The organism is Corynebacterium frankenforstense (assembly GCF_030211955.1).
Taxonomy (GTDB): Bacteria; Actinomycetota; Actinomycetes; order Mycobacteriales; family Mycobacteriaceae; genus Corynebacterium; species Corynebacterium frankenforstense_A.
Genome location: NZ_JASODI010000013.1, coordinates 1 through 57,023, shown reverse-complemented (window position 1 = coordinate 57,023; position 57,023 = coordinate 1). Strand labels below are relative to the sequence as shown.

Sequence of the window (57,023 nt, the reverse complement as noted above, 5' to 3'; positions counted from 1 at the left end):
GAAGTCCTTCGGGTAGAAGAAGATCACCTTCCACTGACGCGGGTACTTGTCCAGGCTGACGGTCTCGAAGTAGTCCTCGGGCTGCTGGGCGTCGGCCTCGTGGAGGTCGCCACCCTTGAGGGCGGTGAGGTTGAACTCGGGGAACTGATCACCGACGGTGAGCATGTTCACGCTCCTTCTGGGATTCGCAGAGAGATTCTCCGTGGGGCCTCCCGGGTCTGCGGCCCGGTGCCCCGTCGCCTATCGATTCTGGTCGGTTCCGCGGGATTGTCAATAAGTGAAGCAAATTAATTTTGCGGCGCTGATTGTGGCGTTAAATTGACGACGTCCCGTTGGTGCAGGTCCGTGCCCCGCCCGCGGCGTGGGTGCGTGGCCGGGCGCGAAAGGTGCTCTGATAGGTGTGGTGGAACTCATAGAATACGCCCACAAGTGGGGGGTGGTAGTGAGCGGGCCCCGGTGTCGCGTGGGAGCGGCCGGACGGGCCCAGACACAGCGAAACCCCGCCCCCGCGGGTGCGGGGACCGGGGTCGTGGCGGGCCGTGGAGGCCGGAAGAGTCTTAGGCCTTGGCCGGGGCCTTCTCCGCCTTGGCGGCAGCGGCCTCGGCGGCCTTGTTGGGCCAGAACTGCTTCATGGCGATCACGGCGACCGCGCCGACGAGGACACCGGCGATGATCGAGACGATGAAGCCCCACCAGGGAGCGATCGCGAAGATCACGAAGATGCCGCCGTGCGGGGCCTGGCTGGTGACACCGAAGATCATCGACAGGGCACCGGTGGTGGCGCCACCGAGCATCATCGAGGGGATGACACGCAGCGGGTCGGCCGCGGCGAACGGGATGGCGCCCTCACTGACGAAGGACAGACCCAGCAGCCAGGAGGACTTGCCGTTCTCCTGCTCGGCGGGGGTGAACAGGTTCTTGCGCACGAAGGTCGCGACGGACAGCGCGATCGGCGGGACCATACCGGTGGCCATGACGGCGGCCATGATCTTCAGGGAGGCCTCGTCACCGGTGGACAGGCCGGCGGTACCGAAGAGGTAGGCGGCCTTGTTGATCGGGCCACCGAGGTCGGAGCACATCATCAGGCCGATGATGATGCCCAGGATCGCGGCGGAGGAGCCGGACATGGAGGTCAGCCAGTCCTGCAGGCCGTTCATCAGGGCGGCCAGCGGGCGGCCGAGCAGCAGGAACATCAGGGCGCCGACGGTCAGCGAGCTGAGCAGCGGGATGATGACGACCGGCATCAGCGAGGCGACGAAGCGCGGTACCTTCCAGGAGCCGATCCACATGGCGACCAGGCCGGCGACGATACCGGTGACCAGGCCGCCGATGAAGCCGGCGCCGACGAGCACGGAGACCGCGCCGCCGACGAAGCCGGGCACGATGCCCGGGCGGCCGGCCAGCGCGTAGGCGATGTAGCCGGACAGAGCGGCGACGATGAAGCCCATCGACATCTGGCCGGTGGCGAAGCACACGGCACCGAGGTAGAGCAGCAGGCCGGAGCGGTCGAAGTTGTAGGTGGTGCCGTCGAAGACGACCTCGTTAGCCGGTAGGTTGGTCAACGAGTTACCCAGGACGATGGCCTTCCAGCCGTCGTCGGATCCCACGTCGTAGCCGGCGAGCAGGAAGCCCAGGGCCAGTAGCAGACCGCCGGCGGCGACGAAGGGCACCATGTAGGAGACGCCGGTCATCACGGCCTGCTGGATGCGCTTGCCCCAGCCCAGGCCCTTCTGTTCCTCGGCCTCGGCGGCGGAGGAGGAGCCGGCGGTGCCCGCCACGCGGTGGGCGCGCGGGTTCTTCGAGGCGGCGACGGCCTCGTCGATCATCTTGGTCGGCTCGTTGATGGCGCGCTTGACGCCGGACTCGATGACCGGCTTGCCCGCGAAGCGCTCGCGGTCCTTGACTCCCACGTCGGTGGCGAAGATGACCGCGTCGGCGGCCTCGATGGTCTTCGGGTCGACCGGGGTGACGGCCGAGGAACCCTGGGTCTCGACGACGAGGTCGACGTCGTCACGGGCGTCGGCCCCCTGAGTCAGGGAGTCGGCGGCCATGTAGGTGTGGGCGATGCCGGTCGGGCAGGCGGTGATGGCGACGATGCGCGTGACACCGGACTTGGCGGCCGGGGCGGCGGCCTCGGAACCGGCGGCGGAAGCGCTCGCGGCGGTGGCGCCGGCGGCACCCGCGCCGGCGGCACCGGTGGCGGCGGCGTCGGCGGCGGGCTTCTTCTTGGCCGGGGCGTTGACCACGCTGAGGACCAGCTCGACGATGCGCTCCGGGGTCTCGGCCTCGCGCAGGCCGGCCAGGAAGTCCTTGCGCACGAGGGCGCGGGCCAGCTTCGAGAGGATCTTCAGGTGCTCCTTGCCGCCGCCGGCCGGGGCGGCGATCAGGAACACGAGGTGGGCGTCGCCGTCGGGGCCGGAGAAGTCCACGCCGTTGGCCAGGCGGGCGAACGCCAGGGTCGGCTTGGTGACGGCCTCGGAACGGCAGTGGGGGATGGCGACGCCGCCGGGCACGCCAGTGCCGGACTTGGCCTCGCGGGCTTTGGCGTCGGAGGCGAGCACGGCCTGGTCGGTCGCGCGGCCGGCGGCGTGCACCAGGCCGGCGAGCTTCTGGATCACCTCGGTGGTCGAGGACCCGAAGTCGGCGTCGAGCGCGACGAGATCGGGGGTGATGATCTGGTCAGTCATGGCAGTCCTTCTTGAGCACTACTGAGATTGATGGAGTTGATTGGGTCGGTGGTGACGAATTGGCGGGGCGTGGACCCGATGTGTGTGCGCCTGGGTGCGGTCAGTCGACCGTGGAGACCCGGGTGCGCTCCACGTCGGCCTGGTCCGGCCGCGGCAGCGTGGTGCCCGGCAGACCGGCGGCGGCGGAGCCGTAGGCCACTGCGCGTCGCAGGGCCCCGGCGGAGTCCTCTCCGTCGAGGGTGGCCAGGATGAACCCGGTCAGCGAACTGTCGCCGGCGCCCACGGTCGAGGCGACCGTGGTCGGCGGCGGGGTGCCCTTCCACGCGCCCTCGGGGGTGACCAGGACGGCACCGGCCCCGCCGAGGGTGACCAGAACGTTCTCGACGCCCTGCTCGTTGACCTTGCGTGCCGCCTCGACGACGGGACCGAAGTCGCCGTCCTCGGCGAGGCGCTCGAGCTCCTGGCCGTCGACGCCGACCAGCTGGCCGAGCTCGAGACCGTTGGGCTTGATCAGGTCCGGGGCGGAGGCCGGAAAGCGACCGCCCAGGGCGATCATCGGGGCGTCGGAGGTGTCGACGGCGACCTTGGCCTCCGGACAGGCCTCGCGGACGGCGTCGACGAGCGTCGCGTACCAGTCCGCGGGGGCCCCCGGCGGCAGCGAGCCGGCGAGCACGACCCACTGGCCGGCGCCCTCGGGCACGGCGGCGATGAGCGCCTCGGTCAGCTCGGCGCGCTCGGACTCGGACAGTTCCGGGCCGGGGCCGTTGAGCTTGGTGGTGGTGCCGTCCGGCTCGGTGACCGTCGTGTTGGTACGGACCGAACCGGCGACGGTGACGTCGCGGTGCGGCACGTCCGAGGTGGCGACGAGCGAGACGAAGGGGTCATCGGCGCCGGCGGGGAAGACGGCGAGGGTGTCGGCCCCGGCCAGCTTCGCGGCGTGGGCGACGTTCACCCCTTTCCCTCCGGCGACGTGCGTGGTTGACTTGAGGCGAAGCACGGCGCCGCGCTCGAGCGGGCCGTCCAGCTCGAGCGTGGCGTCAGTGCTTGGATTGGGGGTCAGCGTGACAATCACGGTGGCGCATCCTCCTGCGGGCAGGGCCAGTTCGTTCCGCGCTCCATCATTGCCCGTTTGTGTGGGAATGTCAAGCTTTTTATGTGAGTTTATGTGGGGAACCTGAGGGTTTCATGTCTGGTCGGTAGCTGTTCGTGTGGAAATCCAACGAATGGTTCACTAGTATCGGACGCATGACTTCAGGCACTGACACCACCACCTTCACGGGCACCGCGGTTGTCGCCGGTACGGCGTACGCCCCGGTCGTCTGGGTGCGTCCCCGCCCCGAGCTCCCGGGCTCCGCACGCACCGTCGCCGAGGATGAGCGCGACGCAGAGTACGAGCGCTTCGTCACGGCGGCAGACACCGTCGCTGACCGACTCACCGCACGCTCCGCCGAGGCCTCCGGCCCCGCCGCCGAGGTGCTGCAGGCCACCGCCGGCATGGTCCGCGACCGCGGCTGGCGCAAGGCCGTCCGCAAGAACGTGCGGGGCGGCGCCGACGCCGAGTATTCGGTGGTGCAGGCCACCAGCAAGTTCATCAACATGTTCACCGCGGCCGGCGGCCTGATGGCCGAGCGCACCACGGACCTGAAGGACATCCGCGACCGAGTCATCGCCGAGCTGCGCGGCGAGGAGGAGCCCGGTCTTCCCTCCGTCGACGGCGAGGCCATCCTCTTCGCCGACGACCTCTCCCCGGCGGACACCGCCGCCCTGGACATTGACCACTACAAGGGTCTGGTCACCGAGCTGGGCGGCCCGACCAGCCACACCGCCATCATCGCCCGTCAGCTGAACCTGCCCTGCATCGTCGCCGCGGGTCGCGAGATCTCCGAGATCGCCGCCGGTACCCGCGTGATGGTCGAGGGCAGCCAGGGCGTCGTCTACGTCGAGCCCGACGAGGAGGACGCCCGCCGCCAGGTCCGCGAGTCCCAGGAGCGTGCCGTCAAGATCGCCGAGTGGCGCGGCCCGGCCCAGACCTCCGACGGCCACCGCGTCCAGCTGCTGGCCAACGTCCAGGACAGCAACGCCGCCCGTCTGGCCTCCGAGACCCAGGCCGAGGGCATCGGCCTGTACCGCACCGAGATGAGCTTCCTCTCCGCCGCCGAGGAGCCCAGCGTCGACGAGCAGGCCGCCCTCTACAAGAAGGTCTTCGACGCCTTCCCGCACTCCAAGGTCGTCGTGCGCACCCTGGACGCCGGCTCCGACAAGCCGATCGCCTTCGCGAACATGGACGAGGAGGAGAACCCGGCGCTCGGCGTGCGCGGCCTCCGCATCGCCCGCCAGAACCGGTCGCTGCTGACCCGTCAGCTCGACGCCATCGCCAAGGCCTCCGAGGGCCGCGGCGAGGACGCGCCGACCTGGGTCATGGCCCCGATGGTCGCCACCGCCCGCGAGGCCGAGTGGTTCTCCACCCTCTGCCGCGAGCGCGGCCTGACCCCGGGCGCGATGATCGAGGTGCCGGCCGCCGCCCTGATGGCAGACAAGATCATGCCGCACCTGGACTTCGTGTCCGTGGGCACCAACGACCTGACCCAGTACACGATGGCCGCCGACCGCCTGTCCTCGCAGCTGGCGTACCTGACCGACCCGTGGCAGCCCGCCGTGCTGCGCCTGATCCAGCACACCTGCTCGGTCGGCCGCGACACCAACACCGCCGTCGGCGTCTGCGGCGAGGCCGCCGCCGACCCGCTGCTGGCCTGCGTGCTCACCGGCCTGGGCGTCAACTCCCTGTCGGCCGCCTCCACCGCGATCGCCGCCGTGGGCACCCGCCTCTCGGAGTCCACGTTCAAGCAGTGCCAGGAGGCCGCCGAGGCCGCCCTGGACGCCGTGGGCGCCGTCGTCGCCCGCGAGGGCGTGCGCAAGATGCTCGTCGGCGAGTAAGTCGACAGCCCGCCGGCTGAGCCCGGCGTGACACGACCGCCCCGGACCTCGAGAGAGGCACCGGGGCGGTTCTTTCATGTGCGGGCGTGCACAAACGCCGCCGCGCGCCCCGGGGTGGGGCGCGCGGCGGCGATCAGCGGGACGTCGTCAATTGAACGACGCCGGGGGTCACTCCGCGAGGACGACCTGGACGTTGTGGTCGCGCAGGGCGCGCACGAAGGACTCGGGCGCGGTGGCGTCTGTGATGACGACGTCGATGTCGTCGATCGAGGCGAAGCTGACCAGGTAGTCGTTGCCGATCTTCGACGAGTCGCACAGCACGACCACACGGCGGGCGTTGGTGACCATCGCGGACTTGATGGCGGCCTCCTGAGCGTCGGCCGTCGACAGGCCGTGGTCCAGGGTCAGGGCGTTGGTGCCGATGAATGCGACGTCCGCACGCATCAGCGCCAGGGTGCGCAGCGCGGTGTCGCCGACGACGGCCTGGGTGATCGCCCGGACGCTGCCGCCGAGCAGCTGGATCTCGCTGAGGCCCTTGTTTGCCAGGTTCAGCGCGATCGGCAGGGAGTTAGTCACGATGGACCACTGGTTGGCCTGGCCGGAGTCGGAGATGAGGTCAGCTAGTGCGGTGACCGTGGTGCCGGCGTCCAGGAACATGCCCCCGGGCGGCTCGGGGAGGAACTCGAGCGCGGCGCGGGCGATCGCGGACTTCGCGGTCGGGGCGGAGCGCAGGCGCGCGTCCAGGGACAGCTCGGTGGTCTGGAAGGACTGGGTGGCCACGGCGCCGCCGTGGACGCGGTGGACGATGCCCTCCTTGTCGAGCACGGCAAGGTCACGGCGGATGGTCTCCGCCGTGACATCGAAGCGTCTGGCCAGTTCGGTGACGTTGACTCGGCCCTCGACCGCGGTCTGTGAGGCGATCTGGCGTCGTCTTTCCTCGGCGTACATCTCGCTGGGCGCCTCCTCAGATGGGGAAATGTTTATGAGTGTGCGGGGGGAGGGGGCAAAAATGCCCGATGCCAACATTAAACCACAAAATCCCACATTGTTCATAAGCACTGGGGCGCCATAGCAGGAAAAATAACTACACGTTTGTGTGTGAACGTGCCCGGGTAAAAATCGCCATTCCGGTTCGACCTGCACTTGCGGTGCAAAAAGAGGGACCCGTCACGGAAGCGTGTGCAGAGTCCCTGAGGTTGGATCGGGCCCACGATCGGGGGTGGGCGGGTCATTTGTGTCCGCCCGGGCGGGCGGGGGCCGGCCGGAGGGGAGAAGGCTAGAGCTTGCGCATGACCGAGACGACCTTGCCCATGATCCCCGCGTCGTTGCCTGGGATCGGCTCGAAGGCGTCGTTGTGGGGCAGCAGCCACACGCCGCTGGAGTCGCGGTGGAACTCCTTGACGGTCGCCTCGCCGTCGATGAGCGCGGCGACGAACTCGCCCTCCTCGGCGACCGGCTGGGAGCGCACGACGATCCAGTCGCCGTCGAGGATGCCGGCGTCGCGCATCGACTGGCCCGAGACCTTGAGCATGAACAGCTCGCCGTCGCCGACGACGTCCGCGGGTAGCGGGAAGTAGTCGTCGATGTTCTCCTCGGCCAGGATCGGCGCGCCCGCGGAGATGGAGCCGACCATCGGCACGAACGAGGTCTGGGCGTGCTCCGGCGGCTCCGGGGTGCCCTTGCGGCCCTTGACCGGGGCGCCGGAGAGATCGCGGACGTCGACCGCGCGCGGCTTGTTCGGGTCGCGGCGTAGGAAGCCCTTCTTCTCGAGCTCCTTGAGCTGGTAGGCGACCGAGGAGGTCGACTGCAGGCCGGCTGCGTCGCCGATCTCGCGGATGCTCGGCGGGTAGCCGCGCAGCACCACCGCGTCGCGGATGACTTCGAGGATGCGGCGCTGACGCGCGGTCAGGGATGCGGGGTCTCTGGTGGTGGAGTTCTTCTGCTTCTTGGTGGATCGGCTGGTGGCCATGGTTGCGCTCTCCTGGTCTTCGTCTCTCTGATCGGCCGGTTCGGGCTCGCCGGCTGTTCGCTCTCGGCCGGTCGAGGTCCGGTTCGGTCGGGCCCCGGTGTCCGGCTGTGGTCGGTTCGCGTTCAGTATAGCGCGTCCATGGCAACTGTGTTCGAGGAATTTGTCCGGCGTGGTGGACAGACGCCAGGGCGGGTGCTATAACTCGAACACGTACCCGTAATCGAACAGATGAACTAGTCGATGTTCGACCGGTCGCGCCCGACCTTTAGGGTGGACGTCGAACACGGCGAAAGGAGAACCCCATGACCATTTCGATGCAGCGTAACGCACAGTTTGTCCGTTCCGTCAGCGGTCTGGGCGACACCCGGAACACCGCGTCCGCACCGTCGGTGTGGGAGCCCGGCCAGAGCCGTTCGTCCACCGGTGTTCGAACGCTCGAGATTTCGAAAACCGCCTCTCCGAAGGGGCGGGCGACAATACCCGCCGGGGGTACCCGGAAGGGCGGTGTCCGGCGAACGTCTCGGCGAGTTCAGGAACAGCGCAGCTCGCTGCTGGTCGGCGCGATCTGCGGGCTGGTGCTCGTGCTGGGCGCCCTGATCTTCGGTGAGTCCGACGACGCCGCCGGCTACCCGCCGGTCAACATGGGTTCGGCCACCCACCAGGTCTCCACGGTCGACTTCGACGTCACCGCGGCCAAGTAGCTCGCCTCGGGCTGGCATTAGACTCGGGGCAGTGCCCGGGTGTTCCGGGCGAGCCGTCCCGGACCTAGGAGGGTGCCCGCAGTGTACTGCCCGTTCTGCCACAGCGACCGTTCCCGCGTGATCGACTCACGTGTCATCGACGCCGGAACCGCGATCCGGCGCCGCCGCGAGTGCACCGGCTGCGAGGGCCGCTTCACCACGATCGAGAAGGCCGTCCTGCTGGTGGTCAAGCGCAACGGCGTGACCGAGCCGTTCAGCCGCGACAAGGTGGTCAACGGCGTGCGCCGCGCCTGCCAGGGCCGCGACGTGCCCGACGACGCGCTCAAGCGTCTGGCCCAGAAGGTCGAGGAGAAGGTCCGCTCGAAGGGACCCTCGCAGGTCAACGCCAACGACATCGGCCTGGCCATCCTCGAGCCGCTGCTCGAGCTCGACGAGGTCGGCTACCTGCGCTTCGCCTCCGTGTACAAGTCCTTCGAATCCGCCGAGGACTTCGAGAAGGAGATCCGCATGATGCGCCGCCGTGCCCGCGAGGCCGAGTAGGCGGCCGTGGCCGGCGCGCGGCGCCGAAGGAGACGCCGCCTACAGCTTCGCGACCGCCTTTTCGATGCGCCGGCGCGAGACCGAACCCGCCGTGCCCAGGCGCTGGGCGAAGAGGCTGACCCGGAACTCCTGGATCTGCCACTGCACGTCGCGTACCGCCTTCGTACGCCACGATGCCGCCGGCCGGCCCGACATCTTCTTCTGGAGTGCGGCCTTGACCGCCTCGACCTCGTCCTGGCGGTCGGCGTCGCGGTCCGGGTCCTCCTGCATCTCGGTCAGCCGGATCTCCATTGCCTGGAAGTAGCGCGGCAGGTGGCGCAGGTGCGCCTGCGCGTGCACCAGCACCGCCTTCTCCGGCAGCAGGAACTCCAGCTGCGCGCGCATGTCGTCGATTGCCGGACCCTCCCAGCGCTCCAGCTCCGCGGCCACCGACAGGTACGTCACCAGCGCCGGAGCGATCGCCACCACCGTGCGGCGCACCTGGCCGGGCACCTCCGGGGCCACGGCCGCGGCGAGCTCCCGGTACTTCTCCGGGGAGCGCACCGGCCCGCCGTGGGCCATCATCAGGTCCCGGATCGCGGCCACACGCGCCTGCTCGACCAGGCCGTCGACCCCGCCGTGCGGGTAGTTGTCCACCGCCACGCGCTGCTTGAGCGGCAGCCCCCGGGTCATCTGCTTGGCCGAGACCTTGATCTCGCGCATCAGCATCGTCAGCGTGGCCGTGAGCATCGCCGCGTCCGCGGCCTGCTTCGTCGGCAGCACCTTGACCGCCACGCCGCCGTCGGTGGCCACCAGCGCCGGGTAGGCGGTGACCTCGTGGCCGTCGACGACGGTGGTGACCTCCTCGGCCACGTCGCCGAGGGTCTGCGGGGTCCACTTCTCGGCGCGCTTCGACTCCGCGGCCCGGCCCAGCTTGCTCACCGAGGAGCGGATGTGGCCCGCCTGCCGGTCGCGCAGCGCGGGCAGGGACTTGTCGGTGTCGATGACCTTGCCGCGCTTGTCGATCGCCGCGAACGTCATCTTCAAGTGCGCCGACAGCTTCGTCGGGTCGAAGTCCCCGGCGTCGATGCCGCTGGAGCCGCACTCGTGCAGCGCGCGGGCCAGCTCCTCGGTGACCGTGCCCGCGTACGGCTCGGCCAGGGCGAGCGCCTTGCGCGCGAAGTCCGGGGCGGGCACCACCGTGCGCCGCAGCGGCTTGGGCAGCGAGCGGATCAGCTCGGTGAACAGCTCCTCGCGGAAACCAGGCACGAGCCAGTTGAAGTCGGTGGCATCCAGCCCGGCGAGCATCGGCACCGGCACCTTGACGGTCACGCCGTCGTCGGGCGCGCCCGGCTCGAAGCGGTAGGACAGCTCGTAGTCGACGTCGCCGATGCGCATGTGGTCGGGGAAGGACTCCTCGGTCACGGCCCCGGCGGCGTCGGTGAGCAGCTTCTCCGGGGAGAAGTCGAGGAAGTCCGGCTGCTTGTGGCGCTTGCGCTTCCACCAGCTGTTGAAGTGCGCGCCCGTGGTCGCCATCTCCGGCACGCGGGCGTCGTAGAACTCGAAGAGCGTGTCCTCGTCGACGACGATGCCGCGCCGGCGGGCCTTCTCCTCGACCTCCGCGGCCTCCTCGAGCTTGACCGCGTTGTCGCGGAAGAAGTGGTGGCGGGTGTTCCAGTCGCCGTCGACCAGCGCGTTGCGGATGAACATCTCGCGCGCGGCCGCCGGGTCGACCTTGTGGTAGGGAACCGGGCGGTCGGCGACGATCGGCACGCCGTAGAGCGTGGCCTTCTCGTGGGCCATCGCCGCGGCCTTCTTCGTCGACCAGTACGGCTCGGAGTACTGGTAGCGCACCAGACCCGGCGCGGCCTTCTCCACCCACGCCGGGTCGATGGCGGCGACGTCGCGGGCCCACAGCCGGGAGGTCTCGACGACCTCGGCGGCCATGACGAACTCCGGCGGCTTCTTCGCCAGCGCGGAGCCGGGGAAGATCATGAAGCGGGTGCCGCGGGTGCCCTGGAACTCACGCGACTTCCCGTCGCGGGCACCGATGTGCTGGAGCAGCCCCGTCAGCAGCGCGCGGTGTATCGCGTCGGCGTCGCGCTTGCCCACGACCTTCGTCTTCTGCCAGCCCAGCTGCACGGTGACCTCTGTGAGCTGGCGGATCAGGTCGCGCCACTCGCGCGAGCGCATGTAGTGCAGGTACTCGGCCTTCATCAGCTTGCGCAGCCCGTTGCCGGAGAGCTCGTGGCGCTTCTCCTCGACGTAGTCCCACAGCTTCAGGTAGCTCAGGAAGTCGCTGATGGTGTCCTTGAACCGGGCGTGCAGCTGGTCGGCCTGGGCCTTCTTCTCCAGGGGGCGCTCGCGGATGTCGCGGATGCTCAGCGCGGCGACGATGACGATGACCTCCGCCAGGCAGCCGAGCGTGCGCGCCTCGACGAGCATGCGCGCCAGGCGCGGGTCGACCGGGATGCGCGCCAGGTCGCGGCCGACGTCGGTCAGCTGCGGCAGGCCGTCGCGCTCGCGGTCGGTGATCGCGCCCAGCTCGTGGAGCAGCAGCACGCCGTCGCGGATGGCCTTGCGCTCCGGCGGCTCGACGAAGGGGAACTCGGCGATGTCGCCCAGGCGCAGCAGCGCCATCTGCAGGATGACGCTGGCGAGGTTGGTGCGCAGGATCTCCGGGTCGGTGAACTCGGGCCGGGACTTGAAGTCCTCCTCGGAGTAGAGGCGGATGGCGATGCCGTCGGCGACACGGCCGCAGCGGCCCGAGCGCTGGTTGGCGCTGGCCCGCGAGACCGGCTCGATGGGCAGGCGCTGGACCTTCGTGCGCGTGGAGTAGCGCGAGATGCGCGCCGTGCCGGTGTCGACGACGTAGCGGATGCCCGGCACGGTCAGCGAGGTCTCGGCGATGTTGGTGGCCAGCACGATGCGTCGCCCGGAGTGCGGGGAGAAGACGCGGTGCTGTTCCTGGTTGCTCAGCCGGCCGAACAGCGGCGTGGTCTCCACCCCGCGCCAGTGGCGCGCCTCGATGGCGTCCATCGCGTCGCGGATGTCGCGCTCGCCGGGGAAGAAGCAGAGGATGTCGCCCGGGCCCTCGGCCATGAGCTCCTCGCACGCGGAGACCAGCCCGTCGAGCGGGTCGGTGTCGACGACCTTCTCGCCCTCCGTGCGCTCCAGCGGGCGGTAGCGGATCTCGACGGGGTAGGTGCGCCCGGAGACCTCGAGGACCGGGGCCGGCTCGCCTTCGGCGTCGGCGAAGTGGTGGGCGAAGCGCTCCGGGTCGATCGTCGCCGAGGTGATGATGACCTTCAGGTCCGGCCGGCGCGGCAGCAGCCTCTTCAGGTAGCCGAGCAGGAAGTCGATGTTGAGGCTGCGCTCGTGGGCCTCGTCGATGATGATCGTGTCGTAGCCGTTGAGCCAGCGGTCGCGCTGCATCTCGGCGAGCAGGATGCCGTCGGTCATCAGCTTGACGGCCGTGGTCGGGCTGACCTTGTCGTCGAAGCGGATGGCGTAGCCGACGGTCTCGCCGATCTTCTGGCCGAGCTCCTCGGCGATGCGCTCGGCGACGGTGCGCGCGGCCAGACGCCGCGGTTGGGTGTGTCCGATGCGCCCGCGGCGCCCGCGGCCGAGCTCGAGGCAGATCTTGGGGATCTGCGTGGTCTTGCCCGAGCCGGTCTCGCCGGCGATGACGACGACCTGGTTGTCGCGGATCGCCTCGGCGATCTCGTCGTGCCAGGCGGTCACCGGCAGCTGCTCGGGGTAGTGGATCTCCGGGACGTGCTTGTCGACGTCGCGCAGGCGTTGCGCGGCTGCGTCGATGTCGGCGCCGATCGCGGCGCGCGCCTTGGGCGCGCGCGCCTTACGCAGGCGGCGTCGGAAATTTCTCTCGTCGGCGATGCTCACCTCGTCGAGCCGGGAGTAGAGCTCGTCGCGGGAGGGCGCGGCGGTGTCGGCGTCGTGGTTGCGGTCGGTGTTGTTGCTGGAGTCCATGTCGATGGGGAGATTCTAGTCCGCCCGGGCGCGCCGCACCCCGGCAGGCCGGTGGAAGGCGGGGGTAAAGGGTAGCCTCACGGTGTACGAAACTCAGTGCACCGAAAAGAAAGGGTCTCTCCCGATGACTGGACCTAACGATCCCCGTGACAAAGGGGACGCGGACGACCGCGACGGAATGACCCCCGGCTCCGGCTCCGGTGACGGCTCGGGCTCCGGCTCCGGGCAGGGTGCGGCCTCCGGCTCGTACCCCTCTTACCCGGCCTACCCGTCGACCACCCACCCGGAGGACCGCGAGGACTTCGGCAAACCCGGCGCCGGTTACGGTGCCGCGGGCTACGACCAGGGCGCGGGCTACGGCGCGGACTACGAGGGCTACGGCTACGACGCCGCCGGCTACGACCAGGGCTACGGCTACGGCGACGAGCCTGCGGTGCGTCAGGGCGACGGCCGGGTCTCGATCACCGAGTCGATCGCCTGGGGCTTCCGGGCGGTCTTCTCGGGCTGGCAGGTCTGGGTCCTGGGCACCCTCGGGGTGTTGGCCGTGGTCGGCGTGCTCGGCGGCATCGGCGTCGCCGCGGACATCAACTCCGGCAGCGAGACCGGCTCCGCGGTCGGCTTCGTGATCAACTCGCTGGTCAACTTCGGCATGCTGTTCCTGATGCCGCTCGTCTACAACCTGGCCCTCGGCCACGTCAGCCGCGGGCGCGTGGACTGGAGCATGCTCAAGGAGAACCTGAACTACCTGCCCACGCTGGGCATGTCCGTGGTGGTCAGCGCCGTCGTCGGCATCCTCGTCGCCGTGATCCTGGTCCCGGGGCTCCTCCTGACCGTCTTCTCCGCCGCCAGCACCTCGACCGGCGACGACCTGCCCGCCGGTGCGCTCATCGGCCTGGGCGTCGTGATGCTGCTGGTCCTCCTGGTCGGCCTGATCGCCGGCCCGCTGACCGCGCTGTGGACCTGGGTGGTCGCGGACCGACGCGCCTCCTTCGGCGCCGCGATCGGCGTGGGCTTCCGCGCCGGCCTGAAGAACTTCTTCCCGCTGCTGGGCCTGAGCATCCTGCTCGGCCTGATCACCTTCGTGCTGACGCTGATCACCTTCGGCCTGGCGCTGCTGGTGGTGATGCCCGCGTCCTACAACGCGCAGGCGCACGCCTACCGGCAGGCCGTCGGCGGTGTGATCCCCGCGCGCCGCTGAGCCTCGGTGCGGGCGGCTGAGCGCCGCTGAGTGTCGGTGACCGCCGGTGCGGGCGGCGGCGCGTGAGCCGCTGAGCGCGGATCGCGTGAGCCGCTGAGCGCGGATGAGGACGCGCGTGAGTCGCCGCCCCGCCGCCCCGGCACCGACCGAGAAAACGGGCCCCGTACCCGGTGAGACCCACCGGGTACGGGGCCCGTCGCGCTGCGTCGGGCGGCTGCGGGAGCGACCCGCAGCCCGCCGTCCGGACGCCGCGCCTAGGCGAGCAGTTTCTCGGCGGGGCGGGAGGCCTCGTCGTAGGCCTCGCGCATCAGCCGGCCGATCTGCTCGAACTCGTGGGCGCGCGAGCTCGAGGAGCGGTAGACCAGGCCGATCTCGCGGTCGGCGCGCACGATCGGGCCGAAGGTGGCGGTGGCCACGCCGGTGCGGTGGCACTCGGCGTCGACGGCGCTCATCGGCAGGAGGGTGGCGCCAAGGCCGGCGGAGACCAGCTGCATCAGCGTGGTCAGGCTCGAGGCGCGCGTGACGGCGTGCGCGGCCTTCGACGGGTTGATCTCCGCGCGGCGGCACAGGTCGATGATCTGGTCGTGCAGGCAGTGACCCTCGTCGAGCAGCAGCAGGTCCAGCTTGTCCAGCACGTCGAGGTCGAGGTCGTGGGCGCCGGCCAGCGGGTGGTTATCGGGCACGACGACCACGAACTCCTCGGTGTACAGCGGCAGGTCCACCATGCCGGAGGCCTCTGAGGGCAGCGCCATCAGCGCGAGGTCGATCTGGCCCTCGCGCAGCATGGTCAGAAGGTGCTTGGTCTTGTCCTCGACGACCGAGGGGCTCAACTGCGGGCAGTGCTCGCGCATGCGCGGCAGCAGGGTCGGCAGCAGGTAGGGCGCGATCGTGGGGATCATCCCGATGGTCAGCGGCCCGGTCAGCTCGCCGCCGGCGCCGCGGGAACGGTTGAGGAAGGCGTCGGCGGCCTCGAGGGTCTTCTTGGCGAAGGGCAGCAGCGTCTCGCCGATGGCGGTGACGATGACCTTGCGGGTGGAGCGCTCGATGAGCTGGACCCCGAGCCCCGTCTCGAGGGCCACGAGTGCCTGCGACAGTGAGGGCTGGGAGATGTTCAGCTTCTGCGCGGCGGTGCCGAAGTGCTTGTTCTCGGCGATGGTGACGAACGTCCGCAGCTGGGCGAGCGTGGGGCGGTACTCCTTGTTCGACATATCAATCAGGGTAACCTATCGCCGCTCGGAATGTGATCTCGGCCCCTAATAAGTCACGTGATATTCGAGGAACGGGAAATTTCCGACGCCGCGCCGCCCGGCGCGGCGGGTACCGCGCCCTCGGCGTACCCTCGGCGCGCCCACGCGCGCCCACGCGGGCCACCGCGGGCGTCGGAAATCTCTTTTCCGGGGCTACTTCCCGCGGAACTCCAGCGAGATCAGGCGCACCTCGCCGGCCTCGTCGGAGGCGTCGAGGTCGACCTCGCCGACGAACGAGAAGGCGCGGTCGTTGTCGGGGTCGCGCAGGATCTGGCGCACCGGCCAGCGCCGCTCGTTCGACTCCTCGACGAGGAAGTACTCGGGCCCGCGGGCGGCCGGCGAGGTGTCCACCTCGTCGAACTCGTTGAAGTAGGTGTCCATCGCCGCCGGGAAGTCCGGGGCGTCGTCCAGGTAGTCGAATGCGTCCGCCAGCTCGTCCTCCCGCTCGTCGGCGAAGAGCTCGACGAGGCGGAACATGGCGTTGCGCACCATGATGCGGAAGGCGCGGCGGTTCGCGGTCAGCGCGCTGGGGTCGGTGACCCCGAAGGCGAGCTCTTGGGCGACGACTTCCTTGGAGACCGGCTGGTCCGGGTCGGCCATCTGCGCCCACTCGTCGACCAGCGAGGAGTCGACCTGGCGGATCAGCTCGCCGAGCCAGACGACGATGTCGTCGAGCTCGTCGGTGTAGTAGGCCTCCGGCACCGTGTGGGCCAGGGTGCGCCACGCGTCGGTGAGGTAGCGCAGCACCACGCCCTCCGAGCGGCCGAGCCCGTAGGCGGAGACCAGGTCGGAGAAGGTCATGGCGTGCTCGACCATGTCGCGCACGACCGACTTCGGCGAGACGTCGAACTCCCGCGCCCACGGCGCGCCCCGCGCATAGGTCTCGAACGCGGCGTCGAGAAGCTCCTCCAGAGGCTTCGGCCAGGTGATGTCCTCGACGATGGCCATGCGCTCGGTGTAGTCGACGCCGTCGGCCTTCAGCTCGGCGATCTCGCGGCCGCGCGCCTCGCTGCGCTGGGCGCGTAGGATGGGGCGCGGGTCGTCGAGGACGGACTCGAAGACGCTGACGACGTCGAGGGTGAACGTCGGCGAGTCCGGGTCGAGCAGCTCGAGGGCCGCCAGGGCGAACGGGCTCAGCGGCTGGTTGAGGGCGAAGTCGCGGGGCACCTCGCGGGTCAGGCGGTAGGTGCGCCCGGCCTCGTCCGGCCCGCCGCCGGGGGCGCGCTCGACCACGCCGGCGTTGATCAGCCCGCGCACCAGCCCGACGGTGGTCAGGATGTCGCGGTTCTGGCGGGCGCGCGTCTCGTGGTTGCCGCGCAGCAGGTGCCGGAAGTGCCCGTAGGCGTCGCCCGGGCGCGCCAGGATGTTGATCACCAACGAGTTGGAGACGCGGAACTGCGAGTGCATCCGCTCGGCCGGTGCCTCGACGAGCCGGTCGAAGGTCTTCCTCGACCAGGTCACCTCGCCGTCGCGGGCGTGCTTGGTGCGCACCTTCTTGAGCTTCTTCGGGTCGTTTCCGGCCTTGGCGCGGGCCCGGATGTTCTCGATCTCGTGCTCGGGGGCCTGCACGACGACGTAGCCGGTGGTGTCGAAGCCGGCGCGGCCCGCGCGCCCGGCGATCTGGTGGAACTCGCGGGACTTCAGCACGCGCTGGCGGGTGCCGTCGAACTTGGCCAGGCCGGTCATCAGCACCGTGCGGATGGGCACGTTGATGCCCACGCCCAGGGTGTCGGTGCCGCAGATGACCTTGAGCAGGCCGGTCTGGGAGAGGCGCTCGACCAGGCGGCGGTACTTGGGCAGAAGCCCCGCGTGGTGCACGCCGATGCCGCGGCGGACCAGCTTGGAGAGCGTCTTTCCGAAGGTGGTGGTGAAGCGGAAGCCGGCCAGCTCGGTGTGCAGGCGCTCCTTCTCCTCGTCGGTCAGCAGCTTCAGGGAGGTCAGCGCCTGGGCGCGTTCGGTGGCCTCGCGCTGGGAGAAGTGCACCACGTAGACGGGCGCGCGGTTGTTCTCCAGGAGGCGCTCGATGGTCTCGTGGACCGGGTCGGTGGCGTACTCGAACTCGAGGGGCACCGGGCGCTTCGCGTCCGCGCCGACGAGCTGGGTGGCCCGGCCGGTGCGCTCGGTGAGGTCCTTTCGCAGGTCCGTGGTGTCGCCCAGGGTGCCGGACATGAGGAGGAACTGCGCCTGGGGCAGCTCGAGCAGCGGGACCTGCCAGGCCCAGCCGCGCTCGGGGTCGGAGTAGTAGTGGAACTCGTCCATGACCACCTGGTCGACGCCGGCGCGCTTTCCGTCGCGCAGCGCGATGTTGGCGACGATCTCGGCGGTGGCGCAGATGATCGGGGCGTTGCCGTTGACGGTGGCGTCGCCGGTCATCATGCCGACCTGCTCGGGGCCGAAGACGTCGCACAGGGCGAAGAACTTCTCGGAGACCAGCGCCTTGATCGGGGCGGTGTAGAAGCTGCGCTGCTTCTTGGCCATCGCGGTGAAGTGCGCGGCGATGGCGACCATCGACTTGCCCGAGCCGGTGGGGGTGGCCAGCACGACGTTGTCGCCGGCCACCAGGTTGAGCGCCGCCTCCTCCTGGGCGGGGTAGAGTTCGATGCCCTTCGAGCGGGTCCAGGCGGTGAACGAGTCGAGGATGGACTCGTCGACGAGGGAGGCGGGCACCTCGTCGAGGTCGGGCAGCATCTGGGCGAGATTCACCCTGCCCACCCTAGCCGGGCGGCCGCTCGGCGCGTGGGGCGCACCCGGGCCGGGTGGCCGCGCACCCGGGCGTGCGCGCCGACGGCGATCGGCGGGACGTCGTCAATCGGGGCGGGGCGCTCGGGGCTACTCGCCCTCGGGCGGCTGCGGGGCGTCCGGGCCCTCGCCGTCGCCGCCGTCTTCGCCGTTCTCGCCGTGCCGGCCGTCGCCGCCGTCCTCACCCGGCTCGTCGAGGCGCGCCAGGAAGCGTTCGAACTCGGCGCCGAGCTCCTCGCCGCTGGGCAGCTCCGCCTCGCCGGGCATGACCGCGCGCGGGTGGGCCTCGCGGTACTTCTCCACGGCCTCGTCGTACTGCTCCTCGAGGGCGCGCACGACCTGCTGGATCTCACCGGAGTCGTCGGTCTGCTCGGCCAGCTGCTCGGCCACCCGGCGCGCGTCGTGCTCGAGGGTGCGCAGCGGCAGGTCGAGGTCGGTGGCGTCGGCGACCGAGCGCAGCAGGTTCAGCGTCGCGGCGGGGTAGGGGGAGGCGGCCACGTAGTGCGGCACGTGCGCGGTGTAGCCGGCGACGTTGCGCCCGGCGCGCGCCAGGGCAGCCTCGATGCGCAGCGCGGCCGATCCCGGCAGGACCACCTTGCCGTCGAAGCGGTACATCCGGCCGACGAGCCCGGGGGCGTTGCCGTGGGCGGAGACGACCAGCGGGCGGGTGTGCGGCACGGTCATCGGCGCGGAGTACAGGCAGATGGTGTTCTCCACGTCGTAGCGCTCGACCAGGTCGGTGACGGCCTCGGTGAAGGCGTTCCAGCGCATGTCCGGCTCGGGGCCCGACAGCAGCAGGAAGGACCGGCCCTCGGGGTCGCGCAGCACGCGCATGTCGAGGTTGATCTCGTCGGTGCGGATGATCTCGTGGTCCTCCATGGTCACCGCGGGTCGGCGCGAGCGAAAGTCGACCAGCTCGTCGGTGTTGAAGGAGGCGACCAGGCGGTTCTCCAGGGCGGCGAGCAGGTGCTCGGAGACGGCCTCGACGGCCTGCCCGGCGTCCGCGTACCCCTGCAGCGCCACCACGAGGGTGGGCCCGTGCTGGTGTCCGTCCCGGATCTCCGGGGTGGGGTACTCCAGCTCGTACATCCGACGCTCGTCGTCGTTCATGACGTGCCTCCCTTACCTTCTCGCTTCGCCGCGACCGCCCCGGTCGGCGGGACGCTCACGGTCACACCGGGTACAACGCCACCGGCCCCGCCGATAATTCCGTGGGGGTCTGCGGCGGGCGGTCAAAGCCCCGGTCTGAACCGTCGATTATAGCCGTGCGCCGCGTCTCACGGGCCGCCCCGCGCGGCCGGTCCTGTGGATCGCGCGCGGTTGTCCACAGGCGGGCGGGTACCGCCGCGCGCCGGGTGGCGGCTGCGGTCACGATGGCGCCATGACCGATTCCACGGAACACACCCTGCACACTCCCGGAGACCTGATCGCCAACCTGCCCGCCGTCTTCGGCTTCTTCCCCGAGGACTCCCTGGTGCTCGCGGCCTTCGTCGACGACGGCACGCGCTTCGCCTTAGGCCCCGTCCTGCGCGTGGACCTGCGCCCCGTCTGCGCCGAGGCTCTCGACTCCGCCCTCGGCAGCCTGGACGCCCACCGGGCCGGCGGCGGGTGCGTCATCGCCGCCTTCGTCATCACGACTGAGCCCGCCGAGCGCGACCGCGTCTGCGAGCTGCTGTTTTCCGCCTCGCGCGCCGGGGACGCCGAGCTGCTCGGCTGCTGGAGCACCGAGGGGGTGCTGGCCGGCGGGACGTACGAGCTCGAGTTCTCCCCGCCGGGCGCCGAGCCCCTCGAAGACTGGTACGGCGGGCGCATCCCCGAGGTCGTCGCCGCCGCCGCGATGGGCCCGCTGTTGCGCCGCGGTGAGCTGCCCGAGCCCGACCGGCAGGCCGCCCTGGAGTTCTTCGCGCGCGCCGAAGAAGAGATTGACGACGTCGCGCCCGGTACCGTCGCCTTGACCGTCGCCGTCGAGCACGCCCGCGGCCTGGCGGCCGCGGTGCGGCGCGGGGGAGAGGCCGGGCGTGCCGCGTTCGCGACCGTCGTCGGCGCGGCCGAACGTGCCTTGACCGACGAAAGGCAAGGTCAAGGGCTTGTCGGTGGCGCCGATCCGGAAGATCTCGCCTGCCTGGCGGGCGCCCTCGGCGAGATCCACCTGCGCGACGCGGTGGCCGCGACGGTGCTGGAGCGCCCCCGGGCCGCCGAGCGGGTCCTGGCGCGGCTCTCGCGGGTGCTCACCGGTGACGCCCGGGCCAACGCGCTGTGCCTCTACTCGTTGGTCGCCGGTCCCGCCGGCCACGGGCACCGGGTGGCCGCCGCGCTGGCGGTGGCGCGCACGGAGTTCCCGGGCCACCGGCTCACCCGCCTGCTGTGCGAGGCGCAGCTGCGGTGCCGCCCGGAGATCGTCGCCGAGCGGGTACGCTGCGGCAGCCGCCAGGTCGCCGAGCGCCTCGGCGTGGCGGGCGCCGACCCGGCCGGCGGGATCGACGGACTCGCGGCGTAAACGGTCGGGCCGGAACGGGCAGCCAAAACTTGAGCCGCCCGGGCGGGTGCCCGGACGGCTCAGGAGAAGAGGAGGAGGCTCAGGCCTTCCCGGCGCGGTAGGCCGCGGCGTCGAGGTCCTTGGTGAAGGCCCAGGCGTCGGCGACGATGCGCGGCAGGTCCGTGCGCGTCGGGTTCCAGCCGAGCTCCTTCTTGATCCGCTCGGAGGAGGCGACGAGCACGGCCGGGTCGCCGGCGCGGCGCGGGGCGACCTCGGCGGGGATCGGGTGCCCGGTGACCTCGCGGCAGGTCTCGATGACCTGGCGCACCGAGTAGCCGTCGCCGGAGCCGAGGTTGAAGATGCGGTGGCGGCCCGGCTCGTTGGTCGTCAGCGCCAGCAGGTGGGCGTCGGCGAGGTCGCGGATGTGGATGTAGTCGCGCACCGCGGTGCCGTCCTCGGTGGGGTAGTCGTCGCCGAAGATGAAGATCTTCTCGCGCTGCCCCAGTGCGACCTGCAGCACCAGCGGGATCAGGTGGGTCTCCACCTCGCGCGACTCGCCGACGGCACCGTGGGCACCGGCGACGTTGAAGTAGCGCAGGCTCGTCGCGCCGAGGCCGAAGGCCGCCGCGTACGAGGTGATCAGGTGGTCGATGGACAGCTTCGTCGCGCCGTAGGGGTTGGTCGGCGCGGTGGGGAAGTCCTCGGTGATCGGCACCTCGGCCGGCTCGCCGTAGGTGGCGGCCGTCGAGGAGAAGACGAGGTTATCGACCCCGTGGGCGCGCATCGCGTCGAGCAGCTTCAGCGTCGAGACGAGGTTGTGGCGCCAGTAGGCGTCCGGCTTCTCCACCGACTCGCCGACCAGCGAGCGGGCGGCGAAGTGCAGCACGCCGTCGAAGTTTCCCTCGGCGAGGACCTGGTCGGCGGCGTCGTCGATGTCGCCGACGACGAGCTCCGCCTCATCCGGCACCGCGCCGCGGTTGCCGGTGGACAGGTCGTCGAGGACGGTGACCTCGTGGCCGGCCTCGACCAGCACGTGCGAGCAGACGCTGCCGACGTAGCCCGCGCCGCCGGTGACCAGCAGGCGCAGCGGGCGCGACTGGCTCATTCGTCGATCCTCTCGACGCGCAGGGCGTGGCCGAGGTAGTCGGCCAGCTCGACTGACTGCCCGTCGTGGGCGACGGTGACGGTGCCGGCGATGTTGGTCACGTCGATCTCGGCGCCGACGACGGCGCCGATCTCGGTCAGGGCGCGGAACTGGCGGACGTCGACCTGCAGGATCTCGTTGATCTGCAGCAGGCGCACGTGCACGGTCTCACCCTCGGGCAGGTCGACCGGGCGCACGCCGCGCTCCAGGGGCTCCGGGCCCTTCGTGCCGAGCTCCTCGAGGCCGGGCACGGGGTTGCCGAAGGGAGAGAGCGTCGGGTCGTCGAGCACGGCGATCACGCGGCGCTCGACCTCGTCGCTCATCACGTGCTCCCAGCGGCAGGCCTCCTCGTGGACCTGGTGGATGTCCAGGTCGAGCACGTCGGTGAGCAGCTGCTCGGCCAGACGGTGCTTGCGCATCACGGAGATGGCGCGGGCGCGCCCCTCCTCGGTCATCTCGAGGCTGCGGTCCTGGCGCACGTGCAGCAGGCCGTCGCGCTCCATGCGGGCCACGGTCTGGCTGACGGTGGGGCCGGACTGCTCGAGGCGCTCGACGATGCGGGCGCGCAGCGGCGTGATGCCCTCTTCTTCCAGTTCGTAGATCGTGCGGAGGTACATCTCCGTCGTGTCGACCAGATCTCTCACGTTCTCGGACCTCTTCGTGCTCTGCTGTCAGCGGCTGACCTGTCGGCGACACCGGCGCCGGCGGGGGACGATCCGCAGACGGGCAATGAATCCGCCGCGGATAATGAAGTTATCTTATCAATCCTGCGCCGTCGGTGAGACAACGCCGCCGAACCTGCGTTCGCGACCAGAATACGCCAGGCTCGCCTTCCGTGGGCGGATTGCGACCCACGTGCCGTTCAGAACTGCATACCTAACTGCCCCGTGCAGCAGAAATCCCCGCCGCCCACGGCGACGGGGAAGGTGCCCGGGAGGGGATGACCCCCGGAACCGGGCCCGGGCGGGGGAGGAAGGCTAGAGGGCGTAGTCGCGCAGGCGGTCGGCACGCTCGCCGTCGCGCAGCTTGCTCATCACCTCGCGCTCGATCTGGCGCACGCGCTCACGCGAGAGCCCGAAGCGCCGGCCGATCTGGTCGAGGGTGCGCGGCACGCCGTCGTCGAGACCGTAGCGCAGGCGGATGACGTCCTCCTCGCGGTCCTCGAGCGTGCCCAGCACGGAGCGGATGTCCGAGTGGCGCAGCGAGGCGACCACGGCGGTCTCCGCGTCGGCGGCCTCGGCGTCCTCGATGAAGTCGCCCAGCGGGGCCTCCTCGTCGGCGCCGACGGGCATGTCCAGGCTGACCGGGTCGCGCGACTGGCGCAGCAGCATCTCGATGCGGTGCTCCGGGATGCCGGACTCCTCGGCCAGCTCCTCGTTGGTCGCCTCGCGGCCGAGGTGCTGGTAGAGCTCGCGCTTGATGCGGGAGAGCTTGTTGACCTGCTCGACGAGGTGGACGGGCAGGCGGATGGTGCGCGACTGGTCGGCCATGCCGCGGGTGATCGCCTGGCGGATCCACCAGGTCGCGTAGGTGGAGAACTTGAAGCCCTTGGCGTAGTCGAACTTCTCCATCGCGCGGATGAGCCCCAGGTTGCCCTCCTGGATCAGGTCCAGCAGCGGCATGCCGCGGCCGGTGTAGCGCTTGGCCAGGGAGACCACGAGGCGCAGGTTGGCCTCGAGTAGGTGGCTGCGCGCCTTGCGACCCTCGCGGATGAGGACCTTCAGGTCGCGCTTCTTGGCGCGGGTGAGACGCTGGTCGGAGTGATTGAGCACCCGGTCCGCATAGAGCCCGACCTCGATCTGCTGGGCGAGCTCGACCTCCTCCTCCGCGGTCAGCAGCGCGGTCTTGCCGATGCCGTTGAGGTAGACGCGGACCAGATCGGCCGACGGGTTGTCGTTGGTCTGGTTGCGGCGACTGCCCTTGTCGTGGGGGGCGTCCTTCGAGTCGTGGTCCTTGGCGGACGCAGTTGTCATGCAGGCCTCCTCAGTGTTGCCGTCTCGAAGGGTGTAACGCACGGGCGGGCGGGAAAGTTCCCGTGCCCCTTTTCGGGGTCAGTCGTGGGTGCCCCGGAACTCACTCGCGCGTGTCCACCAGCACGGTAAAGGGACCTTCGTTGACGGAGGCGACGCGCATCATCGCCCCGAAGCGCCCCTCGGCCACCGTGACACCGCGCTCGCGCAGCCCCGCGGTCACCTCCGCGATCGCCGCCTCGGCCTGCTCGCCGCCGGCGGCGTCCGACCAGGAGGGCCTGCGTCCCTTGGCGGTGCGCCCGTAGAGGGTGAACTGGCTGACCAGGAGCACCGGGGCGGCGGCGTCGGTCACGGAGACCTCGCCGTCGAGCACGCGCAGCTCGGCGATCTTGCGCACCATCTTCTCGATGTCGGCGTCCCCGTCCTCGCGGTGCACGCCGACCAGGGCGAGCAGCCCCGGCTCCTCGATCGCGCCGACGGTCTCGCCGTCGACGGTCACCGACGCCGAGCTCACCCGGGTCAGAACCGCTCTCATCGTCTACCTCTTCCTTTACTTCTCTTCGATTGTCGACGCCGCGCCCCGCCCCGCGGGCGGTTCCCGCGCCGTGGGTGCGTGGGCGGCCTAGTCGGCCTGGTCGGCCGGCAGCAGCAGGCCGTGGCGCACCAGGTCGGCGGCCACGGCCGCCGCCCCGGCGCGCACCTCCCCGGCGTCGAGCCCCTTGGCCGCGGCGTAGAGCTCCGCGACGTCGGAAAGCGTGAGCCCCTGCGGGTGCAGACCGGCGACCACGGCGGCGACGTGTGCGTCGACCTCGTGGCTGAAGCGCGGCCCGTCGGTGCGGGTCAGGCGCTTGACCTCGTCCGCGAAGCCCATGCCGGCCCCGGCGTCGGGCAGGCCGACCTCCTCGAGCGCCACCCCGGGGCGCACCCGGAAGTTCGCGGCGAGCACGCCCTCGGCGTCACGCTCGCGCAGCCAGGCCGCACGCCGGAAGTACTCCTCGACCTCGGGGCCGAGCGGGTCGGTGAAGGCCTGGGTCAGCTCCTCAGCGACGACCTCGGAGGGTGCCTCGCCGATGTTCTCCACGGCCACGAAGCCGAAGCCGACCGCTTCGACCTGCTCGGCGGCGAAGTAGTCCAGCCACGCGCGGGTGCGCGCCGCACCCTCCGGGGAGCGCGGGTCCACGCCCTCGTCGCGCAGCCAGGTGCCCACGTAGGTCGAGGGGTCCACCCGGTCGCGCTCGAGGGCCCAGGCGGCCACGCCCTCCTCGGGCAGCCAGGAGGCCACCCGGGCCGCCCAGTTCTCACCGGCGCGGTGCACCCAGGCGGCCAGCAGATGGGCGTGCCCGCCGGGGTTGAGGTGCCCGGGAACCCCGGAGACGACGGTCGCGCTCGCGGCGTCCAGGCCGAGCCCGGAGTCGCGGTAGACGTGGCCGACCTCGGGCGGGCCGACGACGAACGGCGGGTTGGACACGATTCGGTCGAAGCGGCGTCCGGCCACCGGCTCGAACCAGGGGCCGTTGACCACCTCGGCGTCCGCGCGCCCGGCGCCGGCCAGGGTGGCGCGGGTGAACTCGAGGGCGCGGTCGAGCACGTCGGTGGCGGTGATCTTCTCGGCGAGACCGGCCTGGGCCAGCGACTGCACGCCGCAGCCGCAGCCGAGGTCGAGCAGGGAGCCGACGGGGGAGTCCGGCACCGAGCGCAGCAGGGTCAGGCTGGCCTGGCCCATGCCGGGCACGTGGTCCAGGCGCTGCTCGGCGTCGGTGACCGAGGCGTCGCGGTCGGAGAAGACGACGCGGTCGGCGCCGTTCAGGTGGACGGGGCGCACGTCGACGAGCGCGCGCAGTGCGCGTCCGGTGGCGACGGCGCCGGAACCGCCGGCGTCGGCACGCGGGGCGTCGTCAATCGGGGCGGCCTCGAAGACGCCGGCGGCAACCAGCGCGGCGACAAGATCGGCACCGAGGACCTCGGCGAGTTGCGCCTCGGGTACCGGCTCGCGCAGCAGGAAGGCGCGCACGGGCACCTCGAGGTCGGTCGCGGTGCGCTCGAGGGTCCAGGCGACGGCGGCCGGCTCGCCGCGGTGCAGGGCGGCGACGGCCTCGCCGTCGAGGGCGTCGTGGAGGCCGGGCTCGGTGAAGCCGAGCTCGATAAGGCGGGCGGCCAGGCGCGCGGCGGGGCCGGAGAGGTGGTCGGTCGCGGCGTCGGGTCGGGTCACTTACTGGGCCTCCAGTTCGGGTCGTCGATGGTGGGATGGGGCTCCTCGGTCGCCTGCGCGCGTCCGGGGCCGAGCTCGCGGTACCGCGCCCCGTCGAGCTGCTCGGCGTGTTGCGCGGCGACGGCCCGGCGGTACTCGCGCGCGGCGGCCGGCTTGTAGACGTTGCGCTCGCGCTTGTCGGCGACCTCACCCTTCTCGTTGGCGATGACCACCGCGATCCAGGGCAGCGGCACGGAGACGATGAAGACGATCGTCGCCAGCCACCAGTTCTCCCAGACCAGGTAGGTCATGATCGCCAGCGCGATCAGCGGCAGGCGCAGCAGCTGCAGGGTCAGGTAGATGACCTTGCGCCGGTGCAGGTTCTGCCCGGCGGTGCGGTGCTGCGAGGTGATCAGCTCCGCGCGCCGCCGGCGCAGCCGCCAGCGGTGGTGGCCGCCGGCGTCCGCGGCGGGGGTGTCGGCGGGCGCGTCGACGAAGAAGACGTCGTCGCCCGACGTCTTCGCGTCCTCACCTGCAGTGCCCTCGTTCATCGCCTACCAAGGGTAGACCCCCGATGGACCGCCGAGTCACGGTTGGGGCATTATGGGGTCCGTGAAAACCGGAACGACCACCATCGAGCGCCCAGACACCCGGGAGAGCACCGGCACCACCGACGACACGCCGAAGTTCTTCCACTACGTCAAGAAGAACCAGATCGTGGACTCCGCGGTGAGCGGAAAAATGGTCGTCGCGCTGTGCGGCGAGACCTTCCCGGTGACCAAGCAGGCCAAGCCGGGTTCCCCCGTGTGCCCCGACTGCGAACGGATCTACAGGAGCCTGCGCAAGAAGTGACCCGGCAGCTCATCAGGGGGCGGCTGCGCGACTGGCAGGCGCGCGCCCTGCGCAAGTACCTGACCGAGCGCCCCAAGGACTTCCTGGCCGTGGCCACGCCCGGCGCGGGCAAGACGACGTTCGCGCTGCGCGTGGCCGTCGAGCTTCTCGACGTGCGTGCCGTCGACCGCGTCGTGGTCGTCGTGCCCACCGAGCACCTCAAGATGCAGTGGGCCAAGGCTGCGGCACGGGTGGGCATCTCCCTGGACGCGGAGTTCAAGAACTCCGACGGCTTCAACCGCAACTTCGACGGGGTGGCCGTCACCTACGCCCAGGTCTCGCTGCACCCGTTCAAGCACCACGCCGTGTCCACCGCCCGGCGTACGCTCGTCATCCTCGACGAGATCCACCACGGAGGCGACGCGAAGAGCTGGGGCGACGGCATCCGCGAGGCCTACCGCGACGCCGAGTACCGCCTCGCGCTGACCGGTACCCCGTTCCGTTCCGACGACGCCGCCATCCCCTTCGTGCGCTACGAGGAAGACGGCGAGGGCCACCTGGTCAGCCGCGCCGACCACACCTACGGCTACTCCGACGCGCTCGCCGACGGCGTGGTGCGCCCCGTGATCTTCCTGGCCTACTCCGGCGAGGCCCGCTGGCGCGACTCCGCCGGCGAGGAGTACGCCGCCCGCCTGGGCGAGCCGCTCAACGCCGAGCAGACCGCCCGGGCCTGGAAGACCGCGCTCGACCCGCGCGGCGACTGGATCCCGGCGGTGCTCTCCGCCGCGCACACCCGGCTGCAGCAGCTGCGCAACAACATGCCGGACGCCGGCGGCCTGGTCATCGCCAGCGACACCAAGACCGCCCGCGCCTACGCCAAGATCCTCGAGCGCTACTCCTCGACGCCGGTGACCGTCGTGCTCTCCGACGAGCCGGGCAGCTCCGACCGCATCGACGAGTTCTCCGCCTCCACCGACGAGTGGATGGTGGCCGTGCGCATGGTCTCCGAGGGCGTCGACGTCCCGCGGCTCGCCGTGGGCGTCTACGCCACCGCCGCCTCCACGCCGCTGTTCTTCGCCCAGGCCATCGGGCGCTTCGTGCGCTCGCGCATGCCCGGCGAGAACGCCTCGATCTTCCTGCCCAGTGTCCCGGTCCTGCTGGACCTGGCCGCGAAGCTGGAGAAGTCCCGCGACCACGTGCTGGGCAAGCCCCACCGCGACAACGGCGGCTGGGACGACGAGGCCCTGGCCGAGGCCAACCGGGAGAAGAACGAGCCCGACGAGGAGACCGGCTACCAGTCCCTCGGCGCCGAGGCCGAGCTGGACTCCCTGATCTACGAGGGCTCCACCTACGGCACCGGCGCCGGCGCGGGCTCCGCCGAGGAGCGCGAGTACCTGGGCCTTCCCGGGCTGCTCGACGCCGAGCAGGTCAAGGCACTCCTGCAACGCCGCCAGACCGAGCAGCTCGACGCGCGCACCCGCCAGGCCAAGCAGACCGAGGAGAACCAGCGCCGCGAGCGCGAGGCCTCGCGCACCGAGGGCGCCCGTCGGGCGCGCGAGCGCGTGGCCAGCGAGGAGCTGCCGAAGCTGCGCAAGGAGCTCAACGCGATCGTCTCGATCACCGCGGCGCGCACCGGGCGCCCGCACGGCTCGATCCACAACGAGGCCCGCCGCGCCTGCGGCGGGCCGCCGACCGCGCTGTGCTCCGCCCAGGAGCTGCGCGACCGCATCGCCTACCTGCGCAAGTGGTAGGCGACGCGGCTGACGCCGCGTCGCAGGGACCGTAAGGAGGGACCGGCCCCGGGGGAGGGCGCGCGGCGGCAGCCGCGGCCCGCACCGCAGACGCGCAAAGGGAAACGCCCGCGTGGGGGCACACGCGGGCGTCGGAAATTGAAGGTGGGGGACTAGTCGAGGTAGTCGCGCAGCACCTGCGAGCGCGAGGGGTGGCGCAGCTTCGACATCGTCTTCGACTCGATCTGGCGGATGCGCTCGCGGGTCACCCCGTAGACCTGGCCGATCTCGTCGAGGGTGCGCGGCATGCCGTCGGTGAGCCCGAAGCGCAGGCGCACCACGCCGGCCTCACGCTCAGAGAGCGTGGTCAGCACGTCCTGCAGCTGATCCTGCAGCAGCGTGAAGGAGACCGCGTCGACGGCCACCACGGCCTCGGAGTCCTCGATGAAGTCGCCGAGCTGGCTGTCGCCCTCGTCGCCGATGGTCTGGTCCAGGGAGATCGGCTCGCGGGCGTACTGCTGGATCTCGATCACCTTCTCCTCGGTGATGTCCATCTCCTTGGCCAGCTCCTGCGGGGTGGGCTCGCGGCCCAGGTCCTGCAGCAGCTCGCGCTGGATACGGCCCAGCTTGTTGATGACCTCGACCATGTGCACCGGGATGCGGATGGTGCGCGCCTGGTCGGCCATCGCGCGCGTGATCGCCTGGCGGATCCACCAGGTGGCGTACGTGGAGAACTTGTAGCCCTTGGTGTAGTCGAACTTCTCGACGGCACGGATCAGGCCGAGGTTGCCCTCCTGGATCAGGTCCAGGAAGGCCATGCCGCGGCCGGTGTAGCGCTTGGCCAGGGAGACGACCAGGCGCAGGTTCGCCTCGAGCAGGTGGTTCTTGGCCTTGCGGCCGTCGCGGGCGATGGAGCGCAGGTCGCGCTTGACCGCCGGGGTCAGGCGGGCCTCCTTGTCGCCGTCGGCGAAGGCCTTGGCCATCTGCTCCATGCGGTGGTTGGCGTAGAGGCCGGCCTCGATGCGCTTGGCCAGCGAGACCTCCTGCTCGGCGTTGAGCAGGGCGACCTTGCCGATCTGCTTGAGGTAGGCGCGCACGGAGTCCGCCGAGGCGGTCAGCTCCGCGTCCTTGCGCGCCTGGCGCAGCGCGGCCGACTCGTCCTCGTCCCAGACCGAGGAGCCGTCCTCCTCCTCGTCGTGGTCGTCGTGGCCCTCACCGTGGGCGTGCGCCTCGGCGTGGGCGTCGTCGTGACCCTCGTCGTGGGCGAACTCGTTCTCCTCGACGTCCTCCTGGGACACGTCCTCGGGGGAGGTGGCCTTGGCGGTCGCCTTCTTGGCGGTGGTCTTCTTCGTCGCCTTCTTGGCCGATTTCTTCGCGGTCTTCTTGGCCGTCGACTTCGTCGCCTTGCGCGTGGTCTTGCGGGCGGACTTCTTCGTCGCCTTCTTGGTGGCCTTGCGCGTGGACTTCTTCGCCGTCTTTTTGGCGGTCTTCTTCGCCGGGGCGGCCTCCTCGGCGGAGGAGGCGTCGGCGGGGGCCGCGGCCTTGGTGTCGGCGGCGGCCTTGGTCTTCGCGGAGGACGCCGCGGGCGTCTTCTCCGCGGTCGCGGTGGTGCCGGCGGTCGCGGCACGGCGGGGAGTCGCCTTGCGGGCGGTCTTGCGCGCCGACTTCTTGGCGGTCTTCTTGGCCGTCTTGCGCGCGACAGTCCCCTCGCCCGATGCGCTCTCGGCCTGCTGGCCGTCGGTGGGGTTTCCTGGAGTGCCGGTGGCTGCCACGTACGCCCTTTCGCTCTACCTACAAGTCCCGGAAGGTTCCCGACGGGGTGCCGGGCGCCTCCTCTACGAGGTCGCCGCGCCCTGACAGCGGGCGTTCGGCGGCCCCCGGATCGTGGTCCCCGGCGCCTGCCTTACGGTCCGGAGAGACACCAGGGCCACGAGTTGACAAGCGCCCAGTATAGATCAAAGCCGCGCGGCGGTGTGCACCCCTTCCCCGGCGCGGTCCGGGTGCGCTCTAGCGCAGGCCGTAACCGGAGCGGTTGAACTCCTCGCGCAGCAGGTGGCGAGTGGTTTTCGTCGCCGCCTTCTCCGAGAGACGACCCAGCAGCTGGTCCGACCACGCCGAGTGGGCGCCGTAACGCGAGTAGTACCCGGCCAGCGTCTCGTCGTAGGCGGCCAGCGCGGCCGCCGCCTCCGGGTCCGTGCGGCAGTCGACGTAGCGGTCCCGGTGGGCGAAGAGCTCGAGCGGCAGGCGCGGCTTGGTACCGGCCTTCTCCTCCGGGTCCGGGTGGCCGATGGCCATCCCGAGCACGGGCACGACGTCGCGCGGGGCGCCGACGAGCTCGCGCACGCGGGGGACGTCGTTGCGCAGGGAACCCAGGTAGACGGTGCCCAGGCCCATCGACTCGGCGGCGTCGACGGCGGCCTGCGCGGCGATGCCGACGTCCGTGACCGATGCGAGCACCTCCTCGAGGTAGCCCAGCCCGCCCAGGTCCGGCGCCTCGCCGCCGGCGGCCGCGCGTGCGGCGAGCAGCCGGGCCCGGGAGTGGTCGACCAGCCAGACGAGCACCACCGGGGCGCGCGCGATGTGCCCGGCCATCTGCCGGGCGGCCTCCTCCAGGCTCTGCTTGGTCGCGGGGTCACGCACGGCGACCACGGAGACGGTCTGCTTGTTTGACGACGTCGCGGCCGACTGCGCGGCGGAAAGAATCGCCGTGAGCGTGGCCTCGTCGACGTCGCGGGCCAGCCAGCGGCGCACGGAGCGGTGCCGCAGCTGGTTGGCGATTGTCTCCGTGAACGGGGCCGGCGTGGTCCGCGGGGCGTTCTCCGCGCCGTAGCGGGCGGCGAGCAGCTCCGTGGCGTCCGCCTCGGTCAGATTCCCGGTGTTCTCCTCGGGTCGGGTCAACGGTGTCCTTTCAGTTCGCCTCGGTTGGTCTCGGTCCGTCTCAGCTCGGCCGCTCAGGGCTGCAGGTGGTCGTGGACGGCCATGGCCGCGCCGACGATGCCGGCGGTGTTGCGCAGGTCGGCGGGGATGACCGGGGTCTCCACGGTCAGCTTCGGGATCCACTTGTCGGCCTTGCGCGAGATCCCGCCGCCGACGATGAAGGCGTCGGGGGAGAAGAGGCGGTCGTACTCGTTGAGGGCCACGCTGACGCGCTTGGCCCACTGCTTGTAGCTGAGGTCCTCGCGGTCCTTGACCCCCGAGGAGGCGAAGTGCTCGGCGTGCTCGCCGTCGATGATCAGGTGCCCCAGCTCGGTGTTGGGGAACAGCTGGCCGTCGATGAGCAGCGCCGAGCCGATGCCGGTGCCCAGGGTCAGGAAGATCACCGCGCCCTTGGAGGCCTCGGGCACGCCGTGGGCGGCCTCGGCCACGCCGGCGGCGTCGGCGTCGTTGAGCACCGAGATCTCGCGGTCGCCGAGGTGGGCGTGGAAGAGCTCCTGCAGGTCGGTGCCCACCCAGGACTTGTCGATGTTGGCCGCCGAGTGCGCGACCTGTCCGTGCACGATCGCCGGCAGGGTGATGCCGACGGGGCCGTCCCACTCGAAGTGCTCGACGACCTCGGCGACGACGGCCGCGACGTTCTCCGGCGTCGACTTCTTCGGGGTCTTGATCTTGTGGCGGTCCCCGATGAAGACGCCCTCGTCCAGGTCGACGAGGGCGCCCTTGATCCCGGAGCCGCCGATGTCCACGCCGAATCCGACGTTGTCCTGCTTAGCCATGCGTCTCATCCTACCGAGGCACATGCGCCGCGGCGGTGGGACAATGGCGGGTGTGACGACCGCCCCGGCGCCGCCGGGGCGGGCCCCACCACCTCGAGGAGTGAGACGGAGAAGATGACTGAGCCGACCGAGCTGCGCGACCTGGCCGCCGAGATCGCCCGGGAGGCCGGCGTGCGCGTGCGCACCCGGCGCGCCGAGCTCGGCGACGTGCGCGCCTACACCATGACGAAGTCCTCGCCGGTCGACCCGGTCACCGTCGTCGACACGATGAGCGAGGAGTTCATCGTCGGCGAGATCGCGCGCCTGCGCCCCGGCGACGGCGTCATCGGCGAGGAGGGCTCCCAGGTCGCCTCCCACTCGGGGGTCTCCTGGGTCATCGACCCGATCGACGGCACCGTCAACTTCGTCTACGGGCTGCCCGCCTTCGCCGTCTCCGTGGCCGCGGCCGTCGACGGCGAGGTCGTCGCCGGCGCCGTCTACGACCCCTCGGCCGACGCGCTCTACAGCGCCGCCCGGGGTGCCGGCGCCACCCGCACCGATCCGCAGGGCACCGAGACCCTCGCGGTCTCGAGGGAGACCGACCCGGAGCGCTCCCTGGTGGCCACCGGCTTCGCCTACGCCTCCCGCGCGCGCCGCCGCCAGGCCGAGCTCCTGGTCGACCTGCTGCCGCGGGTGCGCGACATCCGCCGCTCCGGCTCGGCCGCCCTCGATCTGTGCCGCCTGGCCGAGGGGCGCGTGGACGCCTACTACGAGTACGGCCTGAGCTGCTGGGACTTCGCCGCCGGCGCCGTCATCGCCGAGGAGGCCGGCGCTGTGGTCGACGCCCCGGCGCTCTCGGTGCCCAGCTCCGAGTACCGCCTGCTGCGCGCCGCGGCTGGCCCCCTGGACCCGGCGCTGGGGGACCTCTTCGACGAGCTGGCCATGCCGGCCCAGCTCGCCCCGCTGCACTGACGCCGCCGTCCCCGGGGCGGGACCCTCGCCGGGCGCCGCCCCGGGCCCGGGTTACACCCGCGGAAAACGCCGCGTGGCGTGGATATATGACAGGCGGGCGTGTGTGGTTTAGTATCCGCCACCAAGAACACGTCGTCCGCCCCGCAGGCAGGTGGGGCGACCCCAACCTTGTGAGGGAGTAGTGAGGCTGCCGTGGCCACCGATTACGACAACGCCCGTCGCCGCGAGGACGATGAGCTCGAGACGGATTCCCTGGAGGGCCTGAAGGCCGCCGAGGCCGCCTCCTCGCCGATCGACGAGGACGGCGAGATCGTCGACTCCTTCGACCCGCCGAGCAACGACCTCTCCGGCGAGGAGCTCAACCTCCAGGTCGTCCCGCGCCAGTCCAACGAGTTCACCTGCTCGGAGTGCTTCCTGGTGCAGAAGACCGCCCGCCTCGACCACCGCGAGGCCGACGGCTCCCCGGTCTGCAAGGACTGCGCCTAGTCCCGCAGAGCGCAAGAAAATTGCCGACGTCGCGCAGCGCGACGTCGGCAATTTCGTTTCAGGTGGGGCGCCTACCGCGTTTCTGGGGGGACGCCTACCGCAGCGTGCGGGTGGCCTCCTCGGCCTGGCCGGGAAGGAAGGCCTGCAGCAGCTGCTCGGGGTGGCGGGCACCGATCAGCCAGTAGGGGGTCGGGTCGTCGGGGTCGTCGAGGACGAGCATGACCATCTCGGCGACCCAGCCGTGGGAGACGACGAAGGCCGCCGGGTCCAGCTGGTGGCCCATGGCGTTGCGCTTCGCGTTGGCGGGCACCGCCAGGGAGCGTGAGACGACGTCGCCGGGCAGCATCGCGTCGCCGGCGAAGAGCCAGCGCGTGCCGTCCGCGTCCTCCTCGACCTGCAGCACCGTCGAGGACAGGGAGACGAGCACCCACACCGCCAGGGCGGAGAGCACCACGGCCGGCACGATCAGCCAGGTGATCGTGCGGTTGTGCGCGAACTGGGCAGTCAGCAGCGCGACCAGGAGGAACGCCAGGATCCACCAGTAGAAGGGCACCCACTGGCGCTCGCGGTAGAGCACCTTCGCTTGATTGTTCGCCGTCTCAGTCACACCCGCAGAGTCTACTGGAGGCCGCGGCCGCGCAGAACCCCGGGCGCGGGGGCCGGGCCGGGGTGTGGCGGCGCGGTGGTGCGCGCCGCGCGGGGCGCACCGTATCGTGGGGGCCGTGAGTGAGACCCTGGACCCGAACATGACCGTGCGCGTGCGCCGGATCGACCCGGACATGCCGCTGCCCAAGCGCGCGCACCCCGACGACGCGGGCGCGGACCTGTGCAGCGCCGAGGACGTCGACCTCGTCCCCGGCGAGCGGCGCCTGGTGCGCACCGGCATCGCCATCGCGCTGCCCGCCGGCACCGTCGGCCTGGTGCACCCGCGCTCGGGTCTGGCCACCCGCCAGGGGCTGACCGTGATCAACACCCCGGGCACCATCGACGCGGGCTACCGTGGCGAGTTGAAGATCAGCCTGATCAACCTCGACCCGCACGAGACCGTCCACGTCGCCCGGGGCGAGCGCATCGCCCAGCTGCTGGTCCAGAAGGTCGAGCTCGTCGACTTCGCGGAGGCCGACGACCTCGGCGAGACGGAACGCGGCACCGGCGGGCACGGCTCGACCGGGCTGAACTGAAGCCAACGGGACCGACGACAACCACAAGGGGAGCGAGGAGCACATGGCGATCTGGCCTTTCGGCAACAAGGACAAGCACAAGCACGGGGACGCCGCGCAGGACGCCGGCGCGCCGGGCGTCGGCGCTGAGGGCGCCGCGGGTGCCGGGAACGGCGCCGGCGCCGCGGTGGACGACACCGCGGCCGACGCCGCCGCGGCGCAGGACGCGGCCGCTGACGCTATGGCGCAGTCCGCGGGCACCGCCGACGCCGCCGCTGAGGCGGGCGCCGGCGAGGACGTCCAGGTCTCCGGCACGGGGGAGACCGGCCCCTTCGACGGCGACTCGGTCAACATCGAGGACTTCGACTTCTCCGACTTCGCCTCCGGCGTGCTCAACCTCGGTTCGCTGCGCCTGCCGCTGCCCAAGGACTCCCAGGTGCAGGTCGAGATGGGCGAGCAGGGCCCGCGCATGCTGCACGTGGTCACCCGCCACGGCCGCATCACCCCGGTCGCCTTCGCCGCCCCGCGCTCCGGCGGGCAGTGGCGCACCACCGTCACCGAGATCGTGGCCAAGATGAAGGAGGACGGCCTGGCCCCCGAGATCGTCGACGGGCCCTGGGGCCGCGAGATCGTCGCCCCCAACGAGAACGGCCAGCTGCGCCTCATCGGCGTCGACGGCCCGCGCTGGATGCTGCGCTTCACCCTCGCCGCCCCCACCGGCCACGAGCAGGACCTGGCCGACGAGGCCCGCGACCTGTTCGCCCGCACCTTCGTCTACCGCGGCCAGGACCCGGTGCTCGCCGGCAACTCCCTGCCGGTCGCGCTGCCCGCGCAGCTCGTCGAGCAACTGCAGCAGGCCATGAAGCAGCGCGCGGCCCAGCAGGCCCGGCAGAACCAGCAGAACCCGGGTGGTGGCGCCGGTCAGCCCAGCGGCACCACGGAAGCGTGATCGCACATGACTGAGTCCACCAGCCACCCCGAGCACCTCGCCTCCGGCGACACCTGTCAGGTCACCGTCGAGCGCATGGCGCACGGCGGCGAGGGCATCGGCACCGTCGCCGGCCGCGTCGTCTTCGTCCGCGGCGGCCTGCCCGGCGACACCTGCACGGTGCGCATCGCCCAGGCCAAGAAGCGCTTTGCCCGCGGCGACGCCGTCGAGATTCTCGAGGCCTCCCCGCTGCGCGTGCAGCAGCGCTGCCCGGCGGCCGCGAAGGGCGCCGGCTGCTGCGACTACGGCGTGGTAGACCCCGACGCCGAGGTCGGCCTGAAGGTCGACGTGCTGCGCGACCAGCTGACCCGCCTCGGCGGGTTCACCACCGCACCCGCCGTCGAGTCCGCCGCCCTGCACCCCGTGACCGGCTGGCGCACCCGCGTGCGCCTGGGTGTGGACTCCCAGGGCCGCGCCGGGCTGCACAAGGCCCGCTCGCACGAGCTGGTCACCGACGCCGTCTGCTCCCAGGTGCTGCCCGGGCTGCTCGACGGCGTGGTCGGCGACGGCGCGCGCCGGTTCACCCCGGACGCGCAGGTCATCGTCGCCCAGACCGACGAGGGTCGCCAGATCGTCGAGACCCGCAAGACCGGCCGCGGCCGGCGCGCCGAGCGCGTCTCCGAGATCATCGAGGGCCCCGAGGCCGGCCGCATCGAGGTCGCCGGCCGCGAGTTCCGCGTCGCAGCCCCCGCCTTCTGGCAGGCGCACGTCGCCGCCCCGGCCGCCTACTCGCGGCTGGTGGAGCGCTTCGTGGCCGCCGAGCCCGCGGCCAGCCGCGACAGCGTGGCCGCAGAGGCGGGACGCGAGCGCGTCGCCGAGGACGCCGGAAAGCCCGCCTCGGACGGCTCGGCAACCGCGCCTGAGGGCCTGGACGCCGACGCGGCGGGCGTCGGCGATCAGGAAGGCGACGCACCCAAGGTGGGCTGGGACCTCTACGGCGGCGTCGGGCTGTTCGTACCCGCGTTGGCCGCGGCGCTGGGGGAGGGCGCGGCGATCCACACCGTCGACTCCTCGCCCTCGGCGCGCGCGGGCAGCCAGCCGGCCCTCAAGGGCATCGACCACCACGTGCACCCGGTCACCGTCGAGCGCGCCATGGCCGAACTGCCCCACCCGGACGCGGTGGTCCTCGACCCGCCGCGCACCGGCGCGGGCGCCGAGGTCGTCGCCGCCGTGGCCGCCGCCCACCCGGGTGTGGTCGTCCACGTCGGCTGCGACCCGGCCACGCTCTCGCGCGACCTGTCCGACTGGCGCAAGAACGGCTACTGGCTGACGGACTGCCAGCTCGTGGACGCCTTCCCGGGCACCCACCACTTCGAGGTCGTCTGCCGGCTCGAGCCCGCCGACCCCGCAGGCAACGCCGCCGCCGAGGAGACCGCGCGGCTCTCTGCCGCGGGGGATGCGGCGCAGACCGCCCCCGTCGGCCACGGAGGCGCGGCACGCTAGTACGATCGAGGGAACGCGCCGTAGGGTGTCAGCCGCCCCCATCAGGGGGTGGCAGGCGGCCCGTCTCCGGCGGTGTCACCCGGTACACGAAGGAGCAGAGCTGACCCCCATGGGAATTCTCCACACCATCTCCTCTCCCGCCGACCTCAAGGCGCTGGAACCCGGCGACCTCGATGAGCTGTGCGCGGAGATCAGGCGGCTGCTCATCGAGAAGGTCTCCGCCACCGGCGGCCACCTCGGCCCCAACCTCGGCGTGGTCGAGCTGACCGTCGCCCTGCACCGCGTCTTCGACTCGCCGCGCGAGCCGCTGATCTTCGACACCAGCCACCAGTCTTACGTGCACAAGATCCTCACCGGGCGCGCCGACCAGTTCGACACCCTGCGCCAGAAGGGCGGCCTGTCCGGCTACACCTGCCGCGCCGAGTCCGAGCACGACTGGACCGAGTCCTCGCACGCCTCTGCGGCACTCAGCGTGGCCGACGGCATGTCCAAGGCCTTCGCCCTGGGCGGGGAGCCGCACCGCAACGTCGTCGCCGTCGTCGGCGACGGCGCGATGACCGGCGGCATGGTCTGGGAGGCGCTCAACAACATCGCCGCCGGCCGCGACCGCAACGTCGTCATCGTGGTCAATGACAACGGCCGCAGCTACTCGCCGACCATCGGCGGCTTCGCCGACGCCCTGGCGGACCTGCGCATGCTGCGCACCTACGACCGCGTCATGGAGCAGGGCAAGTCGACGCTGAAGTCGCTCGGCTGGGTCGGCGAGCGCACCTTCGAGGCCCTCCACGCCTTCAAGGAGGGCGTGAAGTCCCAGGTGCTGCCGGACCAGATGTTCCCGGAGCTGGGCATCAAGTACATCGGGCCGGTCAACGGCCACAACCTCAAGGCACTGGGCAACGTGCTGCGCTACGCCCGCGAGTTCGAGGGCCCGATCATCGTGCACGCCGTGACCGAGAAGGGCCGCGGCTTTGCCCCGGCGGCCACCGAGTCGCCGGACCTGATGCACTCCACCGGGGTCATCGACCCCGTGACCGGCAAGTCCCGCAAGGTCGCCGGGCCCAGCTGGACCTCGGCGTTCTCCGCCGAGCTCGTCCGCGCCGGGGCGCGCCGGCCCGACCTGGTGGCCATCACCGCCGCGATGGGCGGGCCGACGGGGCTCTCCGCGTTCAACGACAAGTTCCCCTCCCGCTTCTACGACGTCGGCATCGCCGAGCAGCACGCCGTGACCAGCGCCGCCGGCATGAGCCTGGCCGGGCTGCACCCGGTGGTCGCGCTCTACTCGACCTTCCTCAACCGCGGCTTCGACCAGCTGCTCATGGACGTCGGGCTGATCGACCGTGCCGTGACCTTCGTGCTCGACCGCGCCGGGGTGACCGGCTCGGACGGCGCGAGCCACAACGGTGTCTGGGACATGGCGATCACCTCGTTGGTGCCCGGCCTGCGCTTGGCCGCCCCGCGCGACGGACAGCAGCTCGTCGAGCTCTTCGACGAGGCCATCGAGGTCTCCGACGGCCCGACCGTGGTGCGCTTCCCCAAGGGCGAGAAGCCCTCGGACATCCCCACGCTGCGCCGCACCGACGGCGGCACCGACGTGCTCGTCGAGACGGGGCCGATTGACGACGCCGCGCGTGGTGACGCGGGCGCGGACGCCGCGGCTGCGGTGGGCGGCGCCGAGGGCGCCGCCGCCGAGGAGGCCGCTGACCCGTTCCAGCTGCTCGTGGTCTCGATCGGCGCGCTCGCCGGCACCGTGCTCGAGGCCGTCGACGGGCTGGAGAACCGGGTGGACCGCGGCGGAGACGTCGCGGTGACCGTGCTGGACCCGCGGTGGGTCTCGCCGGTGCGCGCCGAGCTGCTCGAGGCGGCAGCGGGCGCGGACCTGGTGGTCACCGTCGAGGACGGCGTGATCCGCGGCGGCATCGGCTCCCAGCTGGCCGAGGCCATGCAGGCCGCCGAGATCGACACCCCGGTGCGCCACCTGGCCTTCCCGGACGTCTACCCGCTGCACGCCTCGCGCGGGCAGCTGCTCTCCGAGGTCGGTCTCGACGCCGAGGGCATGCGCACCTCGATCGAGGGCTGGATCACCAGCCTCGCCGACGACCCCCGTCAGCGGTGAACACCGCGGCGGTGAAGGCCGGCACGACCAGCTCGATCTGCCAGTCGCGCACCCCGTAGTCGACGAGGAAGTCCACCAGCTCGCTCACCGAGTGCAGCTGGTGGCCCTCGGTGGACTCCCACACGGCACGGCGCAGCACCTTCGGGGCGGCGATGTTCTCCACCGGCATGCCCAGCTCCACCGAGAGCTCGAGGAGGTTCTCGTGGATCTTCTCCCAGGCCTCCGCGGCCTGCGGGTGGTGTTCCGGCCAGTGCGAGTGCGGCGGGATCGAGTCGTGGCGCGGGGCCGGGCGCGGCCAGTCCGCCGGGTCCGAGGCGAGCGCCTCGGCGGCCGTGCGTGCCCACAAGCTGATGCGCGAGGCAACCCGGCGGTACTGGGTGGGCTTGAGGCGTGCGGTGTTGAGCAGTCGGTCGGCGTCGGAGACCCCGGCGGCGGCGAAGGCGACGAGCGCCTTGTCCGGAAGCAGGATCGCCGGGTTCTTGTCCTCGGCGACGGCGAGGTCCTCGCGGGTCTGCCACAGCGCACGTGCGACGGCGAGCTGGCGGGGGCGGCGCAGGCGGCGCAGCCCCTTCGTCTTCTTCCAGTCGCGCTCGGGGGCGGGGTCGGTGTGGGTGGCGATGATATGGTCGAAGTCCTCTCCGGCCCAGCTGAGCTTGCCCTCGTTGTCGAGCGCCTCGGCCAGGAAGTCCGCCAGCTCCAGCAGGTAAGCGACGTCGCCCTCGGCGTAGACGAGCCAGTCCTCGGGCAGCGGGGTCGTCGACCAGTCCTCCTGGCCGTGGCCCTTGTCCAGGTGCACGCCCAGGGTGGACTCGAGCAGCGCGCCGAGGTTGACCCGGTCGTAGCCGAGCAGGCGCCCGGCCAGCTCGGTGTCGAAGAGCCGGCCGGGGACGAGTCCCAGCCAGGCCAGCGGCGGCAGGTCGGTGACGGCGGCGTGCACGATCCAGTCCGCGCCGGTCATCACGGGGGCAAGTGCCGCGGTCAGTTTCTCGCGGCGGCCCTCCGGGGCGAAGAGCAGGGTGCCGGCGCCGCGGCGGCGCACCTGCAGCAGGAAGACGCGGTCGTCGTAGCGGAAGCCGGAGGCGCGCTCGGTGTCGACGGCGAAGGGGCCGCGGCCTTCGGCGAGCACCTTGGCGCCGGCGGCGAAGAGCTCCGGGGTGTCGAGCACCCGAGGCAGCAGGTCGGCGGGTTCGGCCTCGGTGTGGAAGGGCTCCGCGTGCGTCTGACCCCGGGCCTGGCCTTTGCCCGGGGCCCGGCCCCGGACGGGCCCCGCGCCGCCCACCGTCAGTGAGCGCCGAGGGTGCGCACACCCTCGGGCGGCAGGCCGGCGACGTGGGCGAGCACGTCGGCGAAGGCCTCCACGTGCGCGGACAGGTCGGTGCCGGTGGCGGTCCAGGAGGCGCGCATCTCCAGCTGGTGGGCGCGCGGCGGGCCGCCGATCTCACCGAAGCGCATCGAGGACGTCGAGGTGACCGTGCCGCCGAGGTTGGTGTGGCCCGCCTCGAGGTTCTCCAGTCCCTCGGTCAGCCACTGCCAGGCGACGTCGGGCAAGAGCGGGTCGGAGGCGACCTCGTCGTCCATGTCGGCCTGGATGTAGGCGACCAGCCGCATCGAGCCGTCCCAGGCCTCCTCGGCCTGCGGGTCATGCAGCAGGATCAGCCGGCCGAAGGCGTCGCCGTCCGAGTCGGTCTGCGGGTCATCGGGGTGTTCGCCGCGGTCGACCTCGAGGCCGACCGCGTGGCTGTAGGGCGCGAGCCGTTGGGGTGGCCGGATCGTGCCGAGCGAGAGCTCGTCGCGCAGGCGCGCGTGGTAGAGGGACTCGACGGCGGCGGAGAAGTCCGCGGGCAGTGCCTCGTCGTCCGCGCGGCCGTCCCGGGACGGCGGAATCGTAGACTGCTCGGAAAACATCACGACCCCCAAGCTAACGGGTGCCCGCGCGGCTGCGGGGGAGGCGCGCCGTTGCGCGGGTCGGTTGGCGCGACGTCCGAAGTACAACTTATGATGGACCCAATTCGGTTTCCCGAGACATCACCAGAAAGCGAGGGTCCCGTCGGCATGGCTGACAACGACATCGACTACGTGGCGCTCAACCGCCTCCAGGCCTACATCCAGACCGCGGTCTTCCGCACCCTGCCCGGTGAGCTTCCCGCCGACCGCGCTGAGGTCGGCCGTGAGGCGCAGGAGTTCTTCGACAAGCTCGCCGAGGAGGGCGTCGTCACGGTGCGCGGGGTCTACCTGACCTCCGGCATTCAGGCGAACGCGGACTTCATGGTGTGGTGGCACGCCGAGACGTTCACCGACCTGCAGAAGGCGCTGAACTCCTTCCGCCGCGACACCGCCCTGGGCCGCGCCTCGGAGCTGGTGTGGACCGGCAACGGCGTCCACCGCCCCGCGGAGTTCAACAAGCGCCACCTGCCGGCCTTCGTCATGGGCGAGGAGCCGCGCGAGTGGATGACGGTCTACCCGTTCGTGCGCTCTTACGAGTGGTACTACATGGACGCCAAGAAGCGCTCGCAGATCCTGCGTGAGCACGGCCAGAACGCCCACGACTACGCCGACGTGCGCGCCAACACCACCACCGCCTTCGTGCTGGGCGACTACGAGTGGATGCTCAACTTCGAGGCCGACAAGCTCGACCGCATCGTCGACCTGATGCACCAGATGCGCTACACCGAGGCCCGTCTGCACGTGCGCGTGGAGATCCCGTTCTACAGCGGCCAGCGCTACGAGGACATCTCGGCGATGGTCGACCTGCTGCCCTAGGAGGCTCTGACAGGTCCATGAGAGAGGACCGCCGGTGGAATCCCACCGGCGGTCCTCTCTCGCTTCGCTGTGTGCGCGGGTCCCGCTGTCTCGGCTGCGCGGTTACCTGTCCCCGGCCTCGCCCTCGGCGGGCTCGAGGGTCAGGCACACGGAGTTGATGCAGTAGCGCAGGTCGGTCGGGGTGTCGTAGCCCTCGCCGGCGAAGACGTGGCCCAGGTGGGAGCCGCAGCTGGCGCAGAGCACCTCGGTGCGGCGCATGCCCAGCGAGTCATCGGTGCGTTCGACGACGCGGTCGCCGGCCAGCGGGGAGAAGAACGCCGGCCAGCCGCAGTGGGAGGCGAACTTGTGCTCGGAGCGGAACAGCTCGGCGCCGCAGGCCCGGCAGCTGTAGACGCCCTCGGTGGTGGTGTCGGTGTACTCGCCGACGAACGGCGCCTCGGTGCCGGCCTGGCGCAGCACCCGGTACTCCTCGTCGTTGAGGCGCTCGCGCCACTCGGCGTCGGAGATCATCTTGAAGTCGGTCACGGTCTGCCTCCTCGGGGATTCACTTGCGCTGCCTCTCACTGAAGCGTACGCGGCGGGTGCGGTATTTCCGGGCGTCGCCGGTGACCCCGGCTGGCCCGGCAGCCCGGTCGCCCGTGGCGCGCTCGGAGCGCCACCAGGCCACGGCGACGGCCGCGGCGACGGCGAGCAGTGTCGCCCAGCCGGCGGTGTTGGCGAACTGGCCGACCCAGCGGCCCCACCGGCCCCAGGCCTCGGCGTCCCAGTCGAAGGGGGAGAAGACCGCGGCCAGGGCGGCCCACGCCGGCCAGTTGTGCACCACGGAGCGCTCCAGCAGGACGGTGAAGACCAGCGGGAAGAGCATCATCGAGTAGTACTGCTGGCCCAGCGAGGACAGCAGGAACACCCCGGCCAGCAGCACCGACGACGAGGTGATCAGCCACATCAGGGGAGCGGTGAAGCGGTAGCGGGCCAGCACGATGACGGCCACGGCCACCGCGGCGGCGCACACGGCGGTCAGTGTCAGCCGCAGCCACCCGGGCCAGCCGAAGTAGACGGCGATGCCGGGAAGCGAGCTGTTGGCGTAGTCGCGGACCTCGCCGAGGTACGGGGCGAGCTTGGTCAGGTAGTCACCGGCGCCGGGCACCAGCGGCCAGGCGACCAGGTTGGCCACGACCGGCACGGCGACTGCGGCGATGACCGCTCGCCAGCGCCACACGGCGATGCACAGCACGATCAGCGGGGCGAACATCGGCTTGATCAGGATGCACAGGCCGAGTGCGACGCCGGCGGCCCAGTCGCGGCCGCGCAGCAGCCAGGCGAGGAAGGCGACGAAGACGAGCAGGAGGACGCCGTTGATGTTGGCGAAGACGAGCGTGTTGCGCACCGCCTCGGTCAGAAACGCCGCGCAGACGGCCAGGGGGAGCACGGCCGAGGTGGCGCGGTAGCCGAACAGACGGGTCAGCCAGGCCAGTGCAGCGATGATCGCGGCGGCACCGACGAGGATGAAGACCATACGCACCGCGTTCGGGTGGTGGCTCATCCCCAGCGGGCTCAGCAGCAGGGTCGCGCCCGGGTTGTAGAGGTAGTGCGGGTCGACGTGGTGGTAGATCTCGTCGTAGACGGGCACCCGGTCCAGGAAGCGGCGCGCGGCGAGGTAGACCGTGGTGAAGTCGTCCGTGACGCTGCCGGCGACGGCGCGCACGAGGACGGTGTGCACGACCAGCAGCACCGCCAGCGGCCAGAGGATGACGCGCAGCAGGCCGTCGTGGCGGCCGAGGTCGCGCAGCCCGGCAGTCGAGTCGGCGGACTGTGCGGGGGCCGTGGCGCGACCCGCGGCGTCGGCCGCGGGCACGGCGCCGACCCAGAAGCCGGCGAACGGGTCGCTGCGAAGAGATTTCACGCGGTCCACCCTACTGAATGGAATGGGCCTTCCCGGCAGCCCCGGCGCGCGGCGCGAGTCCGGCGCCCGGGGCACGGCTCGGCGACCGACGCGCGACTCAGCGCCTGCGGCGGTAGCGCAGGAAGAGCGTGGAGTCGGCGTCGCGGTGCAGGTTCTCCAGCTCCATCGGGCGGGCGGTCGTCTCCGCGCCGGTGACCAGGGGCTGCTCGACCGCGCCGGAGAGGACGGGGGAGAGGGTCAGGTAGAGCACGTCGATCAGGTCGGCGGAGATCTCCGCGCCCAGCAGGCTCGGCCCGCCCTCGCAGACGATGCGGCGCGCCCCGCGCGCGACGAGCGTGTCGACGGCGGCGCGCACGTCGCCTCCACCGGTGTCGACGACCTCGGCTCCGGCACTCCGGAGCGTCTCGGCGCGCGCGGAGGCGGCGCCGGAGGAGTCGGTCAGGATCAGCGGCGGGCGCGCGCCGGGGGCCTCGCCGCGGCAGGCGGCGAAGAGACGGGCGGACGTGTCGAGGGCCAGTGAGCCGGAGAGCACCGCGAGCACCGGGGCCGCGGCCTGGCCGCGTGCGGCGCGCCGGGCGGTGTAGTCGGGGTCGGGGCAGACCGGGCCGTAGTCCTCGGCGCGCACGGTGCCCGCACCGACGAGCACCGCGTCGGCCCACTGGCGCACCGCGGCGAGCAGGGCGGCGTCCAGGTCGTTGCCGAGTCCTCCCGAGGTCCCGTCGACAGCCGCGGACCCGGTCAGGGCGCTGACCATGATGGCGCGGACCTCGGCCGGGCGGCCGCCGGCTGCCGGGGCGCCGGTCTCCCCGTGGGCGGGCGTGTCCGGGCCGACGAGTTCATCGAGTAGCGCGTCGGGGCCGGTCGCGGTGGCGTCGTCCGTGCCGCGGGGCTGGTGTGTGTCCTCGGAGTCCATACCCCGAGACTAGCCGCGCTCCGCGGCCGCCGGTCCCGGCCGGACAGTCCCCACCCGAGTCCAGACCGACCGGCCCCGGACACGGAAAACCCCGCCGGCCCTGAAAAGGACCGGCGGGGTGGTGGAGCGGATGACGAGACTCGAACTCGCGACCCTCACCTTGGCAAGGTGATGCGCTACCAACTGCGCTACATCCGCATCGAGAACCCGAAGGTTCTCTGTGCGCGATACTGGAATTGAACCAGTGACCTCTTCCGTGTCAGGGAAGCGCTCTCCCCCTGAGCTAATCGCGCGGGGTAGATGAACTACGAGGTGGAAACGGGAATCGAACCCGTGTGCACGGCTTTGCAGGCCGTTGCCTCACCACTCGGCCATTCCACCGCAGGAGGACCTCGGCCCACCTGATTGGGTGCCCGGAAAACCGGGTACCGGAGCGGATGACGAGACTCGAACTCGCGACCCTCACCTTGGCAAGGTGATGCGCTACCAACTGCGCTACATCCGCATCGAGAACCCGAAGGTTCTCTGTGCGCGATACTGGAATTGAACCAGTGACCTCTTCCGTGTCAGGGAAGCGCTCTCCCCCTGAGCTAATCGCGCGGGGAAGGGAATCGAAATTCCCGGAGCGGATGACGAGACTCGAACTCGCGACCCTCACCTTGGCAAGGTGATGCGCTACCAACTGCGCTACATCCGCACGCCCATCCGGTAGGCGGCGCCTGCCGTTGTGCGAGGACAAACTCTATCTGGTTCCGGTCGCCTAAGACAAATCCCCAGCGTCGCGCGGTTTTGACGGCCCCCGCGGGCGCGCTCCGGCGCACCGGTGCCCGCCTCCGCTCGCTTTGCCGCTCCCCGTCGCCCGCCCGGACGCGTCCCCCGCCGCGTCCGGCGCGCCCCCCCCGTGCAGGGTTATCCGGCGTGTGCGTGTGTGCCACGTGTGCTTGACGACGCCGCGTCGCACGCCCGTGCGCGTACGCTGCCGTGGTGGGTGGTCAGCGCACTCCGGTCCACCTGCGGATTAGGTCGGCGAGGAGGTGGCGTGTTAACTTGTACAGCGCACCGCACGGGCCGTGTCGCCCGCTGTGAGTCGTTCGGTCCCATGGCTCAGTGGAAGAGCGTTCCGTTCACACCGGAAAGGTCGCTGGTTCGATCCCAGCTGGGACCACCGTCAGATCCCGCCCCCGATCAGGGGTGCGGGATCTTTTGCATCTCCGGGGTAGAATCGACCGTCGAACCCGATACGGCGGACCCCCTCTTTCACCCCGACGGGGAACTGGGACACCGGGCGCGCCGACAACTAAGCCGGAGTGCCCGGGCCCGGACGGACCGGGCCGCAGTCGAAGGAAAGGCCCCGAGAACCTTGAGAGACACCGCGCACCGTGCACGAGCCGGCCTCGTCGCCGCCGCAGCCGCCCTGACCGGCGTCTTCGGCGCCGCGGCGGCGGCGCCCACGGCGACCGCCCACGACAGCGTCATCGACGCAGACCCGGGTGTGAACGCGAGCGTCGACAATTTCCCGGAGCGCATCACGCTGGAGTTCTCCGGCGAGCCGCGCCCGAACTTCAACACCGTGGCCGTCTCGGACGCCGAGAGCGGCGAGGTCCTGTTCAGCGGCAAGCCCGAGCTCGACCGGCGATTCGTCGCCATCGACGTGCCCGAGGGCATCGACCCGGGGCCGGGCACCTACACGGTCGGCTTCCAGATCACGTCCTCGGACGGGCACTCCACCCGCGGCAAGACGCAGTTCACGGTCCTCGGCGATTCCGCCGGGGCCGAGGGCTCGACCGGGGAGACCGCGGACGCCCCCGACGGGGCCGCGGCCGAGGAGGGACCCTCCTCCTGGCTGTGGATCGCCCTCGGCGGGGTCGCGCTGCTGGCCGTCCTCGGTGCCGTGATCGTCTGGTTCACTCGTTCCACGACGTCCTCTAACAAGGAGAAGTAATTCGATGAAGCACCTGTCCAAGCGCTCGCCGATGATGCTGGCCGCGCTCACCGCGACCGCCGCCCTCGCCCTGGCCGGCTGCTCGCCCGCCAACGAGCAGGACTCCGAGGCCACCACCGCGGAGAGCAGCCAGTCGACCTCGGCCGCCGAGAGCACCACCGAGGCTGCGGACTCCGAGCTGACCTTCGAGGAAGCCGTCGTGCGTGCCAAGGGCGAGGACAACCACATGACCGGCATCTTCGGCACCCTGGTCAACCACACCGACCGCGACCTGTCGATCACCGGCTTCACCACCTCGCTGGGCGCGCCGAAGAACCAGATGCACGAGACCGTCGACGGTGTCATGCAGGAGATGACCACCCCGATGACGATCCCCGCCAACGGCGAGCGCGTGCTCGAGCCGGGCGGCGACCACCTGATGGTCATGGACTACGAAACCCCGGTCGCCGCCGGCGACACCGTCGACATCACCTTCGAGCTGGCCGACGGCGCGACCGTCGAGGCCAAGGACGTGCCCGTGCGCACCCTGCTGCCGGGCGACGAGGACTACGGCGACCTCGCCGGCCAGGAGCACGGCGGCCTCGAGGGCATGGAGGGCATGGAGGACATGGACCACTCCGGCCACGAGGGCATGGAAGGCATGGACCACGGCGACTCGGGCAACATGGAGGGCATGGACCACTCCGGCCACGAGGGCCACGAGGGTCACTAGGCCCACCCGGGGCACCGACGGCCCGTACGGGCCACACTGAGGGAGCTCGAACAGAAGGCAATGACTGACACCAACGACCGCAACCAGCACATCCACCGCCTCTCGCGCCGCGGGTTCCTCGGAGCCGGGGTCGGCGCCGTCGGCGCCGCCGCCGTGGCCTGCGCCAGTCCCGGCGGCGAGACCGCCAAGGGCGGCACGGGGGATGAGGCGACGGACGTGCCCGGGGCGGACGCCGCCCCGCTGGCCGGTCGGACGGTGGCCTTCGACGGGCCCCACCAGGCCGGCGTGCAGACCGCCTCGCAGGCCAACCTCGCGCTGATCTCCTTCGACCTCAACGAGGGCGTGGACCGCGCGGGGGTGCGTCGGCTGATGAACCTGTGGACCGAGGACGCCCGCGCGCTGTGCACCGGGCAGAACCCGGTCGGCGGGCTCGAGCCGGAGATGGTGCAGATCCCGGCGAACCTGACCATCACGGTCGGCTTCGGCGAGCCGCTCTTCGACAAGATCGGCCTGACCGACAAGCGCCCGGAGTTCCTGCACGACATCCCCGCCTTCGAACACGACGACCTGGACCCGCGCTGGGGCCAGACCGACCTGGTGCTGCAGATCTGCGGCGACGACGCCATCTCGGTGGCCTACGCGATGCGCCACATGATCCGCTCCGGGGTGGACTACGCCCACACCCGCTGGTTCCAGCGCGGGCTCAGCCACGCCGACGGCTCGATGGCCGACGGCACCACCCCGCGCAACCTCTTCGGCCAGAAGGACGGCACCGTCAACCCGCACGGCGACGAGGAGTACGACCAGCAGGTCTGGATCGACGCCGCCGCCGATGGCGCGCCCGACTGGCTCGACGGCGGCAGCGTCATGGTCGCCCGCCGCATCGCCATGCACATGGACGAGTGGGAGAAGCTCGACCGCAACTCCCGCGAGGTCGTCATCGGCCGCGACCTGCCCGAGGGCGCGCCGCTGTCCGGCGGCGACGAGTTCACCGAGCCGGACCTGACCAAGACCGACGAGACGGGCCTTCCGGTCATCGACCCGAAGAGCCACATGGCGCTCTCGCGCGACGACGAGAAGTACCAGGGCGAGCAGCGCCTGCTGCGCCGGCCCTACACCTACGACCTCGAGCCGGAACCGGGCAGCGGCGACGCCTCGAACTCCGGGCTGGTCTTCCTGTGCTACCAGCGCAACCCGGACAAGCAGTTCAGCGCGATCCAGCGCCGTCTCGACGGCGGCGACCGCCTCAACGAGTGGATCACCCACATCGGATCCTCGGTCTACGCGCTGCCGCCGGGAGTCGGCGAGGGCGGGGACACCTACTGGGGCCAGCGCCTGCTCGAGGCTTAAGGCCGTGTCGGGGCTGACGCCCCGACACCGGGGGAAGCGGGGGAGGCCGGGCCCGCGCGCCCGCCTCTGGGCGGGGCAGGGGCCGCCGGGTAGGATGCTTGACTGTCCGCGACCCCGTGCGCCTCTACGGTGTGCGGGGTGAACGCGGGGGAAGAACCCACCAGCGGCCGCGTCCCGGTATGGCGCCACCGCGTGAGCGCAAGAAGGAGCGCCTACCTCCCATGGCATTAACCAGTGAGTCCCGTACCTACCGGCCGTTCACCGTACCTGCGGGCACACCGGTGGGCGCTGCCCTGCGCGAGCTCGACCTGCCGAACAAGGGCCCCGAGGCCATCGTCGTGGTCAAGGACGCCGAGGGCCGGCTCAAGGACCTCTCGCACGTCCCGGAGGCCGACGCCGAGTTCACCCCGGTGCCCGCCGACTCCGCCGACGGCCGCGCCGTGATCCGCCACTCCTGCGCGCACGTGCTCGCCCAGGCCGTCCAGGCCGAGTTCCCGGGCACCAAGCTGGGCATCGGCCCGGCCGTGGAGAACGGCTTCTACTACGACTTCGACGCCGCCGAGCCCTTCACCCCGGAGGACCTGAAGAAGCTCGAGAAGCGGATGAAGAAGATCATCAAGACCGGGCAGCGCTTCGAGCGCCGCGTGTGGGCCTCCCAGGACGAGGCCCGCCAGGCCCTGGCCGACGAGCCGTTCAAGCTCGAGCTCATCGACGACAAGGGCAACGTCGACCCCGACTCCGACGAGGCCACCGAGGTCGGCGCCGGCGAGCTGACCGCCTACGACAACGTCAACCCGCGCACCGCCGACGTCGAGTGGTTCGACCTGTGCCGCGGCCCCCACGTGCCCACCACCCGCTACATCCCCGCGTTCTCCCTGACGCGCACCTCCGCGGCCTACTGGCGCGGCGACCAGAACAACGCCGGCCTGCAGCGCATCTACGGCACCGCCTGGGAGTCCAAGGAGAAGCTGGCCGAGTACGAGCAGATGCTCGCCGAGGCCGAGAAGCGCGACCACCGCCGCCTGGGCCAGGAGCTGGACCTGTTCAGCTTCCCCGACGAGGTCGGCTCCGGCTTCCCGGTCTTCCACCCGGACGGCGGCATCGTCCGCCTCGAGATGGAGGAGCACTCGCGACGCCGCCACCTGGCCGCCGGCTACTCCTTCGTCAACACCCCGCACATCACCAAGGGCGACCTGTTCAAGAAGTCCGGCCACCTGGACTTCTACGCCGACGGCATGTTCCCGCCCATGCAGCTCGACGGCGAGTACGACGCGGAGGGCAACTGCACCAAGCAGCCGCAGGACTACTACGCCAAGCCGATGAACTGCCCGTTCCACAACCTGATCTTCGCCTCGCGCGGGCGCTCCTACCGCGAGCTGCCGCTGCGGCTGTTCGAGTTCGGCACGGTCTACCGCTACGAGAAGTCCGGCGTGGTCCACGGCCTGACCCGTGCCCGCGGCTTCACCCAGGACGACGCGCACATCTACTGCACCGAGGACCAGCTCGAGAATGAGCTGACCTCCGTGCTCGAGTTCATCATCTCCCTGCTGCGCGACTACGGCCTGGACGACTTCTACCTGGAGTTGTCCACCAAGGACCCGAACAAGTTCGTCGGCTCCGACGAGATCTGGGAGCGCTCGACGAGCATCCTCGAGCGCGTGGCCACCAAGTCCGGCCTCGACCTGGTCCCGGACCCGGAGGGCGCGGCCTTCTACGGGCCGAAGATCTCCGTGCAGGCCCGCGACGCCATCGGGCGCACCTGGCAGATGTCGACCGTGCAGCTCGACTTCAACCTGCCGGAGCGCTTCGAGCTCGAGTACACCGCCCCGGACGGCTCCAAGCAGCGCCCGATCATGATCCACCGCGCGCTCTTCGGCTCCATCGAGCGCTTCTTCGGCGTGCTCCTCGAGCACTACGCCGGCGCCTTCCCGGCCTGGCTGGCCCCGCACCAGGTGGTCGGCATCCCGGTCGCCGACGAGTTCGTCCCGGCCCTCGAGTACGTCGCCGCACAGCTGCGCGGGCGCGGCATCCGCGCCGAGGTCGACACCTCGGACGACCGCATGCAGAAGAAGATCCGCACCCACACCACCGGCAAGTCGCCGTTCATGCTGCTCGCCGGCGGCCGCGACGTCGAGGCGAACGCGGTCAGCTTCCGCTTCCTCGACGGCTCCCAGGTCAACGGCGTGCCGGTCGAGAAGGCCGTCGACGCCATCGAGGAGTGGGTGCGCTCGCGCCGCAACGACCAGCCGATCGCCGAGTCGCTCAAAAAGCTGCTCGGCACGGAGGCCGCCGATGGCGAGTGAGGCAGACGAGACGTCTCGCAGCGCCCACGGCGCGGGTGCCGGCGACGTCGCGGGCGCGGCGTCGTCAAGCACCTACGTCGACCGCGGCGTGGGCGAGCCGGACGGGCTGGTGCGCCTGTGGGCGCCCTACCGGATGAACTACATCACCACCCGCCCGGACGGTTCCTCGACTGACGACGCCGCGCGCGCCGAGGCCGCGGCGGAAGCTGACGCGAAGGAAGCTGACGCTTCCGCCGCCGGGAAGCGGGAGCGCGACAACGACCCGTTCGTGGACGCGCCGCGCCACTCCGACGAGGAGTCGCTGATCGTGGCGCGCGGCGAGACGGTCTACTGCATCCTGAACCTGTACCCGTACAACGCCGGGCACATGATGGTCATCCCGTACCGCAAGGTCGCCGACCTCGAGGACCTGACCGAGGCCGAGTCGCACGAGATGATGTCCTTCGCGCAGGAGGCCGTGCGCACCGTCAAGCGGGTCTCGAACCCGGACGGCGTCAACGTCGGCTTCAACCTGGGCAAGGGCTCCGGCGGTTCCGTCGGCAGCCACCTGCACATGCACATCGTGCCCCGCTGGTCGGGCGACGCGAACTTCATGACCGTCCTCGGCGGCACGAAGGTGCTCCCGCAGCTGCTCTCGCAGACCCGGCAGCTGCTCGCCGACGCCTGGGGGCGCACATGCTGAGCGTGCGCGGCAGGCGTCCGGCCGCCGTCGTCGTCGAGCCGGTAGCCCGTGCCGTGATGCGCACCGGTGTGAGCCCCAACACGGTCACGCTGACCGGCACGGCGCTGACCTGCGCGGCGATCCTCGTGCTCATCCCGACCGGGCACCTGTTCGCCGCGGCCGTGCTGTGCACGGTCTTCGCCAGCTTCGACCTGATCGACGGCACCATGGCCCGGCTGTCCGGGGGAGGCACCGCCTACGGGGCCACCCTGGACGCCAGCTGCGACCGCATCACCGACGGCGCGCTGTTCGCCGCGGTGGTCTGGTGGCTCGTCTACGTCGACGACGCCGCGCGGTCCACGGTCGCCGCCGGCCTGGTGGTGCTGGTGACCTCGCAGGTCATCTCGTATGTCAAGGCCCGGGGCGAGGCCGGCGGGCTGAAGATCAACGGCGGGCTCGTCGAGCGCGCCGAGCGCCTGATCGTCGGCCTGCTCGGCCTGGGCCTGGAAGGCCTGGGCGTGCCGCACGCCGTCGAGGTGGCCGTCTGGCTGCTCGCCCTCGGCTCGGCGTTCACCGTCTGCCAGCGCCTGTGGCGCGCCTCGCGCGACCCGGAGGCCGGCCGGCGCATCGCCCCGCCGGCCGGAGCGGCCGAGGTGCCCGACGATGCGGCGGAGACCGGTCGGGAGGGTGAGTAGCGTGCGCCTGCCCCGCCGCGACGACCTGGCCGCCCTCGGCTACCTCGCCGGGTGGCGGCTGGTTCGCCTCGTGCCCGAGAGGTGGGTCAACGCCGCCTTCCGCTTCGGCGCCGACAGGGCGAGTGACGACGGCCGCGGCATGGAGCAGCTGCGCCGCAACCTCGCCCGCGTGGTCGGCCCCGAGAACGTCACCCGCCGGCTGGTGCGCGACTCCGTGCGCTCTTACGCGCGCTACTGGGCCGAGGCCTTCCGCCTGCCCTCGATCGCCGGCGACCCCGACCTGATCGACCGGCTCGCCACCGGGGTCGAGGGTGAGGAGCGCTTCGCCGAGTCCTTCCGCCGCGGCAAGGGCGTGGTCCTCGTGCTGCCGCACACCGGCAACTGGGACATGGCCGGCGCCTTCCTGGTCGGCCGCTACACCGGCTTCACCACCGTCGCCGAGCGGGTGCGCCCCGAGGCGCTCTTCGACGCCTTCGTCGACTACCGCAACAGCCTCGGCTTCGAGGTGCTCGCCCACGCCGGCGGGCGTCCGCCGATGGAGCGCCTGCGCGAGGTGGTCAAGGCGGGCGGCGTGGTCTGCCTGGTCGGCGAGCGCGACCTGAAGGGCCACGGCGTGCCCGTGCGGTTCTTCGGCGAGGAGACCACCATGCCCACCGGCTCGGTGGATCTGGCCCGCGAGACCGGCGCGGCCCTGCACGTGGTGCACTGCTGGTTCACCGAGGAATGCTGGGGCTTCTCCGTCGGTGAGCAGGTGGCCGTGGACACCCGCGAGGAGATGCAGCAGGAGGTCGCCGACCAGTTCGCCGCGAACATCGCGGCGCACCCGGCCGACTGGCACATGCTGCAGCCGCTGTGGCCGGCCGACCGCGAGCGGCGCCGCGCCGAGCGGGCGCGGCAGGCCGCCGACGCCGAGGCGCTGCACCGCTCCGACCGCGGCGCGCGTGCTGCCCGTGGGGCCGGGCAGCCCGAGACCCCGGAAGGCGGGGCCTGAGATGCGCGTCGGCCTGGTCTGCCCCTACTCCTTCGACGAGCCCGGCGGCGTGCAGGCGCACGTCCTCGAGCTCGGCGCCCAGCTGCGCGCCCGCGGCCACCACGTCGAGGCCATCGGCCCGGCCTCCGAGACCGCCGAGATCCCTGAGTGGGTCCACCGCGGCGGCCCGGCGATCCCGATCCCGTACAACGGCTCGGTCGCCCGGCTCTCGATCGGCCCGCAGGTGCGCCGGCGTGTCGACCGCTTCCTGCGCGAGGGCGACTTCGACGTGCTGCACATCCACGAGCCGAACTCGCCGAGCTACTCGATGGTCGCGCTCGCCCGCGCCCACGGACCGATCGTGGCGACCTACCACGCCTCGGCCTCGGGCTCGAAGGTGCTCAAGGCCGCGCTGCCGGTGCTGCGCCCGCTGCTGGAGAAGATCCGCGGCGGCATCGCGGTCTCCGAGATGGCCAGGCGCTGGCAGGTCGAGCAGCTCGGCGGCGACCCGGTGCTCATTCCCAACGGGGTGGACACCGGCGTCTTCGCCCGCGCGCGGCGCGCGGCGGAGGAGGCGGCCGGCGCTGATGGCCCGGACGCCGTGGCGCCCGGCGCCGCCGGAAACGCGGACGCCGAGCCCGCCCGCCCCGTGGAACTGGTCTTCCTCGGCCGCCTCGATGAGTCCCGCAAGGGCCTCGACGTGCTGCTCGCCGCCCTGGAGACCATGCGTTCGCGCACCCCGGTGCACGTGACCGTCATCGGCTCCGGGCGGGCCCGGCCCGCCCGCGGCGTGCGCTACGTCGGCCGCGTCAGCGACGCCGAGAAGGCCCGCCTGCTCGCCGCAGCCGACATCTACGTCGCCCCCAACCTGGGCGGGGAGAGCTTCGGCATCGTGCTCGTCGAGGCGATGGCCGCCGGCTGTGCCGTGGTGGCCAGCGACCTCGAGGCCTTCAACGCCGTTTGCGCCGGCGACACCGCCCGGCCCGCAGGGGCGCTTTTCGCCACCGGCGACTCCGCGGCGCTGGCCGTCACGCTGGACCGGCTCGTCGACGACCCGGCCGCGCGCAGGGACCTCGCGGCCGCCGGGCGGGCGCGCGCCGTGCGCTACGACTGGCAGACCGTGACCCGCCAGGTGCTCGCCGTCTACGAGACGGTCACCGACGGCACGAAGGTGACGGTGGGCTGATGGACTGGTGGATCGTCCCGGCCGTCCTGGTCACGCTCGTGATCTTCTGGGCGGTGCAGACCGCCCAGCGCCTCGACCGGCTGCACATCCGCACCGACTCCGCCCTGCAGGGTCTGGCCGGCGCGCTGGACAACCGTGTCAACCTCGTCGAGGCCGTGCTCGCCGACGCCGCGGGTGTGCGCCCGGGTGGGGCAGACGCGGGCGTCGTCAATAAGGCGGTCCACGCCGCACGGCGGGCGGGGGCCGTCACGCTGCGCTACGGCACGCTGCCGGCGCGCGCCGAGCGCGAGCGCGAGCTGACGGCCGCCCTGGCCGCCGCGCAGTCCGCCGGTGTGGTCTTCCCGGCCGTGCTCTCCGAGGCCAACGCGCGCGTCGAGATGGCCATGCGCTTCTACAACGACGCCGTGCGCGTCACGCGCGCGCTGCGGCTGCGCCCGGCGGTACGCCTGCTGCGCCTGGGCGGCACGGCGAAGTTGCCCAGATATTTCGAGGAATCGCGATGGGACGCCGTCGAGGGTGACACAATGAGCCCAGCAGACGGCGCGGACCGCGAGGCCGGCCCGCAGCCGAGACCGGACGCAGAGTAAAGGAGCGGCAGCCACCGTGGCGCGTATCGAAGAGATCCTGGCGCTGGAGCGCATCGACGACCTGATCTTCCGGGGGCCGGCCGTGGAGAGCACGCTGACGCGCACCTTCGGCGGGCAGGTCGCCGGCCAGGCGCTGGTCGCCGCGGTCAACACCGTCGACGACGAGCGCCCGGTGCACTCCCTGCACGGTTACTTCCTGCGCCCGGGCGACTCGAGCGAGCCGACCGTCTTCCTCGTCGACCGGCTGCGCGACGGCCGCAGCTTCTCCGCGCGCCAGGTCCGCGGCGTGCAGCGCGGCGAGACGATCTTCAGCATGCAGGCCAGCTTCCACATCGCCGGCGACTCCGGCCCGGACCACTCGGACGAGATGCGCGCGGTGCCGGACCCCGAGGAGCTGGGGGAGGAGGGCCAGCTGCGCCCGCCAGGCTCGCGTGCGCTGCTCGACGAGTGGGGCGACTGGGACATCCGCGTGGTGCCCCCGGAGCGCTACGAGCCGAACAAGTACGCCGCCAGCCAGCAGGTCGTCTGGTTCCGCTCGCAGCGCAGGCTGCCCGACGACCCGAAGTTCCACCAGTGCACCCTGGCGTACATGTCGGACATGACGCTGCTGCACTCTTCGCTGGTGCCGCACCCGGACACGAAGGTGCAGATGGCCAGCCTGGACCACGCAATCTGGTTCCTGCGCCCCTTCCGCGCCGATGACTGGCTGCTCTACGACCAGACCTCGCCCTCGGCGCACGGCGGGCGGGCGATGACGCAGGGGCGCATCTTCAACCGCGCCGGCGACCTGGTCGCCCAGGTCACCCAGGAGGGCCTGGTGCGCACGCTCGACGAGGCGCGCTAGGCCGCGGCGACGCGGCGCCGGGCCGCCCCGCGCGGCGCCGGGGAGCCGCGGCGTCCTGCACGGACACGCACGGGTGTGTTCGGAGCCGCGGGGCGTGCTGCGTATACTGACAGACCGCGAGCCGCACGGTGCCGGGGGCGTGGACGCTCGCCACCGTGAGCCAACGACGAAAGGACATCAATGTCAGGTCACTCCAAGTGGGCCACCACCAAGCACAAGAAGGCGGCCAACGACGCCAAGCGCGGCAAGGAGTTCGCCAAGCTGATCAAGAACATCGAGGTCGCGGCGCGCACGGGCGGCGGGGACCCCTCGGCCAACCCGACCCTCGACGACATGATCAAGAAGGCCAAGAAGGCCTCCGTGCCCAACGACAACATCGAGCGCGCCCGCAAGCGCGGCTCGGGTGAAGAGGCCGGCGGCGCCGACTGGCAGACCATCATGTACGAGGGCTACGGCCCCAACGGTGTGGCCATGCTCATCGAGTGCCTGACGGACAACCGCAACCGCGCCGCCACCGAGGTGCGCACCGCCATGACCAAGAACGGCGGCAACATGGCGGACTCGGGCGCGGTCAGCTACATGTTCAACCGCAAGGGCGTCGCCACGGTCAAGTCCGAGGGACTGACCGAGGATGACGTTCTGATGGCTGTGCTCGAGGCCGGCGCCGAGGAGGTCAACGAGCTCGACGGTCTCTTCGAGGTCGTCACCGCCCCGGAGGACCTCAGCGCCGTCAAGGCCGCCCTGGGCGATGCCGGCATCGAGGTCGAGGACTCCGACCAGGACTTCCGCGCCGACGTCAACGCCCCACTCGAGGCCGCCGACGCCCGCAAGGTGCTCAAGCTCATCGACGCCCTCGAGGAGTCGGACGACGTCCAGAACGTCTACACCAACATGGACCTCTCCGACGAGGTCGCCGCGGAGCTCGCCGAGGAGGACTGAGCCCCGCCCGTGCGGGCCGTTGATTGACGACGTCCGCGCGTACCCGACGTCGCGGTCGCGGCACCCGGGACGGTGCCGCGG

Annotated in this window: 49 protein-coding genes and 7 tRNA genes (1 of these 56 running past the window's edge); 26 read left to right on the top strand and 30 right to left on the bottom strand. The window is 71.4% G+C overall.

The window, feature by feature from the left end; genetic code table 11:
- The 3 genes from QP119_RS07970 to QP119_RS07960 all read right to left on the bottom strand — a co-directional run.
- Window positions 1-171 carry the start of a peroxiredoxin gene (locus QP119_RS07970; protein WP_284775091.1) on the bottom strand. Its footprint begins 426 nt before the window's first position, so only the first 171 of its 597 coding nucleotides appear in the window; the start codon lies at window positions 169-171; its stop codon lies off the left edge, out of view.
- Window positions 172-557: 386 nt separating this feature from the next.
- Window positions 558-2,687 carry a PTS fructose transporter subunit IIABC gene (locus QP119_RS07965; protein WP_284775089.1) on the bottom strand — a complete coding sequence of 710 codons (2,130 nt, stop codon included), beginning with the start codon at window positions 2,685-2,687 and terminating at the stop codon, window positions 558-560.
- A gap of 100 nt (window positions 2,688-2,787) precedes the next feature.
- Window positions 2,788-3,759 (bottom strand): 1-phosphofructokinase family hexose kinase, encoded by a 972-nt coding sequence (locus QP119_RS07960; RefSeq protein ID WP_284775087.1) that lies wholly within the window; start codon window positions 3,757-3,759, stop codon window positions 2,788-2,790.
- Between the two features lie 173 nt (window positions 3,760-3,932).
- Between QP119_RS07960 and ptsP the strand changes: the two genes are divergently transcribed.
- Window positions 3,933-5,621 (top strand): phosphoenolpyruvate--protein phosphotransferase, encoded by a 1,689-nt coding sequence (ptsP, locus tag QP119_RS07955; RefSeq protein WP_284775085.1) that lies wholly within the window; start codon window positions 3,933-3,935, stop codon window positions 5,619-5,621.
- A gap of 168 nt (window positions 5,622-5,789) precedes the next feature.
- Here the strand turns inward: ptsP and QP119_RS07950 are convergent, their stop codons facing one another.
- Window positions 5,790-6,569, bottom strand: coding sequence for a DeoR/GlpR family DNA-binding transcription regulator (locus QP119_RS07950; RefSeq protein ID WP_284775083.1), 780 nt, complete (start codon window positions 6,567-6,569; stop codon window positions 5,790-5,792).
- A 328-nt stretch (window positions 6,570-6,897) separates the two neighbouring features.
- The gene (gene lexA / locus QP119_RS07945) at window positions 6,898-7,590 is read right to left on the bottom strand and encodes a transcriptional repressor LexA (RefSeq protein ID WP_284775080.1); all 693 of its coding nucleotides are present in this window, start codon (window positions 7,588-7,590) and stop codon (window positions 6,898-6,900) included.
- Window positions 7,591-7,892: 302 nt separating this feature from the next.
- On the opposite strand from lexA, the gene QP119_RS07940 reads away from it, so the two are divergent.
- Window positions 7,893-8,291: a hypothetical protein gene (locus QP119_RS07940; RefSeq protein WP_284775079.1), complete on the top strand. Its 399-nt coding sequence runs from the start codon at window positions 7,893-7,895 to the stop codon at window positions 8,289-8,291.
- An 81-nt stretch (window positions 8,292-8,372) separates the two neighbouring features.
- Window positions 8,373-8,831 carry a transcriptional regulator NrdR gene (nrdR, locus tag QP119_RS07935; protein WP_284775077.1) on the top strand — a complete coding sequence of 153 codons (459 nt, stop codon included), beginning with the start codon at window positions 8,373-8,375 and terminating at the stop codon, window positions 8,829-8,831.
- Window positions 8,832-8,870: 39 nt separating this feature from the next.
- Here nrdR and hrpA read toward each other — a convergent pair whose 3' ends face one another.
- Window positions 8,871-12,800 carry an ATP-dependent RNA helicase HrpA gene (gene hrpA / locus QP119_RS07930; protein WP_284775076.1) on the bottom strand — a complete coding sequence of 1,310 codons (3,930 nt, stop codon included), beginning with the start codon at window positions 12,798-12,800 and terminating at the stop codon, window positions 8,871-8,873.
- A 124-nt stretch (window positions 12,801-12,924) separates the two neighbouring features.
- Here hrpA and QP119_RS07925 point away from each other — a divergent pair, with 124 nt between their 5' ends.
- Window positions 12,925-13,998, top strand: coding sequence for a hypothetical protein (locus QP119_RS07925; protein ID WP_284775074.1), 1,074 nt, complete (start codon window positions 12,925-12,927; stop codon window positions 13,996-13,998).
- Between the two features lie 254 nt (window positions 13,999-14,252).
- On the opposite strand, the gene QP119_RS07920 is transcribed toward QP119_RS07925, so the two are convergent.
- From QP119_RS07920 to QP119_RS07910, 3 genes are all read right to left on the bottom strand, one after another.
- Window positions 14,253-15,206, bottom strand: coding sequence for a hydrogen peroxide-inducible genes activator (locus QP119_RS07920; protein WP_284775072.1), 954 nt, complete (start codon window positions 15,204-15,206; stop codon window positions 14,253-14,255).
- 192 nt (window positions 15,207-15,398) lie between these two features.
- The gene (locus tag QP119_RS07915; protein WP_284775127.1) at window positions 15,399-17,933 is read right to left on the bottom strand and encodes a DEAD/DEAH box helicase; all 2,535 of its coding nucleotides are present in this window, start codon (window positions 17,931-17,933) and stop codon (window positions 15,399-15,401) included.
- A gap of 141 nt (window positions 17,934-18,074) precedes the next feature.
- Window positions 18,075-19,094 carry a PAC2 family protein gene (locus QP119_RS07910; protein ID WP_284775070.1) on the bottom strand — a complete coding sequence of 340 codons (1,020 nt, stop codon included), beginning with the start codon at window positions 19,092-19,094 and terminating at the stop codon, window positions 18,075-18,077.
- A gap of 271 nt (window positions 19,095-19,365) precedes the next feature.
- Between QP119_RS07910 and QP119_RS07905 the strand changes: the two genes are divergently transcribed.
- Window positions 19,366-20,481, top strand: coding sequence for a DUF4192 domain-containing protein (locus QP119_RS07905; RefSeq protein ID WP_284775069.1), 1,116 nt, complete (start codon window positions 19,366-19,368; stop codon window positions 20,479-20,481).
- Between the two features lie 79 nt (window positions 20,482-20,560).
- On the opposite strand, the gene galE is transcribed toward QP119_RS07905, so the two are convergent.
- The 6 genes from galE to QP119_RS07875 all read right to left on the bottom strand — a co-directional run bounded on the left by galE (window position 20,561) and on the right by QP119_RS07875 (window position 26,313).
- The gene (gene galE / locus QP119_RS07900) at window positions 20,561-21,547 is read right to left on the bottom strand and encodes a UDP-glucose 4-epimerase GalE (protein ID WP_284775124.1); all 987 of its coding nucleotides are present in this window, start codon (window positions 21,545-21,547) and stop codon (window positions 20,561-20,563) included.
- Window positions 21,548-21,561: 14 nt separating this feature from the next.
- A complete protein-coding gene (locus QP119_RS07895; RefSeq protein ID WP_284775067.1) occupies window positions 21,562-22,248 on the bottom strand; it encodes a metal-dependent transcriptional regulator in 687 nt (228 codons plus the stop codon).
- A gap of 333 nt (window positions 22,249-22,581) precedes the next feature.
- Window positions 22,582-23,577 carry a sigma-70 family RNA polymerase sigma factor gene (locus QP119_RS07890; RefSeq protein WP_284775066.1) on the bottom strand — a complete coding sequence of 332 codons (996 nt, stop codon included), beginning with the start codon at window positions 23,575-23,577 and terminating at the stop codon, window positions 22,582-22,584.
- A 100-nt stretch (window positions 23,578-23,677) separates the two neighbouring features.
- On the bottom strand, window positions 23,678-24,109 hold the full coding sequence (dtd, locus tag QP119_RS07885; protein ID WP_284775065.1) for a D-aminoacyl-tRNA deacylase: 432 nt from the start codon (window positions 24,107-24,109) through the stop codon (window positions 23,678-23,680).
- 87 nt (window positions 24,110-24,196) lie between these two features.
- Window positions 24,197-25,783, bottom strand: coding sequence for a methyltransferase (locus QP119_RS07880; RefSeq protein ID WP_284775064.1), 1,587 nt, complete (start codon window positions 25,781-25,783; stop codon window positions 24,197-24,199).
- Window positions 25,780-26,313, bottom strand: a complete 534-nt coding sequence (locus QP119_RS07875; RefSeq protein WP_284775062.1) for a DUF3099 domain-containing protein — start codon at window positions 26,311-26,313, stop codon at window positions 25,780-25,782. Before QP119_RS07875 ends, QP119_RS07880 begins: the two co-directional genes overlap by 4 nt.
- A gap of 61 nt (window positions 26,314-26,374) precedes the next feature.
- Here QP119_RS07875 and QP119_RS07870 point away from each other — a divergent pair, with 61 nt between their 5' ends.
- Both QP119_RS07870 and QP119_RS07865 read left to right on the top strand, forming a co-directional pair.
- Window positions 26,375-26,614: a DUF3039 domain-containing protein gene (locus QP119_RS07870; protein WP_075664881.1), complete on the top strand. Its 240-nt coding sequence runs from the start codon at window positions 26,375-26,377 to the stop codon at window positions 26,612-26,614.
- Between the two features lie 11 nt (window positions 26,615-26,625).
- Entirely contained in the window at window positions 26,626-28,344 is a 1,719-nt protein-coding gene (locus QP119_RS07865) for a DEAD/DEAH box helicase (protein WP_284775122.1), read from the top strand.
- A 152-nt stretch (window positions 28,345-28,496) separates the two neighbouring features.
- Here QP119_RS07865 and QP119_RS07860 read toward each other — a convergent pair whose 3' ends face one another.
- The 3 genes from QP119_RS07860 to ppgK all read right to left on the bottom strand — a co-directional run bounded on the left by QP119_RS07860 (window position 28,497) and on the right by ppgK (window position 32,036).
- On the bottom strand, window positions 28,497-30,095 hold the full coding sequence (locus tag QP119_RS07860; RefSeq protein ID WP_284775060.1) for an RNA polymerase sigma factor: 1,599 nt from the start codon (window positions 30,093-30,095) through the stop codon (window positions 28,497-28,499).
- Window positions 30,096-30,330: 235 nt separating this feature from the next.
- A complete protein-coding gene (locus tag QP119_RS07855) occupies window positions 30,331-31,221 on the bottom strand; it encodes a nitroreductase family protein (protein ID WP_284775058.1) in 891 nt (296 codons plus the stop codon).
- A gap of 53 nt (window positions 31,222-31,274) precedes the next feature.
- Window positions 31,275-32,036, bottom strand: a complete 762-nt coding sequence (gene ppgK, locus QP119_RS07850) for a polyphosphate--glucose phosphotransferase (RefSeq protein ID WP_284775057.1) — start codon at window positions 32,034-32,036, stop codon at window positions 31,275-31,277.
- A gap of 114 nt (window positions 32,037-32,150) precedes the next feature.
- Between ppgK and QP119_RS07845 the strand changes: the two genes are divergently transcribed.
- Both QP119_RS07845 and QP119_RS07840 read left to right on the top strand, forming a co-directional pair.
- Window positions 32,151-32,987, top strand: coding sequence for an inositol monophosphatase family protein (locus QP119_RS07845; RefSeq protein WP_284775054.1), 837 nt, complete (start codon window positions 32,151-32,153; stop codon window positions 32,985-32,987).
- 192 nt (window positions 32,988-33,179) lie between these two features.
- Entirely contained in the window at window positions 33,180-33,473 is a 294-nt protein-coding gene (locus tag QP119_RS07840; RefSeq protein ID WP_284775052.1) for a DUF4193 domain-containing protein, read from the top strand.
- A 94-nt stretch (window positions 33,474-33,567) separates the two neighbouring features.
- Here the strand turns inward: QP119_RS07840 and QP119_RS07835 are convergent, their stop codons facing one another.
- A complete protein-coding gene (locus tag QP119_RS07835; RefSeq protein ID WP_284775050.1) occupies window positions 33,568-34,080 on the bottom strand; it encodes a DUF3093 domain-containing protein in 513 nt (170 codons plus the stop codon).
- A 139-nt stretch (window positions 34,081-34,219) separates the two neighbouring features.
- On the opposite strand from QP119_RS07835, the gene dut reads away from it, so the two are divergent.
- The 4 genes from dut (at window position 34,220) to dxs (ending at window position 39,177) form a co-directional block, all read left to right on the top strand.
- Window positions 34,220-34,654, top strand: a complete 435-nt coding sequence (dut, locus tag QP119_RS07830) for a dUTP diphosphatase (RefSeq protein ID WP_284775121.1) — start codon at window positions 34,220-34,222, stop codon at window positions 34,652-34,654.
- Window positions 34,655-34,697: 43 nt separating this feature from the next.
- The gene (locus QP119_RS07825) at window positions 34,698-35,582 is read left to right on the top strand and encodes a DUF3710 domain-containing protein (RefSeq protein ID WP_284775048.1); all 885 of its coding nucleotides are present in this window, start codon (window positions 34,698-34,700) and stop codon (window positions 35,580-35,582) included.
- Window positions 35,583-35,588: 6 nt separating this feature from the next.
- Window positions 35,589-37,064 (top strand): class I SAM-dependent RNA methyltransferase, encoded by a 1,476-nt coding sequence (locus QP119_RS07820; protein ID WP_284775047.1) that lies wholly within the window; start codon window positions 35,589-35,591, stop codon window positions 37,062-37,064.
- A gap of 109 nt (window positions 37,065-37,173) precedes the next feature.
- On the top strand, window positions 37,174-39,177 hold the full coding sequence (dxs, locus tag QP119_RS07815; RefSeq protein WP_284775046.1) for a 1-deoxy-D-xylulose-5-phosphate synthase: 2,004 nt from the start codon (window positions 37,174-37,176) through the stop codon (window positions 39,175-39,177).
- Here the strand turns inward: dxs and QP119_RS07810 are convergent.
- Window positions 39,143-40,342, bottom strand: a complete 1,200-nt coding sequence (locus QP119_RS07810; protein ID WP_284775045.1) for a ribonuclease D — start codon at window positions 40,340-40,342, stop codon at window positions 39,143-39,145. The two genes, dxs and QP119_RS07810, sit on opposite strands and share 35 nt — an antisense overlap.
- Window positions 40,343-40,458: 116 nt before the next feature.
- Entirely contained in the window at window positions 40,459-41,082 is a 624-nt protein-coding gene (locus QP119_RS07805; protein WP_284775119.1) for a DUF3000 domain-containing protein, read from the bottom strand.
- A 147-nt stretch (window positions 41,083-41,229) separates the two neighbouring features.
- Here QP119_RS07805 and hemQ point away from each other — a divergent pair, with 147 nt between their 5' ends.
- Entirely contained in the window at window positions 41,230-41,937 is a 708-nt protein-coding gene (hemQ, locus tag QP119_RS07800; RefSeq protein WP_284775043.1) for a hydrogen peroxide-dependent heme synthase, read from the top strand.
- Window positions 41,938-42,039: 102 nt separating this feature from the next.
- Here the strand turns inward: hemQ and msrB are convergent, their stop codons facing one another.
- The 9 genes from msrB to QP119_RS07755 form a co-directional block, all read right to left on the bottom strand.
- On the bottom strand, window positions 42,040-42,462 hold the full coding sequence (gene msrB / locus QP119_RS07795) for a peptide-methionine (R)-S-oxide reductase MsrB (protein WP_284775042.1): 423 nt from the start codon (window positions 42,460-42,462) through the stop codon (window positions 42,040-42,042).
- 19 nt (window positions 42,463-42,481) lie between these two features.
- Complete coding sequence (locus QP119_RS07790) at window positions 42,482-43,840, bottom strand: glycosyltransferase family 87 protein (protein WP_284775040.1); 1,359 nt, start codon at window positions 43,838-43,840, stop codon at window positions 42,482-42,484.
- A 97-nt stretch (window positions 43,841-43,937) separates the two neighbouring features.
- Window positions 43,938-44,753, bottom strand: coding sequence for a pyrimidine reductase family protein (locus QP119_RS07785; protein ID WP_284775038.1), 816 nt, complete (start codon window positions 44,751-44,753; stop codon window positions 43,938-43,940).
- A 122-nt stretch (window positions 44,754-44,875) separates the two neighbouring features.
- Window positions 44,876-44,951, bottom strand: a tRNA-Gly gene (locus QP119_RS07780).
- A gap of 23 nt (window positions 44,952-44,974) precedes the next feature.
- A tRNA-Val gene (locus QP119_RS07775) sits at window positions 44,975-45,046 on the bottom strand.
- Window positions 45,047-45,063: 17 nt separating this feature from the next.
- Window positions 45,064-45,134: transfer RNA gene (locus tag QP119_RS07770), tRNA-Cys, on the bottom strand.
- A 51-nt stretch (window positions 45,135-45,185) separates the two neighbouring features.
- A tRNA-Gly gene (locus QP119_RS07765) sits at window positions 45,186-45,258 on the bottom strand.
- A 23-nt stretch (window positions 45,259-45,281) separates the two neighbouring features.
- Window positions 45,282-45,353: transfer RNA gene (locus QP119_RS07760), tRNA-Val, on the bottom strand.
- Between the two features lie 24 nt (window positions 45,354-45,377).
- Window positions 45,378-45,450: transfer RNA gene (locus QP119_RS07755), tRNA-Gly, on the bottom strand.
- Window positions 45,451-45,846: 396 nt separating this feature from the next.
- Here QP119_RS07755 and QP119_RS07750 point away from each other — a divergent pair.
- The 12 genes from QP119_RS07750 (at window position 45,847) to QP119_RS07695 (ending at window position 56,942) form a co-directional block, all read left to right on the top strand.
- Window positions 45,847-45,918, top strand: a tRNA-Val gene (locus QP119_RS07750).
- Between the two features lie 195 nt (window positions 45,919-46,113).
- Window positions 46,114-46,695, top strand: coding sequence for a copper resistance CopC family protein (locus QP119_RS07745; protein ID WP_284775037.1), 582 nt, complete (start codon window positions 46,114-46,116; stop codon window positions 46,693-46,695).
- A gap of 4 nt (window positions 46,696-46,699) precedes the next feature.
- The gene (locus tag QP119_RS07740) at window positions 46,700-47,407 is read left to right on the top strand and encodes a copper chaperone PCu(A)C (RefSeq protein ID WP_284775036.1); all 708 of its coding nucleotides are present in this window, start codon (window positions 46,700-46,702) and stop codon (window positions 47,405-47,407) included.
- A gap of 60 nt (window positions 47,408-47,467) precedes the next feature.
- Window positions 47,468-48,757, top strand: a complete 1,290-nt coding sequence (locus QP119_RS07735) for a Dyp-type peroxidase (RefSeq protein ID WP_284775034.1) — start codon at window positions 47,468-47,470, stop codon at window positions 48,755-48,757.
- 221 nt (window positions 48,758-48,978) lie between these two features.
- Window positions 48,979-51,060, top strand: a complete 2,082-nt coding sequence (gene thrS, locus QP119_RS07730) for a threonine--tRNA ligase (protein WP_284775032.1) — start codon at window positions 48,979-48,981, stop codon at window positions 51,058-51,060.
- Window positions 51,050-51,742 (top strand): HIT family protein, encoded by a 693-nt coding sequence (locus tag QP119_RS07725; RefSeq protein WP_284775030.1) that lies wholly within the window; start codon window positions 51,050-51,052, stop codon window positions 51,740-51,742. The genes thrS and QP119_RS07725 overlap by 11 nt, the downstream gene beginning before the upstream one ends.
- The gene (gene pgsA, locus QP119_RS07720; RefSeq protein WP_284775028.1) at window positions 51,736-52,416 is read left to right on the top strand and encodes a phosphatidylinositol phosphate synthase; all 681 of its coding nucleotides are present in this window, start codon (window positions 51,736-51,738) and stop codon (window positions 52,414-52,416) included. Before QP119_RS07725 ends, pgsA begins: the two co-directional genes overlap by 7 nt.
- A gap of 1 nt (window position 52,417) precedes the next feature.
- Window positions 52,418-53,407, top strand: coding sequence for a phosphatidylinositol mannoside acyltransferase (locus tag QP119_RS07715; protein ID WP_423777778.1), 990 nt, complete (start codon window positions 52,418-52,420; stop codon window positions 53,405-53,407).
- 1 nt (window position 53,408) lies between these two features.
- Window positions 53,409-54,572: a glycosyltransferase family 4 protein gene (locus tag QP119_RS07710; RefSeq protein WP_284775024.1), complete on the top strand. Its 1,164-nt coding sequence runs from the start codon at window positions 53,409-53,411 to the stop codon at window positions 54,570-54,572.
- A complete protein-coding gene (locus QP119_RS07705; protein WP_284775022.1) occupies window positions 54,572-55,159 on the top strand; it encodes a hypothetical protein in 588 nt (195 codons plus the stop codon). Before QP119_RS07710 ends, QP119_RS07705 begins: the two co-directional genes overlap by 1 nt.
- 16 nt (window positions 55,160-55,175) lie before the next feature.
- Window positions 55,176-56,003 carry an acyl-CoA thioesterase gene (locus tag QP119_RS07700; protein WP_284775020.1) on the top strand — a complete coding sequence of 276 codons (828 nt, stop codon included), beginning with the start codon at window positions 55,176-55,178 and terminating at the stop codon, window positions 56,001-56,003.
- A gap of 180 nt (window positions 56,004-56,183) precedes the next feature.
- Window positions 56,184-56,942 (top strand): YebC/PmpR family DNA-binding transcriptional regulator, encoded by a 759-nt coding sequence (locus QP119_RS07695; RefSeq protein ID WP_284775018.1) that lies wholly within the window; start codon window positions 56,184-56,186, stop codon window positions 56,940-56,942.
- Window positions 56,943-57,023: the final 81 nt, after the last annotated feature.

Bases quoted from the DNA above. Each gene is read 5' to 3' on its own strand.
- QP119_RS07965 (WP_284775089.1), bottom strand. From the start codon at position 2,687: ATGACTGACCAGATCATCACCCCCGATCTCGTCGCGCTCGACGCCGAC.
- ptsP (WP_284775085.1), top strand. From the start codon at position 3,933: ATGACTTCAGGCACTGACACCACCACCTTCACGGGCACCGCGGTTGTC.
- QP119_RS07950 (WP_284775083.1), bottom strand. From the start codon at position 6,569: ATGTACGCCGAGGAAAGACGACGCCAGATCGCCTCACAGACCGCGGTC.
- lexA (WP_284775080.1), bottom strand. From the start codon at position 7,590: ATGGCCACCAGCCGATCCACCAAGAAGCAGAAGAACTCCACCACCAGA.
- QP119_RS07940 (WP_284775079.1), top strand. From the start codon at position 7,893: ATGACCATTTCGATGCAGCGTAACGCACAGTTTGTCCGTTCCGTCAGC.
- hrpA (WP_284775076.1), bottom strand. From the start codon at position 12,800: ATGGACTCCAGCAACAACACCGACCGCAACCACGACGCCGACACCGCC.
- QP119_RS07925 (WP_284775074.1), top strand. From the start codon at position 12,925: ATGACTGGACCTAACGATCCCCGTGACAAAGGGGACGCGGACGACCGC.
- QP119_RS07920 (WP_284775072.1), bottom strand. From the start codon at position 15,206: ATGTCGAACAAGGAGTACCGCCCCACGCTCGCCCAGCTGCGGACGTTC.
- QP119_RS07915 (WP_284775127.1), bottom strand. From the start codon at position 17,933: ATGCTGCCCGACCTCGACGAGGTGCCCGCCTCCCTCGTCGACGAGTCC.
- QP119_RS07910 (WP_284775070.1), bottom strand. From the start codon at position 19,094: ATGAACGACGACGAGCGTCGGATGTACGAGCTGGAGTACCCCACCCCG.
- QP119_RS07905 (WP_284775069.1), top strand. From the start codon at position 19,366: ATGACCGATTCCACGGAACACACCCTGCACACTCCCGGAGACCTGATC.
- QP119_RS07890 (WP_284775066.1), bottom strand. From the start codon at position 23,577: ATGACAACTGCGTCCGCCAAGGACCACGACTCGAAGGACGCCCCCCAC.
- dtd (WP_284775065.1), bottom strand. From the start codon at position 24,109: ATGAGAGCGGTTCTGACCCGGGTGAGCTCGGCGTCGGTGACCGTCGAC.
- QP119_RS07875 (WP_284775062.1), bottom strand. From the start codon at position 26,313: ATGAACGAGGGCACTGCAGGTGAGGACGCGAAGACGTCGGGCGACGAC.
- ppgK (WP_284775057.1), bottom strand. From the start codon at position 32,036: ATGGCTAAGCAGGACAACGTCGGATTCGGCGTGGACATCGGCGGCTCC.
- QP119_RS07845 (WP_284775054.1), top strand. From the start codon at position 32,151: ATGACTGAGCCGACCGAGCTGCGCGACCTGGCCGCCGAGATCGCCCGG.
- dut (WP_284775121.1), top strand. From the start codon at position 34,220: ATGACCGTGCGCGTGCGCCGGATCGACCCGGACATGCCGCTGCCCAAG.
- QP119_RS07825 (WP_284775048.1), top strand. From the start codon at position 34,698: ATGGCGATCTGGCCTTTCGGCAACAAGGACAAGCACAAGCACGGGGAC.
- QP119_RS07820 (WP_284775047.1), top strand. From the start codon at position 35,589: ATGACTGAGTCCACCAGCCACCCCGAGCACCTCGCCTCCGGCGACACC.
- dxs (WP_284775046.1), top strand. From the start codon at position 37,174: ATGGGAATTCTCCACACCATCTCCTCTCCCGCCGACCTCAAGGCGCTG.
- QP119_RS07805 (WP_284775119.1), bottom strand. From the start codon at position 41,082: ATGTTTTCCGAGCAGTCTACGATTCCGCCGTCCCGGGACGGCCGCGCG.
- hemQ (WP_284775043.1), top strand. From the start codon at position 41,230: ATGGCTGACAACGACATCGACTACGTGGCGCTCAACCGCCTCCAGGCC.
- QP119_RS07785 (WP_284775038.1), bottom strand. From the start codon at position 44,753: ATGGACTCCGAGGACACACACCAGCCCCGCGGCACGGACGACGCCACC.
- QP119_RS07740 (WP_284775036.1), top strand. From the start codon at position 46,700: ATGAAGCACCTGTCCAAGCGCTCGCCGATGATGCTGGCCGCGCTCACC.
- QP119_RS07735 (WP_284775034.1), top strand. From the start codon at position 47,468: ATGACTGACACCAACGACCGCAACCAGCACATCCACCGCCTCTCGCGC.
- thrS (WP_284775032.1), top strand. From the start codon at position 48,979: ATGGCATTAACCAGTGAGTCCCGTACCTACCGGCCGTTCACCGTACCT.
- QP119_RS07725 (WP_284775030.1), top strand. From the start codon at position 51,050: ATGGCGAGTGAGGCAGACGAGACGTCTCGCAGCGCCCACGGCGCGGGT.
- pgsA (WP_284775028.1), top strand. From the start codon at position 51,736: ATGCTGAGCGTGCGCGGCAGGCGTCCGGCCGCCGTCGTCGTCGAGCCG.
- QP119_RS07710 (WP_284775024.1), top strand. From the start codon at position 53,409: ATGCGCGTCGGCCTGGTCTGCCCCTACTCCTTCGACGAGCCCGGCGGC.
- QP119_RS07705 (WP_284775022.1), top strand. From the start codon at position 54,572: ATGGACTGGTGGATCGTCCCGGCCGTCCTGGTCACGCTCGTGATCTTC.
- QP119_RS07695 (WP_284775018.1), top strand. From the start codon at position 56,184: ATGTCAGGTCACTCCAAGTGGGCCACCACCAAGCACAAGAAGGCGGCC.